The 57,671-nt window shown below is 36.5% G+C and carries 42 protein-coding genes, 8 tRNA genes, 1 other RNA gene and 2 pseudogenes (1 of these 53 running past the window's edge); 13 read left to right on the top strand and 40 right to left on the bottom strand.

What is annotated here, in order from left to right:
• Positions 1 to 639: 639 nt before the first annotated feature.
• The 5 genes and pseudogenes from H5J24_RS01045 to tuf form a co-directional block, all read right to left on the bottom strand.
• On the bottom strand, positions 640 to 1,947 hold the full coding sequence (locus H5J24_RS01045; protein ID WP_429832070.1) for an ISAon1 family transposase: 1,308 nt from the start codon (positions 1,945 to 1,947) through the stop codon (positions 640 to 642).
• Between the two features lie 160 nt (positions 1,948 to 2,107).
• Positions 2,108 to 2,650, bottom strand: a complete 543-nt coding sequence (gene nusG / locus H5J24_RS01035) for a transcription termination/antitermination protein NusG (protein WP_065395256.1) — start codon at positions 2,648 to 2,650, stop codon at positions 2,108 to 2,110.
• A gap of 21 nt (positions 2,651 to 2,671) precedes the next feature.
• Positions 2,672 to 2,878, bottom strand: coding sequence for a preprotein translocase subunit SecE (gene secE / locus H5J24_RS01030; protein ID WP_002976410.1), 207 nt, complete (start codon positions 2,876 to 2,878; stop codon positions 2,672 to 2,674).
• Between the two features lie 12 nt (positions 2,879 to 2,890).
• A tRNA-Trp gene (locus H5J24_RS01025) sits at positions 2,891 to 2,961 on the bottom strand.
• A 54-nt stretch (positions 2,962 to 3,015) separates the two neighbouring features.
• Positions 3,016 to 4,220 (bottom strand): annotated as a pseudogene (gene tuf, locus H5J24_RS01020) (elongation factor Tu).
• A gap of 437 nt (positions 4,221 to 4,657) precedes the next feature.
• On the opposite strand from tuf, the gene H5J24_RS01015 reads away from it, so the two are divergent.
• Complete coding sequence (locus H5J24_RS01015) at positions 4,658 to 6,043, top strand: DUF4394 domain-containing protein (RefSeq protein WP_232815971.1); 1,386 nt, start codon at positions 4,658 to 4,660, stop codon at positions 6,041 to 6,043.
• Positions 6,044 to 6,132: 89 nt separating this feature from the next.
• Here H5J24_RS01015 and H5J24_RS01010 read toward each other — a convergent pair whose 3' ends face one another.
• The 16 genes and pseudogenes from H5J24_RS01010 to rpsU form a co-directional block, all read right to left on the bottom strand.
• The gene (locus H5J24_RS01010; RefSeq protein ID WP_068944780.1) at positions 6,133 to 9,231 is read right to left on the bottom strand and encodes an efflux RND transporter permease subunit; all 3,099 of its coding nucleotides are present in this window, start codon (positions 9,229 to 9,231) and stop codon (positions 6,133 to 6,135) included.
• A 60-nt stretch (positions 9,232 to 9,291) separates the two neighbouring features.
• Positions 9,292 to 10,377, bottom strand: coding sequence for an efflux RND transporter periplasmic adaptor subunit (locus H5J24_RS01005; RefSeq protein WP_068944781.1), 1,086 nt, complete (start codon positions 10,375 to 10,377; stop codon positions 9,292 to 9,294).
• Between the two features lie 3 nt (positions 10,378 to 10,380).
• Positions 10,381 to 11,622, bottom strand: coding sequence for a TolC family protein (locus H5J24_RS01000; RefSeq protein WP_082811291.1), 1,242 nt, complete (start codon positions 11,620 to 11,622; stop codon positions 10,381 to 10,383).
• A gap of 223 nt (positions 11,623 to 11,845) precedes the next feature.
• A complete protein-coding gene (locus tag H5J24_RS00995; RefSeq protein ID WP_232815970.1) occupies positions 11,846 to 12,598 on the bottom strand; it encodes a sensor histidine kinase in 753 nt (250 codons plus the stop codon).
• Positions 12,585 to 13,211, bottom strand: coding sequence for a hypothetical protein (locus H5J24_RS00990; protein WP_232815969.1), 627 nt, complete (start codon positions 13,209 to 13,211; stop codon positions 12,585 to 12,587). The genes H5J24_RS00995 and H5J24_RS00990 overlap by 14 nt, the downstream gene beginning before the upstream one ends.
• Positions 13,212 to 13,892 carry a response regulator transcription factor gene (locus H5J24_RS00985; protein WP_068944783.1) on the bottom strand — a complete coding sequence of 227 codons (681 nt, stop codon included), beginning with the start codon at positions 13,890 to 13,892 and terminating at the stop codon, positions 13,212 to 13,214.
• A gap of 272 nt (positions 13,893 to 14,164) precedes the next feature.
• A tRNA-Thr gene (locus H5J24_RS00980) sits at positions 14,165 to 14,236 on the bottom strand.
• 41 nt (positions 14,237 to 14,277) lie between these two features.
• Positions 14,278 to 14,350 (bottom strand) — tRNA-Gly (locus H5J24_RS00975).
• A gap of 87 nt (positions 14,351 to 14,437) precedes the next feature.
• Positions 14,438 to 14,518: transfer RNA gene (locus H5J24_RS00970), tRNA-Tyr, on the bottom strand.
• A 20-nt stretch (positions 14,519 to 14,538) separates the two neighbouring features.
• Positions 14,539 to 14,612 (bottom strand) — tRNA-Thr (locus H5J24_RS00965).
• 88 nt (positions 14,613 to 14,700) lie between these two features.
• Positions 14,701 to 14,773, bottom strand: a tRNA-Gly gene (locus H5J24_RS00960).
• Positions 14,774 to 14,861: 88 nt separating this feature from the next.
• A tRNA-Tyr gene (locus tag H5J24_RS00955) sits at positions 14,862 to 14,942 on the bottom strand.
• A 19-nt stretch (positions 14,943 to 14,961) separates the two neighbouring features.
• Positions 14,962 to 15,035, bottom strand: a tRNA-Thr gene (locus tag H5J24_RS00950).
• Positions 15,036 to 15,144: 109 nt separating this feature from the next.
• Positions 15,145 to 15,435: an HPF/RaiA family ribosome-associated protein gene (locus H5J24_RS00945; RefSeq protein ID WP_034693158.1), complete on the bottom strand. Its 291-nt coding sequence runs from the start codon at positions 15,433 to 15,435 to the stop codon at positions 15,145 to 15,147.
• Positions 15,432 to 16,323: pseudogene (locus H5J24_RS00940) on the bottom strand (tyrosine-type recombinase/integrase). The gene H5J24_RS00945 and the pseudogene H5J24_RS00940 overlap by 4 nt, the downstream one beginning before the upstream one ends.
• Positions 16,324 to 16,398: 75 nt before the next feature.
• Positions 16,399 to 16,596, bottom strand: coding sequence for a 30S ribosomal protein S21 (gene rpsU / locus H5J24_RS00935; protein WP_045501128.1), 198 nt, complete (start codon positions 16,594 to 16,596; stop codon positions 16,399 to 16,401).
• Between the two features lie 327 nt (positions 16,597 to 16,923).
• Here rpsU and ssrA point away from each other — a divergent pair.
• Positions 16,924 to 17,325: a transfer-messenger RNA gene (gene ssrA, locus H5J24_RS00930) on the top strand.
• Positions 17,326 to 17,367: 42 nt separating this feature from the next.
• On the opposite strand, the gene catB is transcribed toward ssrA, so the two are convergent.
• Positions 17,368 to 17,997 (bottom strand): type B chloramphenicol O-acetyltransferase, encoded by a 630-nt coding sequence (gene catB, locus H5J24_RS00925; RefSeq protein WP_068944785.1) that lies wholly within the window; start codon positions 17,995 to 17,997, stop codon positions 17,368 to 17,370.
• A gap of 392 nt (positions 17,998 to 18,389) precedes the next feature.
• Here catB and H5J24_RS00920 point away from each other — a divergent pair, with 392 nt between their 5' ends.
• Genes H5J24_RS00920 through pyk form a run of 5 tightly spaced genes read left to right on the top strand, consistent with a single transcriptional unit; the run spans position 18,390 to position 22,570 of the window.
• A complete protein-coding gene (locus tag H5J24_RS00920; RefSeq protein ID WP_002976354.1) occupies positions 18,390 to 18,629 on the top strand; it encodes an acyl carrier protein in 240 nt (79 codons plus the stop codon).
• A gap of 33 nt (positions 18,630 to 18,662) precedes the next feature.
• A complete protein-coding gene (fabF, locus tag H5J24_RS00915; protein WP_068944786.1) occupies positions 18,663 to 19,907 on the top strand; it encodes a beta-ketoacyl-ACP synthase II in 1,245 nt (414 codons plus the stop codon).
• Between the two features lie 9 nt (positions 19,908 to 19,916).
• Positions 19,917 to 20,681, top strand: a complete 765-nt coding sequence (rnc, locus tag H5J24_RS00910; protein ID WP_068944787.1) for a ribonuclease III — start codon at positions 19,917 to 19,919, stop codon at positions 20,679 to 20,681.
• Complete coding sequence (locus H5J24_RS00905; protein WP_068944788.1) at positions 20,659 to 21,132, top strand: IPExxxVDY family protein; 474 nt, start codon at positions 20,659 to 20,661, stop codon at positions 21,130 to 21,132. The genes rnc and H5J24_RS00905 overlap by 23 nt, the downstream gene beginning before the upstream one ends.
• Entirely contained in the window at positions 21,125 to 22,570 is a 1,446-nt protein-coding gene (pyk, locus tag H5J24_RS00900; RefSeq protein ID WP_068944789.1) for a pyruvate kinase, read from the top strand. The genes H5J24_RS00905 and pyk overlap by 8 nt, the downstream gene beginning before the upstream one ends.
• A gap of 248 nt (positions 22,571 to 22,818) precedes the next feature.
• On the opposite strand, the gene H5J24_RS00895 is transcribed toward pyk, so the two are convergent.
• The 4 genes from H5J24_RS00895 to hutI all read right to left on the bottom strand — a co-directional run bounded on the left by H5J24_RS00895 (position 22,819) and on the right by hutI (position 27,677).
• Positions 22,819 to 24,111: an aldehyde dehydrogenase family protein gene (locus tag H5J24_RS00895; protein WP_068944790.1), complete on the bottom strand. Its 1,293-nt coding sequence runs from the start codon at positions 24,109 to 24,111 to the stop codon at positions 22,819 to 22,821.
• A 138-nt stretch (positions 24,112 to 24,249) separates the two neighbouring features.
• On the bottom strand, positions 24,250 to 25,173 hold the full coding sequence (gene hutG, locus H5J24_RS00890) for a formimidoylglutamase (RefSeq protein WP_068944791.1): 924 nt from the start codon (positions 25,171 to 25,173) through the stop codon (positions 24,250 to 24,252).
• Positions 25,174 to 25,352: 179 nt separating this feature from the next.
• A complete protein-coding gene (locus H5J24_RS00885) occupies positions 25,353 to 26,429 on the bottom strand; it encodes a DUF695 domain-containing protein (RefSeq protein ID WP_068944792.1) in 1,077 nt (358 codons plus the stop codon).
• Between the two features lie 21 nt (positions 26,430 to 26,450).
• Positions 26,451 to 27,677 (bottom strand): imidazolonepropionase, encoded by a 1,227-nt coding sequence (gene hutI / locus H5J24_RS00880; RefSeq protein WP_068944793.1) that lies wholly within the window; start codon positions 27,675 to 27,677, stop codon positions 26,451 to 26,453.
• Positions 27,678 to 27,928: 251 nt separating this feature from the next.
• Between hutI and ruvB the strand changes: the two genes are divergently transcribed.
• The 4 genes from ruvB to coaE are packed head-to-tail and all read left to right on the top strand — an operon-like array spanning position 27,929 to position 31,136.
• On the top strand, positions 27,929 to 28,951 hold the full coding sequence (gene ruvB, locus H5J24_RS00875; RefSeq protein ID WP_068944794.1) for a Holliday junction branch migration DNA helicase RuvB: 1,023 nt from the start codon (positions 27,929 to 27,931) through the stop codon (positions 28,949 to 28,951).
• A 58-nt stretch (positions 28,952 to 29,009) separates the two neighbouring features.
• The gene (locus H5J24_RS00870; protein WP_068944795.1) at positions 29,010 to 29,621 is read left to right on the top strand and encodes an FMN-binding negative transcriptional regulator; all 612 of its coding nucleotides are present in this window, start codon (positions 29,010 to 29,012) and stop codon (positions 29,619 to 29,621) included.
• A 12-nt stretch (positions 29,622 to 29,633) separates the two neighbouring features.
• Positions 29,634 to 30,500: an MBL fold metallo-hydrolase gene (locus H5J24_RS00865; RefSeq protein WP_068944796.1), complete on the top strand. Its 867-nt coding sequence runs from the start codon at positions 29,634 to 29,636 to the stop codon at positions 30,498 to 30,500.
• Between the two features lie 9 nt (positions 30,501 to 30,509).
• Positions 30,510 to 31,136 carry a dephospho-CoA kinase gene (gene coaE / locus H5J24_RS00860; protein ID WP_068944797.1) on the top strand — a complete coding sequence of 209 codons (627 nt, stop codon included), beginning with the start codon at positions 30,510 to 30,512 and terminating at the stop codon, positions 31,134 to 31,136.
• 71 nt (positions 31,137 to 31,207) lie between these two features.
• Here coaE and H5J24_RS00855 read toward each other — a convergent pair whose 3' ends face one another.
• The 12 genes from H5J24_RS00855 to lpxB form a co-directional block, all read right to left on the bottom strand.
• Positions 31,208 to 36,238, bottom strand: coding sequence for a GEVED domain-containing protein (locus H5J24_RS00855; protein ID WP_068944798.1), 5,031 nt, complete (start codon positions 36,236 to 36,238; stop codon positions 31,208 to 31,210).
• 247 nt (positions 36,239 to 36,485) lie between these two features.
• The gene (locus H5J24_RS00850; RefSeq protein WP_082811292.1) at positions 36,486 to 41,660 is read right to left on the bottom strand and encodes a fibronectin type III domain-containing protein; all 5,175 of its coding nucleotides are present in this window, start codon (positions 41,658 to 41,660) and stop codon (positions 36,486 to 36,488) included.
• Positions 41,661 to 42,309: 649 nt separating this feature from the next.
• A complete protein-coding gene (locus H5J24_RS00845; RefSeq protein ID WP_068944800.1) occupies positions 42,310 to 42,975 on the bottom strand; it encodes a DUF6048 family protein in 666 nt (221 codons plus the stop codon).
• Positions 42,941 to 43,393, bottom strand: coding sequence for a DUF6452 family protein (locus tag H5J24_RS00840; RefSeq protein ID WP_232815968.1), 453 nt, complete (start codon positions 43,391 to 43,393; stop codon positions 42,941 to 42,943). The genes H5J24_RS00845 and H5J24_RS00840 overlap by 35 nt, the downstream gene beginning before the upstream one ends.
• Positions 43,394 to 43,446: 53 nt before the next feature.
• Complete coding sequence (gene rlmD / locus H5J24_RS00835) at positions 43,447 to 44,859, bottom strand: 23S rRNA (uracil(1939)-C(5))-methyltransferase RlmD (RefSeq protein WP_068945217.1); 1,413 nt, start codon at positions 44,857 to 44,859, stop codon at positions 43,447 to 43,449.
• A 109-nt stretch (positions 44,860 to 44,968) separates the two neighbouring features.
• Positions 44,969 to 46,498, bottom strand: coding sequence for a TlpA family protein disulfide reductase (locus tag H5J24_RS00830; protein ID WP_068944802.1), 1,530 nt, complete (start codon positions 46,496 to 46,498; stop codon positions 44,969 to 44,971).
• 311 nt (positions 46,499 to 46,809) lie between these two features.
• Positions 46,810 to 47,547, bottom strand: a complete 738-nt coding sequence (locus H5J24_RS00825) for a succinate dehydrogenase/fumarate reductase iron-sulfur subunit (RefSeq protein ID WP_232816358.1) — start codon at positions 47,545 to 47,547, stop codon at positions 46,810 to 46,812.
• Positions 47,548 to 47,600: 53 nt separating this feature from the next.
• Complete coding sequence (locus H5J24_RS00820; RefSeq protein WP_068944804.1) at positions 47,601 to 49,613, bottom strand: fumarate reductase/succinate dehydrogenase flavoprotein subunit; 2,013 nt, start codon at positions 49,611 to 49,613, stop codon at positions 47,601 to 47,603.
• Positions 49,614 to 49,628: 15 nt separating this feature from the next.
• Complete coding sequence (locus tag H5J24_RS00815) at positions 49,629 to 50,291, bottom strand: succinate dehydrogenase cytochrome b subunit (RefSeq protein WP_068944805.1); 663 nt, start codon at positions 50,289 to 50,291, stop codon at positions 49,629 to 49,631.
• A 145-nt stretch (positions 50,292 to 50,436) separates the two neighbouring features.
• Complete coding sequence (locus tag H5J24_RS00810) at positions 50,437 to 52,191, bottom strand: ComEC/Rec2 family competence protein (RefSeq protein ID WP_232816357.1); 1,755 nt, start codon at positions 52,189 to 52,191, stop codon at positions 50,437 to 50,439.
• Between the two features lie 163 nt (positions 52,192 to 52,354).
• Positions 52,355 to 53,446, bottom strand: a complete 1,092-nt coding sequence (locus tag H5J24_RS00805; RefSeq protein WP_068944806.1) for a glycoside hydrolase family 99 protein — start codon at positions 53,444 to 53,446, stop codon at positions 52,355 to 52,357.
• Positions 53,447 to 53,470: 24 nt separating this feature from the next.
• Complete coding sequence (gene lpxB, locus H5J24_RS00800) at positions 53,471 to 54,574, bottom strand: lipid-A-disaccharide synthase (RefSeq protein WP_068945219.1); 1,104 nt, start codon at positions 54,572 to 54,574, stop codon at positions 53,471 to 53,473.
• 146 nt (positions 54,575 to 54,720) lie between these two features.
• On the opposite strand from lpxB, the gene H5J24_RS00795 reads away from it, so the two are divergent.
• Complete coding sequence (locus H5J24_RS00795) at positions 54,721 to 55,230, top strand: DUF2480 family protein (protein ID WP_068944807.1); 510 nt, start codon at positions 54,721 to 54,723, stop codon at positions 55,228 to 55,230.
• 201 nt (positions 55,231 to 55,431) lie between these two features.
• On the top strand, positions 55,432 to 56,088 hold the full coding sequence (locus H5J24_RS00790) for a DUF937 domain-containing protein (protein WP_068944808.1): 657 nt from the start codon (positions 55,432 to 55,434) through the stop codon (positions 56,086 to 56,088).
• Positions 56,089 to 56,148: 60 nt separating this feature from the next.
• On the opposite strand, the gene H5J24_RS00785 is transcribed toward H5J24_RS00790, so the two are convergent.
• Together H5J24_RS00785 and H5J24_RS00780 are read right to left on the bottom strand one after the other, a co-directional pair.
• Positions 56,149 to 56,268, bottom strand: coding sequence for a 30S ribosomal protein THX (locus H5J24_RS00785; protein WP_068944809.1), 120 nt, complete (start codon positions 56,266 to 56,268; stop codon positions 56,149 to 56,151).
• A 204-nt stretch (positions 56,269 to 56,472) separates the two neighbouring features.
• On the bottom strand, positions 56,473 to 57,671 hold the 3' portion of the coding sequence (locus H5J24_RS00780; RefSeq protein ID WP_068944810.1) for an MATE family efflux transporter. Its footprint extends 196 nt past the window's final position; the window shows 1,199 of its 1,395 coding nt (coding positions 197–1,395); its start codon lies off the right edge, out of view; it ends in the stop codon at positions 56,473 to 56,475.

Genomic DNA, 57,671 nt, shown 5'->3' with positions numbered 1-57,671 from the left:
ATTGTCGGTTATGTGCTTGTAAGGGTTCTATCAACCACACCTCTTTAATCACAGTTTAGGTTTAATTAAAAACACTAAATGTGCTGTACGCCTGTAAACAGTGTACTGAATGAGAAAAACAATAAGTTTTATGGGTTGATTGCTCAATAAGTTACAAGAACTATGCCAGCAAAATTAGATTTATCTCTAAAAAACCCTTTAAACATAGGGGGAAAGCGACAATTATCCCCTAAAAGTGAAAATTAAATTAGAGCAAAGTGCTCTATAGAAGCGGTTAACAAGCCTTAGCTTATTTATATATTTCACAAAATAAATAATTAAAAATTACAAAAAATTTAAACAACAAGATAAAAACGGTTGGTTTTTTATTAATATTGAATTATTATAGAAAATAATGCAGTTGACAACCATTTAAAATAGTAAAATACGAATCAGTTTAAAAAGTTGATGGTATTACATTTATTAGGAAGCAAAGAGAGAATCTGCAGCTTGGTTTGATAAACTGTTCAAACCATTAAAATTGCTTGGGGTTATGAATACACTGAAAAGACGGGCTAATGATATCATTCAGTCTCTTTTGAATGCTATCATTTCTCCAATGCTCCTAAGATTTATAGGATCAGGTACAAAAGTTGGGGGCTAAGCAAAAAGTTTGGTTAATCTGAAAAGAAAGAAAGTTTTGTCTTTTACACCCCTAAGCTGTAATCTAAAGTTTTTGATCTTCGCATTAAAAGATTCAGCAGAAGCATTAGTGCTTCTTTTATCAAAGAAGTTTAAAATATCTCTGTAATGATTCATTACTGTTTTTCTTAAGATAGAAAACGATTTAAATCCGGCTTCTTCAACGTTTTTGAACCAATGCGCCAGCTTAGTCATCGCAATAGATTTTGAAATATTCTGATTATAAATTTTTCTAAGTTTATCCGTTAACTGATAAGCTTGTTCCAGATCAGGATATTCAGCAAAAAGGATACAGGCTCTCTGCCTTTGGGATAAAGTCCATTTTTCCCGGCTTTTATAAAGCAGGTATCTGCTTCTTGCCAGAAGTTGTTTCCGGGTATCTCCGTTTTCAAAGACTTGCCTTTCAGGATATTGCTCTTCAAAAGAATTTTCCATTTCAATAGCTTCCCAACGATATTTGATCCTGATTTCCTGCAGAGCTTCTATCGCTAGCTTTTGAACATGAAAACGGTCTACCACCAGGCAGGCATTGGGAAAGCATCTTTTCGCAATACGCTTCATTGAACCGGCCATATCCAAAGTAATCTCTTTTACCATCATCCGAAGCCTTCTGTTGATTTTCAAAAGATGCTCTATGATAAAATCACTCTGAGTACCTTTTATAATAGCCACAATACTACCTTTTTGTCCTTTTGCTTTCTTAGAGGTAAGGACTGTATAAAGTTCTCCATCAGATAAAGCCACTTCATCTAAAGATAAAGAATCTGAAAGATTGTCAGGATAAACAACCCACTGATCTGCATGATCTCTGTATTTCCAGTCTTTGTATTGGCTGAGTGTATTTTTATATTGTCTTTGAAAAGTCTTTGCCTTAACTCCAAAGAACTCTGCGATGACCTTCAGGGGAAGAGCTTTAGTATCGGCTAATTTTTTTAAGAAACCCGCAAAGTCTTTAGTCATGCGGGTGCCTTTCGATACAAGCTGCCAATCTCTTTGAAGGATTTCTCCTGATGACCTATCGGTCCATCTTCTTCTTTTCACATGGAGTTTTACGATTTTACCCCGTAATGGATAATCATCAACAATAATCTCAGCGAGAAAACCCTTTGATTCCAACTGCCGTTCTTTAAATTCTTGTGGAATACTGTTTTTTTCTTCAAAATAGATATGAAGTTCACCATTATGTTCTTCTGCTTTGAGGATATCAAAGTTTTCAACTAAAAATTCTGGAAGTAGTAATTTAAGAAGTTCCTGATCGCTTAACATAATTCAAAGATACACCAACTTAACATTCCCCCCAACTTTTGAGACTGATCCGATTTATAGCTTGTTCTTGATATGATCCTAATAATCAGTTTTCGAGAATAGAAATAAACGAAAAAAGACCACTATTAAGTGGTCTTTCTATATTTTATATAAGTAAGTATTATACTTTTTCTACCTGCATGTAGCTTAGTTCCATTGGAGTTTTTCTACCGAAGATCAATACAGAAACTTCAATTTTCTTTTTGTCTTCAAGAATCTTCTCAACTGTACCATTGAATCCGTTGAAAGGACCATCGATCACTTTTACGTTTTCACCTACTACATATGGAATCTCAACGTCGCTTGCGAATTCTGAAAGTTCATCCATTCTTCCAAGCATTCTGTTCACTTCTGATTTTCTCATTGGAACAGGATCACCTCCTTTTGTTAAACTTAAGAAAGAAATAACACCTGGGATGTTTTTGATCACGTGAGGAATCTCTCCCATCAGTTCAGCTTCAATCATCAAGTATCCAGGATAGTAAGGTCTTTCTTTAGGAACTTTCTTACCGTTTCTAATTTGAATAACCTTTTCCATAGGAATAACCACTTGAGTAACGTACTGCTCAAACCCTAAACGTTTGATTTCTGTCTCAATATAGTTTTTCACTTTATTTTCCTGTCCGCTGATTGCTTTCAGCACATACCATTTCAATTCGCTCATTTTGGGAAAATACTTTTATAATTAATTGAACAAGTTGATTAGCATACCAATGATGTTGCTGATTGCTTTAGAAAACAATTCATCAACTCCAAAAGTAAATAAAGCCAAGATCACTGTCGCAATAGTTACTACAATTGTAGACGACTGAAGGTCAGCCCATTTTGGCCATTCAACTTTATGTCTGAATTCGTTATAAGAACCTTTTAAAAAATCGACAAATGAACTCATAATTTATATTTGCACGGGCACAAGGATTCGAACCCTGATCAACGGTTTTGGAGACCGGTATCCTACCATTGGACGATGCCCGTAGTTAAAAAGCTTCCGAGAGTTTCCTTTCGGAAGCTTAATTTATTTTAAGATGATTAGTCTAAGATTTCAGTAACCTGACCTGAACCAACTGTTCTACCACCTTCTCTGATCGCGAATCTAAGACCCTCGTTAAGAGCGATTGGTTGTAACAATTCTACAGTGATCTCTAAGTTATCACCAGGCATTACCATTTCTACACCTTCTGGTAAGAAGATCTCACCTGTAACGTCAGTAGTTCTTACGTAGAACTGAGGACGGTACTTGTTGTGGAATGGAGTGTGACGTCCACCTTCTTCTTTAGAAAGGATATAAACAGATGCTTTGAATTTTTGTGTGGCTTCACAGAATCTTTCTTAGCGATTACCATACCTCTCTTGATGTCAGTTTTTTCAATACCTCTCAACAATAGACCTACGTTATCACCAGCTTCACCTCTGTCTAGGATTTTTCTGAACATCTCAACTCCTGTAATAGTAGAAGTTAATTTTTCTTCACCCATACCAACGATATCAACTGGATCACCAGTGTTGATTACACCAGCCTCGATTCTACCAGTTGCTACAGTACCTCTACCTGTAATAGAGAATACGTCTTCGATTGGCATCAAGAATGGCTTATCAGTATCTCTTACTGGCTCATCGATCCACTCATCAACTGCATCCATAAGAGCTTCAACAGTTTTGAACCACTTATCTTCTGAGTCACCGTTAGTAGCTGCAGTAAGTGCTCCAAGAGCTGAACCTTGGATTACTGGAGAGTTATCTCCATCAAAGTCATAAGTAGCTAATAGATCTCTAAGTTCCATTTCAACAAGCTCTAACAATTCTGGATCATCCACCATGTCAACTTTGTTCATGAAAACAACGATCTTAGGTACGTTTACCTGACGGCAAAGTAGGATATGTTCTCTAGTTTGAGGCATTGGACCATCAGTTGCAGCACATACTACGATAGCTCCATCCATCTGAGCAGCACCAGTTACCATGTTCTTAACATAGTCGGCGTGACCTGGACAGTCAACGTGAGCATAGTGTCTTTTTACAGTTTCATACTCGATGTGAGCAGTATTGATAGTGATCCCTCTTTCTTTTTCTTCTGGAGCAGAGTCAATTGAAGAGAAGTCTTTTTTCTCAGCAAGACCTTTGCTAGCTAATACAGCAGAAATAGCAGCTGTAAGAGTAGTTTTACCATGGTCAACGTGACCAATAGTACCAATGTTCAAGTGTGGTTTGTTACGATTAAACGTTTCCTTTGCCATGATTTAAAATTATTTATTTATTGTTTTTCAAATTTTCGGTGTGCAAATATAATGAATTTTTAAATACCAAAAACTTTTTATTCAAAAAACTTTCAATATTCTCATCCAATGAAGGACAAACCTTATATTTCGATGCATTGAGACTGCAAATTTACACATTTTTCTTTATTGAAAAAAATCCTTAGAAATGTTTTATTAAAAATATAAACTATCTTACTAATTATGAATACAATATATAGGCAAAAAACTTAAATATGTCTATCAGTAAATCCATTTTTATCTTTTTCTCGTAGATACAAAAACAACAACTAATATTAATATTATGAGAAAATTATTACACATCTACTTGGCTCTGTTTATCATTACAACTTTTTTTTTCGTGTGACAATTCAGATGAAAGCTATAAGTCAGAAAACATCCCTCAGGGTCCCAATCTTATGGTATACGGAATAACAGCAATGAATGAGCTTGTTTATTTTAATTCTAATAATCCGAAAACCTTCACCTCAAAAACAGCTGTAACAGGTGTTGTATCGGGAGAAAAATTGTTAAGCATAGATTTCAGGCCTGCAACAGGAGAATTATATGCATTATCAAATGCCAGCAAATTGTATATAATCAATACATCCAACGCTTCAGCAAGACCTGTAAGTTCAACAGCATTTACTCCTTTGATTTCGGGGACAATAGCTTCAATTGATTTCAATCCTACTGTTGACAGAATTCGTCTGGTGAGTAATACCGGACAAAATCTGCGTATACATCCGGAAACAGGAGCTACTGCCGCTATTGATACTAATATTAACGGAACAGAAGGCCCTTCAATAGCAGGATTAGCTTACACAAACAGTAAAGCAGGGACTGCTTCAACTATACTCTATGATATTGATCCGGTATTAGGAAAATTATATAAACAAGATCCTCCCAATAATGGAACTTTAGTGGAAGTGGGAAGCGTGGGAACCACTTTTACAGGGCAGGCTGCTTTTGATATTAAATTTGATAACAGTACTGCTCTATTAGCTTTCAGTGATAAATTGCATGTTCTGGATCTTAATAATGGGAAAGCAACATTTGTAGGTTTTCTTCAGCAAGCTCTTATTGATATTGCCATTCCTACAGAACCGGTAGCCTATGCCATTGACAATTCTAATAATCTCCAAATTTTCAATCCAAACAGTCCAATGCCTGTTTCCAAGACGGTGGCTGGATTACAAAGTGGTGAAAATATTTTAGGAATAGATTTCCGCCCTGTAAACGGACAGTTGTATGCATTGGGAAGTTCAAGTAGAATTTATACCATCAATTTGGGAACAGGTGCTGCTACAGCTGTAGGCACTTCACCTTTTTCTACTTTGCTTTCCGGAACAGATTTTGGTTTCGATTTCAATCCTACCGTGGACAGAATAAGGGTAGTAAGCAATACAGGACAGAATCTTCGCCTAAATCCTAACGACGGAACAGTTGCTGCTGTAGATCTTGCATTAAATCCAGGAAGTCCCCTGATAAGCGCAGCTGCTTATACTAATAATTCTGCGGGAAGTACTGCTACTACTCTATTTGTCATTGATCACAATACAGATAAATTATATCAGCAAAATCCTCCTAATAACGGAAATTTATTAGAAACAGGCTCTTTAGGAATTAATATTACAAGTGCTAATGGTTTCGATATTGGAAGCATGAGCCAAAAAGCCTATTTAGCAGCATCCATAGGTTCATCTACAAAAATTTACTCTATTAATACAGCAACAGGAGCTGCTACTTCAGTTTCAGATTATCCAAATACCATAAAAGCTTTCACAGTGGGATTAGGATTTTAAACTTAAACTCATCCTATTTTATTTCAATAATGCAGAAGTGCGGAAAACTTTGTTTTCCGCACTTCTTACTAATATAAATGAAAGATAATCTAAATTTGACTGAGCTTTTTCGTCCTGTTGAAAATCCAGAAGATAATTGGAAAAATAAGCAGAGTAAGCACTGTAGCGGTAATAAGACCGCCAATAATGACAATGGCTAAAGGTTTTTGGGATTCGGATCCAATGCCTGTAGATAAAGCTGCCGGCATCAGTCCTATTGAAGCCATTAAAGCTGTCATAATCACCGGCCTGGTTCTGGATTTTACTCCACTCAATATGGCATTATCAATATCCAACCCGTTTTTAACATTCTGATGGAACTCTGTAATCAAAATAACACCATTCTGTATACATATCCCCAGAAGGGCAATCATTCCTACGCCTGCGGAGATTCCGAAATTGATGCCTGTAAAATGCAAGGCAATAATACCTCCTATTAAGGCAAACGGAACATTCGCCAAAACCAGAAGTGAATCCTTCATATTTCCAAATAGAATAAACAAAAGGAAAAAGATCATCAGAATACTTACCGGAACCACCTGTGCCAATCTGTGTGAAGCACGCTGTTGGTTTTCAAACTGCCCTGTCCAGCCTAAGGAATATCCATCCGGAAGTTCAACGGCAGCCACTTTTTTCTGTGCATCAGCAATAGTACTTCCCAAATCACGATCACGGATTGAGAATTTTACGCCAATATATCTTTTGATATTATCCCTGTAAATAAATGCCGCACCATTATCTTTAACAATAGTACTGATCTCTTTTAAAGGGATTTTTGCACCATCCTGGGTAGGAACCATCAAAGCTGCAATATCATTCTCGTTGGTTCTGTATTCTTGAGAATAACGAAGACGGATCGGAAATTTCCTTTCTCCATCAAACATTTCGGAAGCTGTTTTTCCTCCAAAAGCCATTTCTAATACAGCCTGTGCATCAGCCGGCATGACTCCATAAGCCGCCATTTTATCTCTGTCTAAGACCACACTTACTTCCGGCTGACCGATATTTTTAATGATTCCCGGATCTTTTACTCCTTCAACATCTTTAATTTTTGATAATACCTCATGAGCTAGTTTATCCAGAGTTTCCAAATTATCACCATAGATCTTGATTCCGTTCTCAGCTTTAAAACCAGCTACAGCTTCTGCTACGTTATCTGAAATCGGCTGTGAATAATTGAACGTAATCCCTTGATAACTTCTCAGTTTTTTATCTATTTCATTAATCAGTTCATCATAGGTGATTTTTCGTTTCCATTCTTCTCTTGGTTTAAGGTTTACAGCAAACTGTACAAATCCAAATCCATTAGGGTCTGTACCATCATTACTTCTTCCTGTCTGTGCCAGAACATCGGTTACTTCTGAGAAACTCATAATATCCTTTTTCAAAAGATCTGCAGTTTTTAGAGACTCCTTCAATGATGAGCTCATGGGCATTTCTGCAGTGATCCAAAGAGAACCTTCATTAAGCTGCGGCAGGAATTCAGTTCCAAGGAATTTTCCGGAAAACAATGTCACTGCAAGGAATGAGATGGCAACGATCATGCTCGTCTTTTTATGCTTAAAGGTTAGATTGAAACCTTTTAATACAATTCTGTCCCAGAAATTAACAAATGGGTTATTTTTTTCCTTTACATTTTTATTGAGAAGGATATGAGAAAGAACAGGTACCAGCGTTAATGTAAATATTAATGCTCCTATGAGTGCAAATCCTAAAGTAAAGGCTAAAGGAGAAAACATTTTTCCTTCTACTTTCTGAAATGAAAAGATCGGGATCAATGATGTAATGATAATCAGTTTGGAGAAGAAAATGGCTTTACCTAATCCTGTTCCAGTTTGTTTAATCCAACCTCCTTTTGCCAGTTTGTTGAATTTTTCCATTCCATATCGATGTGCTTTATGGTCGAGCATTACAAAGAGTCCTTCCACCATGACGACGGCTCCGTCAATGATAATTCCGAAGTCTACAGCTCCCAAAGAAAGCAGGTTGGCACTCATCCCTGCCAGTTTTAGGCATAAAAAGGCAAATAATAAGGATAGAGGAATGATGATAGAAACGATTAATGTGGTTCTCCAGTCTGCCATAAAGATCAGAACAATCACTGTTACCAATACAATTCCTTCAATCAGGTTATGCATTACGGTTTTAGTAGTGAAATCCATCAGGTTATCCCTATCGTAGAAAGTCACCATTTTTACATCTTTCGGAAGAATCTTCTCGTTCAGTTCTTTGATTTTAGCTTTTACACCTACCAGAACTTCTCTTGGGTTCTCCCCTTTTCTCATCACCACAATTCCCTCTACAGTATCATCATGTTTGTTAAGAGCTGCTTGTCCTACTCTAGGCATAGAGCTTTCATGAACTTCGGCTACATTTTTTACCAAGACTGGGTTTCCGCTATCATTCTGAATGGTGATATTTCCGATATCTGTAATAGATTTCACCAAACCAATTCCCCTTACCACATAAGCCTGTCCGTTTTTTTCGATCACATCTCCTCCAACATTCAGGTTACTCTTGGTAACAGCATCATACACCTGAAGCGGTGTTAAATTATATTTATCCAGAGCTCTGGGATCAATACTTAATTCAAATACTTTATCCTGTCCACCGAAAACGTTGATATCAGCAACTCCGGGAACACCTCTTAAGGCACGGTCTATCACCCAGTTTTGCAGGGTAAGCAGTTTACGGGAATCTTTTGTTTTACTTTCCAGTGTATATCTGAAAATTTCTCCGGTTGGCCCGTAGGGTGGCTGCACTTCAGGGTCTACCTCGTCAGGAAGGCTAATGGTTCTTAATTGGTTATTGACCTGATTTCTGGCAAAAGTATCATCCACCCCATCATCAAACAGAATTTTAACAATGGAAAGCCCAAACATAGTGGTACTTCTCACACTGGTTTTCTTCTGAACCGGGCTCATGGCCAATTCTATGGGGGTAGTAACAAAGCGTTCTACTTCTTCTGCACTACGCCCATTCCATTGGGTAATGATTACAATCTGGGTATTGGTAACATCCGGAAAAGCTTCAATAGGCATGTTTTTGAAACTTATGAACCCGGCAATCGCTAAAATAGCCACCCAGATAAATGTAAATGCTTTATTCTTTAATGAAAAAGCGATTATATTTTTTATGAATTTATTCATGATAGATACATTGATGACCTAAAAAAGCCGTTGAAAGAATTATTTTAAATCACTTCAATTTTAACTGTTCAGGGAACGGTATATTAAAAGCTGGTTATTGGTAATTACTTCTTCTCCTTCTTTAAGACCATCTGCGATGTAAGTAACATCACCTACCTGTTTCTGTACTTTCACTTCTCTTACTTTCACATCAGTTCTGGATTTAAAAACGACCACAAAACTTTTGTTGTCATCGAAAATTACAGCTTTGGAAGGAACAGTCAGCATGGTATTGCTTTCCAGGCTGGAAACTTTTATGGTGGCTTTACTGTCCGGGATCAACAGCCCATTGGCATTATCCAGAACGACTCTTGCCTGCATGGCATTGGTTTGTGGATCAATGATTTTAAATATTTTATCAATTTTTCCATCAAAAACTTTGTCCGGATAAGAGAGAGTAGATACCTGAGCTCTCATTCCAAGGCTGATTTTGTCAATATCCGATTCGTTAACGTTCATAATTGCCCATACATTGGTTGTATTAGCCACATCGAAGATATTTTCGCTTCGGTCGCTTCTAAGCTGCATATCTTTATTGATACTTTTCTGAACAATATATCCATTAATAGGTGCTACTACACTGTATATATTTCCTGATTTCACATTATAAACAGTGCTTACTGCGGTCGCTCTCTGTAACTGGTCTACGGCCTTCTGAAGCTGGCTTTTTGCTTCCAATACATCTCTTTCTGTATTCAGTTTTCCTTCATAGAGTTCTTTCGCAACCCTAACGTTGTTTTTAGCTACTACAAGGTCAGTCTTAGCATCACTCACGTCTTTTTGAATTTCTGCAAGCTCTGTACTTCTGATAGTTGCGAGTACCTGCCCTTTTCTTACATAATCTCCAAGTTCTACATTTACACTCATTACATTTCCACCTACCAATGGGTAAACATCTATATAACTGTTTTTATCTGCAGAAATTTTCCCGTAAAAGCTGTATTCATCTTCTATATTCTTTTGTTCAACTTTTGCCAGAGAGATAGAATTCAACATGGTATTACTGAGTTCAAAACCTTTTTTAGCCTGGTTTGTTTTCTCTTCGTCTTTTTTTGAGCAAGCTATTAATGATAAAATCATCAATACTGGGATAATATAAGTTTTCATTGTTTAATAGAAGATTTTCGTTTGTACTAATTGGTTAAGTTGTTCTGCCGCCTGCATAATCTCGTTTTTCATATCATAGATCTGAAGTGCAGTTTCACGATAGCTGTCCATAAAATCAGTAAATTCAATGAGATTTACATTTCCTTTTCTAAAGTTGGTCACCATCCCGTTATACACCAGATCCATATTCTGAAGGTCCGTTGTTTTGATATCTACGAGCTGATCATACTGTGCTTTCCAGGTTTTATAGGCAGCCTGTACTTTGGTTTCAAGGGTTAGTTTCTGAAAGTCTGCATTTTTTTGGTTCTGCTGAATAGCATAATTGGCTTTTTCCACATTTCCCTGATTCACTCTCCATAATGGTAAAGGAATCCCTAATGTCAGGTTCGCTTCATTGTTAAAAGTTCCTCCGGCTTGATCCCATGCTGCTCCAACATTAATATCTGGTATATTCATTGATTTCTGCCATTGAGCATAAAGCTTACTGCTATCCACTAATTTCAAATTATATCGATAATCAGCGTTATTTTCCAATGCCTTAGCTTTCAACTCATCTTCATTCCCAAAAGGCTGGGCCACCAATGCCTCTTTGGCTTCAGATTCAGGCATCAAAGGTTCTATATCTTCTGAAATCCCGGTAAGAACTTTCAAATTCTGTTCGAAACCGAGAATATTTTTATTGATCTCAAGCTTGTCATGATTCAGCTGGATGACGAGGCTTTGCAGCCTTACCGCATCCTTAAGAGAAACATTTCCCTTCGCCGACTGTACACGATAGGCACTCAACAGGTCATTCATATACCCTAATTGCTTATCTGTATTGTCAAGCTTTAATTTTTCGTAATAAAGATTAAAATAAGTGGTACGAAGCTGGGCTCTCAAATCCACAAGAAGTTGGGAAAACTGAAGCTGGGCCAGTTCTTTGTTTGATTTTGCAAAGGCAATTTCATTTTTCTTTTTGCCTCCCATATAAATTAACTGGGTAATGCCTGCTCCTTTTGAATGTCCTACATCAAAAAACTTTTTGCCCTGCGGGTTGTAAGCATTGAACTGCCCGCTCAATTGTGGCAATTCCCAGATCTTGGCCTGCAGGATATCAGCATCAGCCATATTGATGTTGTATTGTTCGGCGAGCAGCTGAAGATTGTTCTTCTGGAAGGCTTCTTCGCAGTCCAAAAGAGACATTTGCTGTTGTGCCGCCATGAATGAGGAAACGGCCAGGCACAGCACTGCAATTCTGTTCATTATTTTCTTTTTAAATTACAAAATTGCTCGGATGTGCTTAAAAGAAACTTAAATGAGGCTTAAAAAAATATTAAAATCAGCTTAAACAGGCTATTTGAGATAAGATTGTTACCCTATAGGACATGTAATTTTTCTCCAATGATTGAATTTTTACTTGAAAATTTAATCCGAAGTTTAACTAAAGTGGTAACATCTTTTAAGGATAATTAATAACTATGAAAATTTATTTTTTAAAAACCACGGTGAATTGATTCATGTTCTCTTCAGGAGAAGAATAAAAAATATCTGCATCATGATATTCAAGAATTCTTTTAACAATTCTCAATCCTAAACCGGAACCTGAAATATTCTGAGCATTATTTCCTCTTGTAAAAGCTTCAAATAACTTCGCCTGTTCTTCTTCCGAAATGGTCGCACCATGGGAAATCACGTCAACACTCAGATTATTGCTCGTTTCGGTTATCAGTAGTTTCACTTCTGTAGTGTCAGAATAAACCGCTGCATTTTTAAATAAATTAATAAAAACAATTACCAATAATGATTGGATCCCGCTAATGGTAAGAAAAGCATTTTCAGAAGTTTCTTCGGCAATGAGAAAATCCAGCTTAAGCTCCGGATAACTTTTTTCCACCCCTTCGAAGGCTTCGAAAATCACTTCATCTATCCTTACATCTTCATAAATACTCTGAATATTTTCTTTATCAAACTTAGTAAGCAATAATAGCGAATTCGTCAAATCCGACAACTGGTAAACATCCCGCTGGATTTGCTGCAATGAAGACAATGTCTTAGGAGAATGTTCTTCAAATTTAATCAGGTTTTCCAATTGAAATGCCATTCTTGTAATAGGAGTCCTTATTTCGTGAGAAGCACTTGCTGTAAAATCTTTCTGTGACTGAAAGACATCATTAAGCCGCACAATCATCGTATTAAAGGATTTTGCAAGAACATTTACTTCATCATTAGATTCCTGCACAGGAGATCTGCGTGGTTAATTTATGAGCAGTCACTTCTGAAATCTCCTTGTTCAGATCTTCCAAAGGACGAAGAAACTTTTCCACAAAGTAATAGCTGAAAAAGCCAATAAGGAGTGTACTCATTACATAGGCCGTAATCAAAAGATATTTCAGGAATCCTAACTTTGATTTTCCGTTGGTGTCAAATGCACTCGTAAGAATATAATAGTTTTCACCATTAATGTTTCTCAAGGCTGCATAAATCTCAGGAACGGTTTTTTCAGTGTAAATAATCTTCTTTCTGTCCAGTTCCTTAAGCATTGCACTGTCCCAGGTAACATTACGGTCTTTAATGGTACTGTAGATTAATTCTTTCTGGTCATTGAAAATTAAAATCTTTTCATTCAAAAGAATATTATCTGAGTTTTCATTGAAAAAAATAGGGGCTTCTTCCTCAAAATCTTTAGACTTCGAAATAAAATGAGTTGTAAATTCCAGTCTCTGTCTGAATCTTTCTTTAAATTCATCCCTTCTGAAATCATTGAAAGATAAATAAATCACGGCCATCACCATTCCAAAAAGCAATGAAAAGGCGATACTGATTGTTAAAGCTATCTTTCTTTTTAAAGACATTTATAATGGGCTTAAATAATATCCAAAACCGGAACGGGTATGGATCAATTTTATTTTAAAATCTTTGTCGATCTTTTTTCTTAAGAAATTAATGTATACCTCTACTGTATTGGTATTCGTATTGAAGTTATGTTCCCACACATGTTCAGTAATCTGTTGTTTGGAAACAGTTCTTCCCTGCGCTTCTGCCAGATACACCAATAATTGGAATTCTTTTAACGTAAGGGTTATTTCATTTCCTCCACGATATACTTTCTGTTCTGTTTTATTGATGATAAGGTCATCCACTCTGATGATATCCTGATCAGAAGTATCTGAAGGCATTTTTCTTCTCAACAGAGAATTGATCCTTAAAAGAAGTTCTTCAAACTGGAAAGGTTTTACCAGGTAATCATCGGCCAATCGGGTAAAGGCATCTTTTTTATCCGAAATATCTCCATAGGCGGAGATGATAATGATAGGAGTACTTTTATCAAAAGAACGAATCGTCTGGCAGACATCCAGTCCATTTATTTTGGGAACATTGATGTCAAGCAGGTATAGATCATAAGAATTATTTTTAATCTGGCGAAGAAAAGTTTCTCCATCATAGATTTTATCGCAGGTAAAATGATTGGATTCTAAAAACCGGCAAAGTTCTGCAGAAAGAATGAGATCGTCTTCTAATAAAAGAATATTCATCAAAAATTATTTTACACGAATGTAACGAAAATTTTTATGATGATTACTGATTGCAGGTAAAAGTTGAGAATAATAGTAAACTGTAATTTTTTTCACCATAAAATCTATCCTCTGCTTAATAATATTTAAGTTTTAGAAAGAAGTTCTTTTTTGCATTTTTTAAACAACTGTATAACTATTTTGTTTAATCAATATCAAAATTTCTTTTTGATCTAAGATTAATAATAAAATCTGGGTAAAAAAAATTCCCGAAGAAATTCGGGAGATTCGAGAGCCAACTACGGGACTTGAACCCGTGACCTCTTCCTTACCAAGGAAGCACTCTACCGCTGAGCTAAGTCGGCATTAATTAAAAAAATCACACTGAATAGCGTGATTTTTATTGAGCGGAAGACGGGGGTCGAACCCGCGACATTCAGCTTGGAAGGCTGACGCTCTACCAACTGAGCTACTTCCGCAATTTTGTCTCCAAAATTATTGGTAAACGCTTTGCAAAACTAAGAATTAATTTTTAATTCTGCAAACTTTTTTTCTAATATAAAATGTGGGGAGAGCAGGATTCGAACCTACGAAGCCGAAGCAACTGAGTTACAGTCAGTCCCATTTAGCCACTCTGGAATCTCCCCAGATATTTTATATTAAATTGAGCCTCCAGAGGGATTCGAACCCACGACCCCGAGATTACAAATCACGTGCTCTGGCCAACTGAGCTATGGAGGCAATTTAACAATTAGTCTGAAACTGATAGAGAAACTCTACTCTACACATTTCAGTGTTAAAAAAATCAATTTAAATATTGATTTTGTTGAGCGGAAGACGGGGGTCGAACCCGCGACATTCAGCTTGGAAGGCTGACGCTCTACCAACTGAGCTACTTCCGCGATTTTGTTTACAAAACCATTGGTAAACGCTGTGCAAAACTAAGAATTATTTTTTAATCTTGCAAACTTTTTTTTCAAAAAATATAAGTGGGGAGAGCAGGATTCGAACCTACGAAGCCGAAGCAACTGAGTTACAGTCAGTCCCATTTAGCCACTCTGGAATCTCCCCAAAGATTTATATTTTTATGAGCCTCCAGAGGGATTCGAACCCACGACCCCGAGATTACAAATCACGTGCTCTGGCCAACTGAGCTATGGAGGCAAATATAAAAAAGAATTCAAAAGATCGCTGTTCCTTTTTTGCGAGTGCAAATATAGAACGGATTTTTTGAATTCTCAAATATTTTATAAACTTTTTTTAACTTTTTTTTCTACGCCATTTCTTTTTTCTTGATTAATAGCTTTTTAGCTGTATCAACACAAAGATCCAAACTTTCTTCAAAACTTGCAGATGTCTTCTTTACGACGATATCATCTCCTGGAACCGCCAAAATAATCTCAGCTGTTTTATTAGCTTTATCAGCATTATTTTCTACTTTCAGAAATACTTTACACTCTTGAATTTTATCATAGAATGTATCGAGCTTGCTTACTTTTTTGTCGATGTGTGATTCTAGTGGTTCGTGTGGAGTTAAACCAATTGATTGAACTGAAATCTTCATAATTCTTCTTTTTTAGATGCTCGAGGGTGAGCTTGATTAAACACTTTTTTCAATTGTTCAATATTAGCATTCGTATAGACTTGAGTACTGGCAAGACTGGAATGCCCTAATATTTTTTTTACTTTGGAGATCTCCGCCCCATTGTCCAACACGTGTGTAGCAAAGCTATGACGAAGGATATGAGGACTTTTTTTTCTCTTTTGTTGTTACAAGACTAAGGTACTTATTAACTACCACATAAACAAATTTTTCGTTGAGTTTTTTCCCTTTCTTATTCACAAAAAAATAGACTTGATATTCTGTCTGCGGCTTTCTTATTTCCAAATAATTTTTAAGAAGTACAGACAAGTCTTCAGAAATAGGAATCACTCTTTGTTTATTCCCCTTCCCTATTACTTTTAATTCATTTCCGTCTATATTAACATTTTCAAATATCAGGCCACAAAGCTCTGCTTTTCTCATTCCGGTCTGATAAAGGACTTCCATAATGCATTTTTCCAGGATATCGGGAGTCTGTTCCAGTATCTTGTCATTAAGATCTTCCATTTCTTCTTTAGACATGGGAATTTGCTTCTCTGCATAGAATTTCAGAGAAGACACCCCTTCGGTAGGAGAAACCTTAATTTCACCTATCTTTAGAAGGAAAAGATAAAAACTACGGAGAGAGGATAATTTTCTATTGATACTTCTTTTAGAAATATTGTTTTCGCTAAGATCAACAATAAAGTTTCTGATGATCTTTTTATTGGCTTTGGAAATATCGTCGGAAGATTCTGTTCTGAGATAGAAATAGGAAAAGTCTTCAAGGTCTTTTTTGTAGCTTGTAATGGTATGAGGAGAGTACCTTTTTTCGAATTGTAAGTATTCTAAAAACTTTTCCAGCGTCATGGGATATAAAATAAAAATTCACTTCTCAAATATAAGAATTTAAGAAGTGAATTAATATGTGTTTAAGAAAAATTCTTAAGCCTGCTCTTCCTTGCTAAGTGCTCTTTGCTTGTAAGCAGCTTTCAACTTAGATTGTCTCAAAGTTACAGAAGGCTTGATAAACGCTTGTCTAGATCTTAATTGACGAACTGTACCTGTTTTATCAAATTTTCTTTTGTATTTTTTTAAAGCTCTGTCGATGGATTCACCATCTTTAACTGGAATTATTAACATATTTTACATCTCATTTTGGATTGCAAAACTAGACATTTTTCTCTTGAAATACAAAATATATTACGACAAACAATCATTCTTTATTTCTTTTTAGTCTAAAAAACACAGTGTTAAAAGGCGTTGTCATGAAAAATAATTTTATCCACAATCATCATACATTTTTTTATAATATGGATTTGATTCCCTGAAACTCTTCTATTTAGCAAAAATCCTCTGCTGCTTTTTTTTAATATCACCCACCTATTAGTTAGAGTTGTGATCATCAAAAATAACATACATGAATGAAATATGAACAAAAAGCACTATCTTTGCATTCACTTTATTCTTGGGGTTGACTGGTTTCGACAGCAAGACCAATGGGTAAGTAAGCATGCAGAGAACCGTAGCGCGATCTCTATAATCCCTTGCTACAAAATTTTAACTGGCAACGAAGAGTTCGCTCTTGCAGCTTAATATCGAAGTATAGTAGATCAAGCGTTTTCCCGAAGATTTTAGTAGGGAAGCAAGATATTCCACAAATGCTCTGTTCTGCGGCGTTTGATCCTGGGATATAGGAATGCGGAAATAAGGTTTCAGAAGCTTCGGCTGAAATTCGAAAACCTCAGAAGATAAGTTGGAAGTTGGGTGTCTATCCTCTGCTTTCAATCGAAAACCAATGGTAGAATAAGCATGTAGAAAGCTTATGTATTGCTTGTTTGGACGAGGGTTCGAATCCCTCCAACTCCACATAAACACAAAGAGGCTGTCTCAAAAGAGATAGCCTCTTCAGTATTATTTTATCTTCTTATAGAATTCATATAGTAAATCAATATCTGCTGAACAAAGTATGGGTACAGCACCTGCAAGAACATTCTCATCCCAATCCCACCATTTCATCTCAAGCAGCAATTCAATATGATGTTCACTGAATCTTTTCCTGATGGGCTTCGCAGGATTCCCTGCTACAATTGTATAAGGCTCAACATTTTTAGTTATCAATGTCCGGCTTCCAATCACTGCTCCATCACCAATTTTAACTCCAGCCATCACCATGGCCTCTGTACCAATCCAGACATCATTTCCAATAACTGTATATCCTGCTAACTCAAACGCATCTTTACTATTTTGAAAACACTCTACTTCTGACATATAAAAGAAAGGAAAGCTCGAAATCCAGTCGTAACGATGCCCCTGATTTCCACACATAATAAAACTAGCCCCACTACCTATGGAACTGTAGGAGCCAATAATGAGTTTATCTACATCACCTCTGTCAGGAAGAAGATAACGGGCGCAATCGTCAAAGGAATGTCCATGATAATACCCAGAATAATAGGAATATTTACCGGCGATAATATTGGGATTCTGAATGTGATTTTGTATGATTTTGCCTTTGAAAGGACTTTCAAAGAAATTTTTCATTTTTTAGCTTTTAAATATAACAATAGAAATAAATAGAATAGCTACAAGCCATTCTTTACAAAAAAGTGATTTGTTAATTCAAAAAAGCTAACGTGTTAATTTCATAACACACAAATATAGGTAAAAAAGCGTCAACTTTTCATTCATTTTTGCTTTGAAAAAGACAAAACTTAACCTTTTTTAAACATTTTGACCAGCAAATAAGTCCGTCTATCAGAAATTTAAAATTAAACCCTTATAATACAATCAAATATAAATAGCTGAAAACTAAAAGACTAAACTTAGCTGATATAAAATGAAAGCCCTCTGTCCACAAAAAAGAGTAAAAAAATGTTTTATCGTCAAGAATTTTATATATTTGCACCATCTAACAATTAAAAAAATAATTTACTATGTCAGACATTGCATCAAGAGTAAAAGCTATCATCGCTGATAAGCTTGACGTTGAAGAAACAGAAGTAACTCCTGAAGCTAGCTTCACTAACGATTTAGGAGCAGATTCACTAGATACAGTTGAGTTAATCATGGAATTTGAAAAAGAATTTAACATTCAAATCCCTGATGATCAAGCTGAAAAAATTACTACTGTAGGACACGCTATCGCTTACATCGAAGAAGTAGTAAATAAATAATATTCTTCAACAAAAAGAAATTAAACAAAGTTTATGGAATTAAAAAGAGTAGTTGTAACAGGTTTTGGAGCAATAACGCCAATTGGAAATAATGCAAAAGAATACTGGGAAAATCTTGTGAAAGGTGAGAGCGGAGCCGCTCCGATTACTCTTTTTGATGCCACAAACTTTAAAACCAAGTTCGCTTGTGAAGTGAAAAACTTCGATCCATTGCAGCATTTCGATAAGAAAGAATCTAAAAAAATGGACCGAAACACTCAATTGGGGCTTGTTGCTGCTAGAGAAGCAGTAGAACATTCTGGAATTATTGAAGATAATGTAGATAAAAACAGAGTTGGTGTAATTTGGGGCTCCGGAATCGGAGGTCTGGAAACATTTGAAACGGAAGTTTTAGGATGGGCTAATACCGAAATTCCTAGATTTAACCCTTTCTTTATTCCTAAAATGATTGCAGATATGACGCCTGGTCAGATCTCAATTGAATATGGTTTCCACGGACCTAATTATACTACAGTATCTGCATGTGCATCTTCAGCAAATGCTTTAATTGATTCCAAGATGCTTATCCAATTAGGAAAAGCAGACGTAATTGTGTGCGGGGGCTCTGAAGCAGCCGTAACAGCAAGTGGTGTCGGTGGATTTAATGCAATGATGGCACTTTCTACAAGAAACGATGATCCTACAACAGCTTCAAGACCTTTCGACAAAGACAGAGATGGATTTGTATTAGGTGAAGGTGCTGGATGTATTGTTCTTGAAGAATATGAGCACGCTGTAAAACGTGGTGCTACAATTTATGCAGAATTATTAGGAGGCGGTATGAGTGCAGATGCATATCATATGACGGCTCCACATCCTGAAGGTCTTGGCGCTTATCTGGTAATGAAAAACTGTTTGGAAGATGCAGGTTTAACTGCTGATGAAGTAGATCATATCAACATGCATGGTACTTCTACTCCATTAGGAGATATCGCAGAATCCAATGCAATTTCGAAATTATTAGGCGAGCATGCTTTTGACATTCAGATTAATTCTACAAAATCAATGACAGGCCACCTTCTAGGAGCTGCCGGTGTTATTGAGGCTATCGCTGCGTTAGGAACTATTATTCATGGTATTGTTCCTCCTACCATCAACCATTTTACTGATGATGAAAAGATAGACAGCAGACTAAACTTTACGTTTAATACTGCCGTGAAGAAAGATGTAAAAGTAGCCATGAGCAATACTTTTGGATTTGGCGGGCATAATGCTTGCGTTCTATTTAAGAAAATCTAAATTCAATGAATGGAGTTACAGAAATACTTTTCTAAATTCCTTCTCAAAAAAAGAAAAAGACAATTAACGGAAAGAGATTATTTCCTCAGTACCGAGCTTAGAAGAGTTTTAGGTACAGAGGTACAAAATATTGCTCTTTACCGCGAGGCTTTTTCTTTAAAAAATTCTTCTAAAAATCAAGACAGCAATTACGAGAGGCTTGAATTTTTGGGGGATTCTGTTTTGGGTACAATTATTTCTTGTCATTTGTTCCAGACCTATCCTCAGGCCAATGAAGGGTATCTGACGCAAATGAAATCTAAGATTGTTAATAGGAAAAATCTTAATAAATTAGGCGAAGATCTTAAACTTACAGATCTTCTGCAAAAGCAGAATAATTCGTCAGCTTTAGGAGAGAATATCACCGGCAATTTATTTGAAGCCCTGATTGGCGCTGTTTATTTGGATTTCCATTATGAAGCTTGTAGAAAGATCATTTTGGAAAAACTACTGACGCCTTCTGAAATTAACAAACTTGAGAATAAAATTGTCAGCTACAAAGGCCTCCTGCTCGAATGGAGCCAGAAGAAGAAGGTAAATATAAAGTACGAAACCTGCGAGGAAATACAGGCTAATAAGGCAGTCATGTTTCGTTGTCATGTATGGCTGGGAGATGAAAAGATTGCCAATGCCACAGAAACCTCCAAGAAAAAGGCTGAAGAAAAGGCAGCACAGAGGGCTTTTTATATTTTAAATAAAAAAGAAAACATACTTGGAAATTCAAAAGCTTTATGATCTTGATGATATAGAATTTGAAGATATTGCCATAGGATTGGTAAGATTAGCAAAAGATATACCCGCTCATGAGTTTTTCTACAAAATAAATCAACTAAACAATCTCAGTTTTTCAAGAAAAAAAGACCTGGTCTTTCACGGAGATTATTATGATTATTTTTTCCCAAGGTTTGAGGCTTATCATAAGTTTTCCAAGACCTGTTTCACCTTTATTTCAAATACATCTTCTGAAAGTAAACAAAAAAAAGTTCAAACCGAGCTCTTTACAGAAGAAGAAAACATTAAATTTTTATTAAATAATCAGGTAGATGTGGAATATATTCTACATAGTTCGGATCAGTTTCCTGATTTTTCCGTAATTTTGCTCCCTGAAAATCTTGTGTTTCCAATTCAAGATTATACACTGAGTTCTGATGAGGAACTTTATCAAATTATCCAGTATTATGAATAAGTATTTAAAGAAGACAAAAATTATCGCAACACTAGGGCCTGCTTCGTCATCGAAGGAGGTAATGTTAGATCTGATGAAGGCGGGTGTTGATATTTTCAGAATAAATTTTTCCCATGCAGATTACGACTTAGTTCGAAAGAATATTGAAATAATTAGAGAGCTAAACAACGAGTACGGTTATTCAGTGGGTATCTTAGGAGACCTTCAGGGGCCTAAACTAAGAGTAGGTGTCGTAAAAGAAGGATCATATCTGAACCCTGGAGATATTCTTACTTTCACTAATGAAAAGATGGAAGGAGACTCTACCAAGGTTTATATGACTTATCAACAGTTTCCACAGGATGTAAAAGTAGGGGAAAGAATCCTTATTGATGATGGAAAACTAATGTTGGAGGTTATCGAAACCAATGAAATAGATACTGTAAAAGCAAAAACCATTCAGGGAGGTCCGTTAAGTTCTAAAAAAGGAGTTAATCTACCTAACACAAATGTTTCTCTTCCTGCTTTGACAGAAAAGGATATTCAGGACGCTAATTTCATGCTTGACATGGAGGTAGACTGGATCGCTCTTTCTTTTGTACGTCATGCTCAGGATATCATTGACCTGAAAGAATTAATTGCAAAACATCCAAACGGTAAATTCAAAACTCCAATTATCGCGAAGATTGAAAAGCCTGAAGGGGTTAAAAATATTGAAGAAATCTTATTGGAATGTGACGGACTAATGGTTGCCCGTGGTGACCTAGGAGTTGAAGTTCCAATGGAAGAAGTTCCTGCAATCCAGAAAAATCTGGTAGAGAAAGCAAGATTCTATTCTAAGCCAGTAATTATCGCGACTCAGATGATGGAAACGATGATTAACAGCTTAACACCAACCAGAGCGGAAGTAAATGATGTGGCTAATTCTGTATTGGACGGTGCTGATGCGGTAATGCTTTCAGGTGAAACTTCTGTAGGTAGATATCCGGTACAGGTGGTAGAAAACATGGCTAAAATTGTGAAAAACATTGAAACCACTCACTTCTACCAACACAAAAACGAACCGATTGAAAAAGACTACAACTGCATCGATGAGAGATTCATCACGAACAGAGTATGTCTTGCAGCGGTAAGAATTGCAAAAACAACAAATGTTTCTGCTATCGTTACATTGACTCATTCTGGTTATACAGCTTTCCAGCTTGCAGCTCACAGACCCAACTCTCACATCATTGTATACAGTGGTAACAGAAGAGTAATTACCATGCTGAACCTTCTTTGGGGTGTTCACGCTTACTATTACGATATGAAGAAGTCTACTGATGAGACAATTATCCAGGTAAATATGTTAACGCATAATTACGGGTATATCGAAACAGGTGACTTCGTTATTAACATCAATGCGACTCCATCGTATGAAGGTGGTAAAACGAATACGTTGAGATTAACAACAGTATAAGCAATAAGCAATAAGCAATAAGCAATAAGCAATAAGCAAAATTACTTTTTGTCTAAACATAAAAAAACTCCCGGAAATTAATTTCCGGGAGTTTTTATTTTTATAATGTAAAGAGTATAGATTATCTCGGTATATTTAAAAAAAATAATTTGTCATTGACTACGTCGAATCTTCGATTTCTGAACGAAACGTAGTGAATTGAAGAATCACAGAGATTCCTCCATCCCTCGGAACGACAATTTTAGGTTTTAGTTTCCTACGATGGTCTTTGCTGTTACAAACTCTTTTAAAGCGTGTAAAGACAGCTCTGTTCCATATCCGGAAGCCTTGGATCCACCAAAAGGGAAACGAGGGTCAGAACTGGTCATTCTATTGATATTAACGGTTCCTGATTCAAGGTTTTCGATAAAGAATAACTGGCGCTCTTTATTTTGAGTCCAAACGGAGTTTGAAAGTCCGAAAGGAATATCATTAGCAATCTGTAATGCTTCTTCAGCATCCTTTGCAATCATCACCATTCCAAGAGGCCCAAAAAGCTCTTCTTTGAGAATTGGATTACCTTCTTTAACTCTTATTAAACCAGGCTTAAATTGGTTCTCTGAAATTCTTTCCAAAGGAAGAATAATTTCGGCTCCATTCTCCAATGCTCTGTTGAATTGAGCTTCTAATTCATCGGCTAAGTCTGGTCTTGCCATTCCTGCTAATTTGGTTTCTTTATCGAATGGATCTCCGATTTCATATTTTTTATATTCTTCAATGAAGATCGGTAAAAACTGGTCTTCAATCTTTTCATCAAGGATAAATCTTTTCGCCGCTGTGCAGGTCTGACCACAGTTTTGAAGTCTTGACTTTGCTCCAGCTTTTGCTGCTGCTTCAAGATCTCCATCTTCAAAAATGATGAATGCATCACTTCCTCCCAGCTCAAGTAAAGATTTTTTGATATTTAAACCAGCAATTGAAGCTACTTCACCTCCTGCTTTTCCGCTTCCTGTAAGGCTTACTCCTTTTACAGCATCATGTTCAAGGATTTCTTTTACGGCTTTGTGTCCTACTTCAAGATTCTGAAACACTCCTTCCGGAAAACCAGCTTCCAACAAAACTTCTTCTATTGCATTACCACTTCCAAAACAGATTGAAGCATGTTTTAAAACCACCGTATTTCCTGCTAAGATTGCGGGAACTGCGAACCTCAACACTTGCCAGAAAGGAAAGTTCCAGGGCATTACTCCCAGGATTACTCCCTTCGGAGCATAATGAACTTCAGAATAGGTAAATTCGGATTCTATTTTTTCAGGTTTTAAAATGTTTTCGGCATCAGCATAATAATTCATCATTAAAGCACATTTCTCTACCTCAGCAATGGATTCCGAAATGGGTTTATTCATTTCAGTAGTAATGATCCTTCCAAATTTCTCTGAATTATTTTTTAATATTTCTGCGGCTTTTGCGATTAACTTCTGCTTTTCTTCAAACGGCACTTTTCGCCACACTGAAAACATTTCGTCTGCTTTAATAAGCTTGTTTTCAATTAATTGTTCCATAATATAAATTCTGTTTTTAAATTCAGCTAATGAATTTATGAGCGCTTTTATTTTAAAAGCACGATAAAGTCAGCAAATTCTATTCCTTAAGGGATAATAAAAGAATGATTTTCTCTATCGGAAGAATATAGCTTTATCTTACATCATTAGCCATTCATTCACCAGACAAGCTGCCAGCCTTGCCGTCCTGTCCTGAATATCGAAAGACGGATTGACTTCTGCCACATCCAGCGCAACCAGTTTTTTGTTTTTTAAGATATGCCTGTAAAAATGCATAAAGGTTGCATCTGCAAAGATACCATTATATGCTGAAGCTGAAACCCCCGGAGCAATAGATGCATTAAAAACATCCATACAAATAGTGAGATAGGCAAAATCTACACTCTCCAACAGGTCATCAATACGCTGATAGACGGAAGGAAGGTTTTGAAAAAATAATTCATCGGAAAGAATATACTTCATTCCATACTGATGTGCGGTATCAAAAAGTTTTAAAGTATTTGAATTCCTTTGAATTCCGATGTGAAGGGAGTTGATAGGTCCTTCCTGAGCGATTTGCCAGAATCCGGTTCCTGAGCTTGGCCCTACTCCTTTTTCCGGCTGCCTGTTATCAAAGTGGGCATCAATATTGATAATTCCTATTTTTTGCTCCGGAAAGGCTGTTTTAATCCCCAAATAATGAGCATAGGTCACTTCATGACCACCACCCAAAACAAGTGATTTTCCACCCTTTAAAAGAACTTTTGAGACATTTTTAGCAAGATTGTTCTGAGTATTCTCCAGATTACCATCTTCACAGGTAACGTTCCCAAAATCCAGCATAGCGAAATTGGGAAGAATAACAGGAAAATTAGCCATATTTTTACGGATCACATTGGGAGCTTCCTTAGCCCCCTGGCGCCCTCTATTTCTCCTGACTCCTTCATCCACGGCAAAACCATGCAAAACGAAATCATTCGGTAAAATATTGTCATAATTCTGTTCTTCTTTTACTCTCTGAAAGAGTCTGTGGAAAAGAAGTTCTTCTCCATCTAATCTACCCTGCCAAATATTTTGAAACATAATTCTTTAAAATTCAATTTTAGTCACATCATTCTAATCAGTAAAGCTAATTAATATTGTTTAGATAAAAAAACTCCTTTTATATATTATCTAAATGAATCTTATTTTATAGAAAAATTTTATTCCTGTCTCTATAATTTTAACAAAAATGTGGAAGAGTTTCTCTTCCACATTTTATCTTAAACAGCATTATTGTAATACTTAAAATACTGCCAATATTTGTCTTTAAAGATTCTGAATGAGGTGCTATATTCCGGAGTGTTATCTTTTATATTTTTAAAAACTTTAGAAATTGCCCTAAAATCTTTACCCGCAAAATAGCTTTCTTTAATATTATCCGCAGTTTCCCTGCCTATATACAGATACCCTTTCTCTTTTAGGTTTTCAATGGCTTTATCTTCAATATCACCTAATTTTTCAAAATCTTCCTGCTCAGGAAGCCCATCATTATTCTCGCCGTTATAATGAAATTTCAGTACAGAAATCCATGGATAGGAAGCTTTTGCATCATAATTCAGCAATGGAAGATTCATACAGGCAATAAGGGGTCTTTCATCACCCAAGGTTGCCCTGAGGATAGAAAATTGTTCATCCACATCTGCTCTCTTTACACTTTTATATTTTTCTGTAAATTCTCTTTCCCTCCATAGTAGAAAATCCTTCAGCTTTTCAATGGGGACAAGTTCTTTTTGAGCATGATCTTTTCCTACCACGGTAAACGTATCAATCTGGGTGGCAAAATTCAATTCACCTAAAAAATTATCTAAAAAAATACAAACTCCTGTTGTAACAGCGTCTTTATTTTCAGTATTTCCATTGTAAACAAAAACCAAATCAATCTCGTCAGGATATTCTTCCTGTTCATTGGAATAGAAAAAGATGTTATCTTTTGTAAATGTGTAATCGCCCATGGTAACGTTTACATTCTTTATATCCATTGCAGGTTTCAATGCGGTAAACTTCCAGTGATCGAGTTTAGGAGCAGCTTCAATAAGTTCTTCAATGAAAACAACATTTCTGATCTCACCATCTGCCGTAAGCACCAATTCTGCTGTGGAATCATCACTCATCCCAGTCAGAAAATAATAACCATCATTGATTTCGGTGAGCCTGGGAACAATTTGGTCAAAAAATTCTTTCTCAATTGCTTCCTGACCGCCATTTTTAACGACTTCATAAAAGTCTTTTTCTTTTGTTAAAAACCAGTTCCAAAAACCTCTATAATCAAGTTCTTTTTCTAATTGCCTTTCTTCCATTTTGATTAAGTTTTTTATATTTTAACCTACCTGTTTTCCATCAATGTAAACATGTTCAGCTTTAAGACTTCCTTGATTATAAAGAACATTCTGGAAATTATTGGTTTTAAAAGTCACAAAATCTGCTTTTTTACCTGCTTCAAGTTTTCCTCTGTCTTCAAGATTAAGAGCATAAGCAGCACGATAAGTCATTCCTGCCAATACTTCAGCGGTTGTCAGTTTTTGAAATGTTGCTAAAATAGAAGCTTGAGTGATTAAGTTCCCCATAGGAGCGGATCCCGGATTCCAGTCACTTGCTATGGCTACGATAGCTCCTGCATCTAATAATTTTCTTGCTGGTGTAAATTTTTCACCTAATCCTAAACTTGCTCCCGGAAGCGCTGTTGCAACAGTGTCAGATTGAGCTAGGAAGTCTATATCTTCATCAATAGTTGCTTCCAAATGGTCCGCTGATTTTGCCCCTACTTCTACCGCAATTCTTGAACTTCCTGGTGTAAATTGGTCTGCATGAACCGTTATCCCGAAACCTAAATCTTTAGTTTTAAGGAGAAATTCTTTACTTTCTTCAGGCTGGAATGCTGATTTTTCAATAAAGATATCTACCCGTTTTGCAAGATTCTCTTCTTTTACTTTAGGAAGAATTTCAGTAAGGATATAGTTCAGATATTCCGGATTGCTGCCTTCAAAATCTCTTGGTTTTAAATGTGCGGAAAGACAGGTAGGAACTAATGTTGCTTTTGTTGATTCCTGTGCTTTTTTAATGATTCTAAGCATTTTCAACTCGTTATCAACATCCAGCCCATAGCCACTCTTTACTTCAATCGTTGTAATCCCAAGATCTACAAGAAATTTGATTCTTTCCAACAGAGTTTTCAGTAATTCTTCTTCCGAAGCATTTCTTGTATGTTGTACAGAACTCCAGATCCCGCCGCCACTTTCCGCAATTTCCAGATAAGTTTTACCTGCATTACGCATCGCAAAGTCATTGGCACGGTTTCCTCCGAAACAAATGTGTGTATGCGAATCTACAAAAGCCGGCAGTATCACCTGTTCTCCTTCAATGGGGTCTATTTCTATTGCCGGATTTTCATTTTTTAAAGTTTCAAAATCACCAATTCTCTGAATGGTACCATTTTCAACTAGTATTCCTCCATCAACAATAATTTCTAATTGTTCATCGGCAAGTTTTCCTCTTAATGGAAGATTGGCAAGTGTCACAACCTGCTTAAATGGGCCTATTAATTTCATTTATTTAGGTTAAAGGTTAGAAAGTGAATGATCTCTGTCTGCAATTCCAATACAACAAAGGATGCGTTCAAAATGAAATCATTCAAATTTTAATTTTCCTCTCAAAAATACTTAAAATATCTCAATTTTGCTCTTATTCTCACTCTAAACCTCAGCCTTCATCCTAATCTCAATTTCAAATTCACCTTTTCTCAATCTTCATTTCAATCTTAGCCTAAATTTGTTATCTTTGAGGTAAATGAAATGAATTAATGCCAGATTTTTTACATCCAGATAAGGATAACTACTCTCGAGAGGAGTTGATGCAGGAAGAACAAATTCGTCCCCAAAGCTTTAAAGATTTTGCGGGACAGAGAAAGACGCTGGAAAATCTTGAGGTTTTTGTGACGGCTGCCAAAAGACGAGGCGGTGCACTGGATCATGTCCTTTTACATGGCCCACCAGGTTTGGGGAAAACAACGTTAGCCAACATTATAGCCAATGAACTTGGAGTAAACTGTAAGATTACTTCAGGTCCTGTATTGGATAAACCGGGAAGTTTAGCTGGTTTATTAACCAATCTGGAAGAAAATGACGTTCTTTTCATTGATGAGATTCACCGCCTTTCTCCGGTTGTGGAAGAATATCTGTATTCGGCAATGGAAGACTATAAGATTGATATTATGCTGGAAACAGGTCCTAATGCCAGAAGTGTACAAATCGGACTGAATCCTTTCACCCTAGTGGGGGCAACCACCAGAAGCGGCATGCTGACGAAACCAATGCTTGCCAGATTTGGTATTCAAAGCAGGCTGGAGTACTACTCTATTGAACTTTTATCAACAATTATTCAGAGGAGCGCACGAGTTCTAGGAGTAGCCATTTATGAAGATGCTGCTATTGAGATTGCCAGAAGAAGCCGTGGAACTCCAAGAATTGCCAACGCTTTATTGAGAAGAGTGCGTGACTTTGCTGAAATTAAAGGAAATGGTGAGATTGAGATCAAGATTACCAAATATGCTCTGGATTCTTTAAATGTAGATGAGTTTGGATTAGATGAAATGGATAATAAGATCATGCGTGTTATGATTGAAAACTTCAAGGGAAAACCGGTTGGAATTTCTGCTTTGGCAACATCCATCGGAGAAAATCCGGAAACGCTGGAGGAAGTGTATGAACCTTTTTTGATTCAGGAAGGGTTTATTATCAGGACGCCGAGAGGTAGAGAGGTTACTGATAAGGCGTATCAGCATTTAAATATTTCAAGACCAAGAAATCCGGGAGAACTTTTTTAGTTGAAGGTTTTTGGTTCAAAGTTTTGAGTTTAAGATTTAAAAGAATAGTTGTTAGTTTATGTTTGTTCCTAAATTGTATAGAAGCGAAGATCTGGATGTGATGAGAGAAATTATCAAAGAGAATTCTTTTGCATTGCTCATTTCTTCTGTTGATAAAATTCGTGCTACACATTCCATGATGATGCTGAATGAAAATGATCCGGAAAATTCTTATATTGAAACTCATATTTCCAGAGCTAATCCACAGGCCAAAACCCTGAAAAACGGTGATGAAGTATTGTGTGATTTTTTAGGCGCCCATACTTACATTTCCAGCAGCTGGTATGATCACATTAATGTTTCCACATGGAATTATGAAGCGGTACAGATCTATGGAAAAGTTGAGCTGATGAATCAGGATGAATTATATGCTCATCTGGACAAGTTAACTACGAAATATGAAAATTTTCAGCAATGTCCCATGATGGTAAAAGATATGGGAAGGGAATTTGTAGAAAAGGAAATGAAAGGAGCTTTTGGGATTAAAGTAATTCCAACGGAAATATTCATCAAACAAAAACTTTCTCAGAACCGGAAGGAAAATGATTTTAACAATATCATTTCACAACTGGAACAATCGGATGCCCAGGCTCAGAAAATTGCTGAGAAAATGAAATTAATAAAGAAATAAATCAAAATATATATGAAGTTATATCCAATACAATGTGGAAAATTTAAACTGGATGGCGGTGCTATGTTTGGCGTCGTCCCAAAGAGTCTGTGGGAAAAAACAAATCCTGCAGACGAAAAAAACCTAATCGAGTTGGGAACCCGTTCCCTGCTTATAGAAGATGGAAAAAAACTGATCCTGGTAGATTGCGGCCTGGGAAACAAGCAGGATGATAAATTCTTCGGGCATTATTCGCTTTGGGGAGATGATACTTTAGATAAAAATTTAAAAAAATATGGTTTTGTAAAGGAAGATATTACAGATGTATTCCTTACTCACCTTCACTTTGACCACTGTGGTGGCGCTATAGAATGGAATGATGACAGAACAGGATACAGGCCTGCTTTTAAAAACGCTCATTTCTGGACGAATGAAAACCACTGGCAATGGGCAACAGAACCAAATGCAAGGGAAAAAGCAAGCTTTTTGAAAGAAAACATCATGCCTATGCAAGAAAGCGGGCAGCTGAACTTTTTACCGCTTCCTACCACCGGAAATTATGGTTTTGCTCCTGATCTTAAAATGGATGTCATTTTTGTAGACGGACATACGGAAAAGCAAATGCTCCCGGTAATCCAGTATCAGGAAAAAACAGTTGTTTTTGCTGCAGACCTTATTCCTACCGCAGGCCACATCAATCAGGTATATGTAATGGGATATGATACAAGACCTCTTTTAACACTGGAAGAAAAAGGAAAATTCCTGAAACAGTGTGTAGATAATGAATATTTATTATTCTTTGAACATGATGCTCATCATGAGCTAGCTAGTCTTAAAATGACTGAAAAAGGAGTAAGGATTGACGAAACGTTCAGTTTTAATGATGTTTTTGGTTATTAATTTTTAATTATGGAAGAATTACATTCAGAGGGCCAACAGGCAGAGCCGCCCGCACCCAAGATCATTGGTCTAACGGGAGGAATTGGCTCAGGAAAAACTACAGTTGCCAAATACATTGAAGAATTTGGCTTTCCGGTTTATTATTCTGATGACCGGGCAAAAGATATTGTAAATGACAGTGAAGAACTAAAAATTAAGATCAAAGAACTTCTGGGTGAAGAAGCTTATGATGAAAACGGCCAATACGATAGAAAGTTTGTAGCAGGTAAAGTTTTCAATAATAAAGATCTTCTTCAGCAGCTGAATGAAATCATTCATCCTGCTGTACGTATTGATTTTGAACAATGGGTAAAGAAACAGACCAAATATCTGGTTTTTAAAGAAACTGCATTATTATTTGAATTAAGACTTAACAGACAATGCTATAAGTCTCTTCTGGTAACTGCAGAGGATAATATCAGAATCAAAAGGGTAATGGACAGAGATAACAAAACCTACCGTGAAGTAGAGGCTGTTATGGAAAAGCAAATGCCTGAAAGGGATAAGATCAAAGTGGCGGACTGTATCATTTACAATAACACCAATCTGGAAGAGCTAAAAGAACAGACAGAAAAAGTCATCTTTGCTATTGAATAATAAATGGTTAGAATTTTCACTACCTTTTAAATAAAAAGCCCTCATTTTAAGAGGGCTTTTTTCAATATAGGTTATTCCTTAATAAACTTTTTCTGTGCCATATTTCCGTTATCATCAATATCTATCACATAAACGCCATTGATAAGCCTGCTTACATTTAGCTGATTATTCAATATAATACTTTCTGCAACAATCTGCCCTGCCGTATTATAAATCTTATACTTTGCTTTTTTGCTTATATTTTTCACATATAATATTGAGCTCACAGGATTAGGATAAATGAGAATATCAGTCTGATTAAGAAGGTTAGGATTATATTTTCTAGATATCCTTATAGAATAATCTTCTACTTCACCATTATTAAAATTCATACAGTTGACTGGAATACCGTCTCTCTGCATCGCTACCCGCATTACTACATATTTGTAATCTGTTGTACTTACAAAAGCATCTGCCGGCACATTGAACTTGCCTGTAACAGGGCTTGTAGTATTAGGTGCAGAAGTGAATATTCTTTCATCAATATCAAATTCACCATTTCTGTTGAAGTCTATCCATACCGCAATTCCTTCATTATGATTGGTTCCTGTCCATTTTTTTTCAATGATTATTTCATTATCTGTAGATCCTTGAATCAATTCGATAAAGGCTTTTGGAACTCCTGAATAATTCGTATATGTTGAAGCTCCTGAAGCATTTTCCATAACCGCTTTACCATTGGGTCTTACGGTTACTTTAGCAATATATTCACTTGCAGCACTTCCTGATACCATTTTACAATATGTTACAGTAGGAGTGGTAAAATAATAAGGTAGTGTAAATGAACCGGTTGTTCCACTACAGACATTGGCCACTTGCATTTCATATTTTGTAAGTTCCAATAGGCCTGTTAATGTATAAGTATTAGTAGCCACCGGGATAGTTGTCCAACTTATAACTCCTACTCTTCTATATTTGAGAATATAAGTTGCTCCAGGGAAAGAATCCCATTTAATTTCTGCCGATGTAGGGAATAGCTGAGCGATTGTTAATCCCGGTGGTGGAATTTCGCAGGTTCTTTCCGTTGTAAATACCACAGAGTTTGAATAAGAGTTCCATATAGTCTCATTAGCACATTGACTGGCAATCTGTACTTCATAGGTTGTATAAGGATCTAGCCCCGCTAATGTATAGTTGTTTATGGATGCAGTAGGAAGATTAATCTCAGGGTTCGGCCAACCTGTACCCCCTACTTTTCTCCATCTCAATTTATACTTTACATTTACTACTGCCGGATTCCAGGTAACCACTGCAGAATTAGTTGTAATATTACCTACAACAACACTTGGAGGAGCAGGATCACACCTTGTAATGAATGTTTTAACCGATGTAAATACTCCTGGTGTCTTTCCACAATTTGCTGCAAGCTGTACTTCATAAGTAGTAGATGGCAGCAGGTTATTCAGTGTATGTTGAACACCCGTAACGTATACATCAGTCCACGTAGGCGTTCCTTCTACTCTATATTGTAAAAGATAGGTAAGATTGTTCGTTGCTGCCGTCCAGCTAACCATTGCAGAATTATGGGTTATAGTATTGACTGTAAATCCTTTTGGGGTTTCCGTACTGCATGGTTTCAACTGTACTGCATAATCCTCCACTTCTCCATCTACTGCATTCTGACACATTACTGGTGCATTGCTTCGCTTCAGAACGACTCTCATTGTAGTTGTTAATGGACCTGAATAAGCTCCTCCAGGAACTGCAAATTTAGCATCAACAACAGTAGTTGTACTTGCTGCTGAATTAAGAATCCTTTCTGAATTATCGAATACACCATCTCTGTTAAAATCAATCCAAGCTATAACAGCTACACTTCCTGTAGATCCTGTCCAATCTTTAGCAACAGAAATTTTATTATCTGCAGAACCTATTTCCAGAGTTATCAGAGTAGCCGGGGTTGTATAACTTATATAATTGGTTTGTACAGAGCTATTATTCATCACAGGCAATCCTGGATTTACTGGAGTAACCGTTACATTTGAAATATGATCATTAGACCCGGTACCAGTCATTGGACAATATGATAATACAGGAGTGGTAAATTGTTGGGAAGGTGAAAACAGCCCTTGCGTATTTCCGTTACATTCAGTAGCTATTTGAACTTCATATTGAGTCTGCTCCGTTAAGCCCGAAATAGTATAATTATTTCCAGGATTTGGTACAGGATTTATGGTAGTCCATGCTGGACTTCCAATTTTTCTATGTCTTAAAACGTATACTGCTCCCGTACTTGCAGCCCATGAGATATTTGCTGAATTAGGAGTAAGATTAGTAATAGTGATATTAGATGGTGGAGCATTGGTACATGTTTGTATATCAATAATTTTCACTGCATAGTCTTCTACTTCCCCATTTGCAAAAGATGTACAGGGATTGGGATTATTCGTATCCCTCAGAAGAACCCGCATACGAGTGGTAAGTGGTCCTGCATAAGCTCCTGTAGGCACATCAAACGTGGCTGTTACAGGAGTTACTGTATTATTAGATACATTTAAAATTCTTTCAGCCGTTTCAAAAGTTCCATTTTTATTAAAATCGATCCAGACACTTACAGCTTTATTACTCATAGCAGCAGGCCAGGATTTGGAAACTGAAATCGTATTATTGTTAGTTCCTCTCACTACCGTAATCAGCTTTGCAGCATCTGTAGAATAATCTGTATAACTATTCGCTCCAGAGGTATTACTCATAGTATAAGAATTCGTGGCAGCTACTGTTACATTGGAAATATACCCATTGTTTGTATTGCTTGATGTTGCGGCACAGTAAGGCGTCATAAAAACCATAGGAACTGAAAAATTCCCTGTTATGCCAGAACATATATTAGCAACCTGAACTTCATAGTGTGTTCCTGCTGCTAATCCTGTAAGTGTGACCGTATTTGTAGCTGGGTTTGGTGTATAAGTCGTCCACGCAGTAGTTCCTGCGACTCTATACTGCACAATGTAGCTAGCATTAAATGAGGCATTCCAGGTAATTATTGCAGTTGTTTGGGTTACCATATTTGTTATTACACCACCCGGAGGATTAGAGGTACAGATCGGCAGCGTATCTATAGTACCATTTCCAATGGCATAAAAAACATTATTTATTGCACTCACTCTAATTTTAGCAATTCCACCTACCATTAAAGGGAAAGGACTAAAATCTAATGATTCACTTCCGTCATTAGGTGTTGAAGCACTAATTACATTCCAGGTTACTCCATTATCGGTAGTAAAATCTATTTTCACACTGGCGGCATTATAAGGCACAGTATTGGTACCTACAACATCCCAAGTTACATTTGTAGGGCCATTATTATAAACGGTGGTTGGATTTACTTTGAAGGGCCCATTATTACCAACGATAATGGTCTGTGTTGCACTCTGTGTCTGTTGTTGATTGGCAACAGGGTGATTATCTCTCACCGTCACCGAAAAAGTAGTTGTTCTTGGTACTGTAGATACAGCTTCCCAACCACTTGTATCATGCAAAATCCCGTTCAATACCGAAGATAATTTAGGGAAATAACGAGTGGGATTTGTAGAAGGGATTAGTGATCTAAATGATGCTCCTGAAGTTGTATTCCCTAAATTAATATTATCAATAGAAGGTCCACTGCTAATCATTGCATCTGCCTGCTCCCAGGTATAAGTCATTGGGTCATTTTCAGCATCCGTAACAGAAGCCGTTAAAACAAAAGCTGTTCCTTTTGGAATATTATATGCTGGCAGAGTTCCTATTACCGGCGGAGTATTAGTAACCGAAGTTTCAGTATCACATGTTCTAGCAGCTAAAATAGTTTGAACCTGATTAATACTGTTTCTCAGAAAATAAGCATCACTATTTGGCTGTATATCAAATGTACCTCCAGGAGAAGGAGAAATACCCGCTCCTGCGGCGTTTCCATTTGCTACACCAGCATATCCCATAATGGTTGTTCCTGATCCTGGTTCAAATTGTACATTAGGTGTCTGATACTGATACATGAAAGTATGATTTCCTCCTAATTGATGCCCTATTTCGTGAGCAACAAAGTCAATGTCAAATGTATCTCCCTGCGGTCCTCCATTTGATGGAGAGGTATATCCTGAACCTTTACCATTCCCTGTTGAAGGATTTGGAGACCCGGGATCCAGACAAATGCATCCAATACAGCCAGCCATTCCACCTCCACCAGTAGCTCCAAATAAATGCCCAATGTCATAATTTGCATTTCCAACATTAGCAGTTAAGGTTTGCTGTAATTCTGTACTCCATGAGTTTGGAGCATTCCCTCCTGCGGGTACCGCTGTATATGGATCAGTATTTGGATTAGTATAAATTACATTTGGATAATTCTGCAGGTTCAGATGAAGGGCAAAGTCTTTTTCAAAAACACCATTTACCCTGGTAAGTGTTGCATTAATGGCAGTTAAGGCACCGGCTACTGTTCCGCCATGAAACTGAGTATACTCACCTGTAACAGACATTGCCAGTCTCAGAGTTCTGTATTTCCTGTCGGAAGATTTTGCAAAATTATTAGATTGATTGGCAAAGGAGTTTCCTGCTTTATATAGTTTATCTATTTCCTGTTGGTCTATTTCTTGTTCTCTGGTTGAACATATGAAACCATGTTTCCCTCCTTCAGTTTTCGGATGAACTTCATAGATTGTTTTATCTTTGTCAGCAGGTTCTATAAATTCAGATCCTTCGCCATTAATAATCATGGATTGAAAATCATTGGGCGCTAAGCTGAACCTTAAATATTTTGCAGGATCGTCTATTCCTACTCCCACATAAGATCCCAGCTGATAATGATCTGCCAATTCCTTTACTACAACAGGAAAACTATATACCGCAAATTTTTCAATTTTCCCGTTTAAAGTGGGCAAAGATATCGTGACAGGTTGGGCATACTGACCCGTTTCCTGTGCTCTCACTAATTGAGACCTTAACAGTGAGATGTCTAAAGAATAAAAGCTTTTGGCTTTTGAGCCTTCTTGAATTACTTTTCCTTTAAATGTTGCAGTAGTCCATTGGGCATGAAACATTATCAACATGTTAAGGAAAAAGAAAAAAGTAAAAATTTTCTTCATAATATTTCTCAAAACTTTATATTAATCTCACAAACCTACTTATTTAATTAACAATAAACAATATACAAGCGTATAATGACTATCAAATCACTAACAAATCATTATATTAATTGAAAATTTCAACAATTAACCTGGATTTTAGTTAAAATTTCAACACATGTTGAATTATTATGATGATCATTAAAAATTGGAACAAAAAAATAAGCCTTCATTTCTGAAGGCTTATTCTATTTGAAATTTAGATTATTTATTCTTTAATAAATTTCTTTTGAGCAGTATTACCGTTGTCATCGATATCTATTACATAAACTCCATTAATCAATTTCGTTACATTAATTTCGTTATTTAATAAAATACCTTCTACAATTACCTGCCCTGCTGCATTGTAAATTTTATATTTGGCTCTTTTGCTGATATTTTTTACATACAGTATTGAACTTACAGGGTTCGGATAGATCAGGATATCTGTCTGGTCTATTGGATTAGGAACTCCTTGTTTAGAAATTCTTACCGTATAGTCCTCCACTTCTCCATTCTTAACATTCACACAGCTTACAGGAACACTATCTCTTTCCATTGCTACTCTCATTACAACATATTTGTAATCTGTTGTACTTACAAAAGCATCTGCTGGTACTGTAAACTTACCTGATACAGGAGTGTCTGTGTTTGGATTTGAAGTAAATACCTTCTCATAAACATCAAACTCACCGTTTCTATCAAAGTCGATCCAAACTGCAACTCCTTCTTTATACGTTTTTCCTAACCATTTTTTCTCGATGATGATCTCATTATCTGTAGATCCTTGAACTAACTCGATAAATGTTTTAGGAACTCCTGTATAATCTGTATAGCTTGATCCTTTTGACTCATTTTCCATTTTTGGTTTTCCATTTGGAATCACAGTTACCTTGGAAATATATTCTGCTCCTGAGTTTTCTGATGTCATCTTACAGTAAATTACAGTTGGGGTTGTAAAGTAGTAAGGCGGCGTATAGTTTCCTGGTTTCCCACTACAGATATTTACTACCTGCATTTCATACTTCGTCATTTCAACAAGACCGTTCAGGATAACTGTATTAACAGCTGTAGGAATTTCTGTCCAGCTTGGAATACCTACTTTTCTATATCTAAGAAGATAAGTTGCTCCTGGGTATGGATCCCACGTAACCTCTGCAGATGTTGGCAATAATTGAGTAATTGTCAATCCTGGAGGAGCAATTTCACATATTCTTACTGTTGTAAATACTTTAGAATTTGAGTAACTGTTCCAGCTAGTCTCACCAGCACATTTATTGGCAATCTGAACCTCATAAGTCACAAATGACTCCAGATTATTCAACGGGTATGTATTAGGAGTAGTAAGATCAATTTCAGGCTCCCAAGCTGGTGCGCCCACTTTTCTCCATCTCATTTTATAAGTTGCACTCGCTACTACCGGATTCCAGGTAATTAATGCACTTGTAGCAGTAATATTACTTATTGCTATTGTTGGAGGCGTAGGATCACATCTTGTTGTAAATGTTTTAATTGCTGTAGGAGTACCTGTTATACCTCCACAAACTGCAGACACTTCAACTTCGTAGGTTGTTGCCGGGCTTAATCCAATAAGGGTAAGCGGAACGTTTCCTAATACTGCAGAAGCATATACCTGCGTCCATGTAAGAGTTCCTGCCACTCTGTATTTCACCAGATAAGTTGCTGTATTAGCAGCACCAGTCAAATTAACAACAGCTGTTGTATGAGTTATTGTAGCTATAGGAAAAGTCGGAGGATTTGGCGTTACATTGCTACATGGTCTGATTCTTACAGCATAATCTTCAACTTCTCCGTCAATAGCATTTGCACATGCTGTAGGAATAGTTGTACCCGTTGAACGCTTCAATACAACTCTCATTGTCGTTGTATATGGTCCTACATAAGCAGGAGGTGTAGCAGGAACACTAAACAGATTGGTAACCGGAGTAGTAGTACTCGCAGGCGTACCAAGAATTCTTTCACTCGTATCAAACTGTCCGTTTCTGTCAAAGTCAATCCAAACAGCTACTGCGTCATTACCTGTTGATCCGGTCCAGCCTTTTGCCACAAGAATTTTATTATCACTAGAACCTGCATCTAAAGTAATAAGAGTTGCCGGTGTAGAATAGCTTGTGTAAGCATTCTGAACAGTAGTATTACTCATAGGCGGTACTCCCGGGTTAGAAGAAGTAACTGTAACATTTGAAATATGATCATTATCTCCACTACCCGTTACAGTACAATACTGTAATGGTAATGTAGTAAACTGTAATGAAGCTGACCAAGATCCGAAGCTAGTAGTACATTTTGTTGATACCTGTACTTCATATTTGGTTTGTTCTTTCAAAGGTGATGTTGCAGGAATAGTGTATACGTTCCCTGGTGCAGGAATAGAAGTAGAAGGAACTGAAGTCCATGCAGAAGTTCCAACTTCTCTATACTGCAATTGATAAGTAGCACCTGTAGCTGCTAACCAAGAGAATGTAGCACTTTTATCTGTAATGTTTGAAACCGTAATGTTTGTTGGCGGGGCCGTTGTACATACTGGTTGATCAATCAATCTTACAGCATAGTCTTCTACTTCTCCTTCATCGTATGTTCCAAATGGTCCACAAGGAGAAGAAACAGTACCATCCATCATTACTACGCGCATACGAGTAAGAAGAGTTCCATCATAGGTAGCAATGTTTGGCGGAAGTTTTATTTCAAAACCTGCTGCTACAGTTCCTACCGGGTTAGTAGTACTGCTTGTGGCATTAACGAATCTTTCTGTTGCTTCAAAAACACCGTTTCTGTTAAGGTCAATCCACACTCCAACTCCATAACTGGATGTTGATCCAGGCCAGAATTTTGTAATACTAATTTTATTACCTGTTGTTCCTCTAACAAAGGTAACTAATCTTGTAGGATCACTGGAATAATCTTTGTATCCGTCATATCCTGAATTGCTTACCATTAATGGGCCATTTGTAGGAGTAACAACTACTTTACCGATATATCCAGATGGAGTAGCTGTAGGAGGTACATTAGCACAATAAGTAAGGGCCAGTGTTGTAAACTGAGTACTTGTAGAGAATGCTCCCTGAGTTCCACTACAGATTGTTGCAATCTGAACGTCATACTGAGTGGCATCAGACAAATTATATAATGACCAGCTGCTCGTCAATGGAGCTGTAATATCAATTACTTTCCAAGGTCCACCCCCAGATGGTCTATACTGTAATTTATAAGTAGCCCCAATTGCAGGCGTCCATGAAACAACAGCTGTACTTGCTGTAATATTATTTACTTTAATATTAGTAGGAGGCGCTGTTGTACAAGGTACAAGTTCTATCGCTTTAAGAACAATCTGTGGAATGTTTGCCTGTCTTGTCCCAGAAGGAGGAGAGGCAGGGTCAGGATTTGTACTGTCATTTCTATATTGCAATCCTCTTTCAGGAGTTCCTCCTGCAAAAGCTCTCCAAGTAGCATATGGAGTGGACGAATAATTTGGTGCATTTTCGTCTACACCAATTACAATATTACTTGTTCCATCCCAAAGCAAGGGACTTGTTAACGGTATAGTAACCCAAGCTCCTGACGTCATCGTTGGTAATGTTCCTGACCAAACCTGTTTCAATGAAGAGAATGGCACCCAGTTTGAAGTTGATGTAAAATTGTTTTGTGTTGTATTCCCCATGTAAACTACCCACTCATTGTATTTAGTTTGATCAGAAGCAGGGTTCTCTACATAGAATTTAAGTTCAGTAATGAATTTAGCTGCTCCAACAGCGGCTAATACTTCTGAAGCTTTATAAATTTGTTGAGAATAATTATATCCCCAGTTTGAATTCACAGGAAGTTCGGTACTTTTAACACCAGTACCAAATCCTATTTGCCCAAGTTCAAATGGAGGTCCCGGAACCCATTTACTTTTGTCTGTAGGAGAGCAAAGTGCTCTTACCCACCAATAATAAGTAGTTCCTGCAACAAGCTGAGGTAAATTTGCAGTTGTTCCTGGCACGATAATTCCTGCTGGTGCTCCAGCTGCTGGAGGGGTATTGGTAGTACTATAATAAACCTCATACCCGCCTGCTGGTGCAGAAGGTGATGCCGGCCAGCTAACAACAGCACTGTTAGATGTCATTGATACAATTGAACCAGCTGTTGTAGCTCCTGATGCAATAGGAACCGGTACACACGTAGGTGGTGTTACAAACGATTTTGGTATAATGTTCCATGTACTTTGATCTGTCGAGCTACATCTTGCTCTTACCCATACATAATATGTTGTATCAGGAAGTAAAGGATCTAGTGTCGTCGTTAATCCTGATGGAACATTTTTTATTGGCGGGGTATTCCCATTAGGTGCTGCCCCAGTGGTATTGTAATAAATATCATATCCTTCTGCTGGTGTATAACCAAATGAAGTCCAGCTTATCACTGCTGTTGTAGCAGTTATGGTTCCCGTTGTTATTGTTCCCGTAGTAGGCATTGCCGGACAGGTTGCCGGAGTAGCAAAGACTAGAGATGTAGACCACTCACTTTGTTCAGTTGCACTACATTTTGCTCTTACCCACACATAGTAAGTTGTCAACGGAGCTAATGGGTTTATATTAGCCGTAGTTGTTCCTGCCGGAACTGTTAAATTAGGTGTAGATCCAGCTACTGGTGGCACGTTTGTCGTGTTATAATAAATATCATAACCTTGTGCCGGAGCTGGTATATACGCAGTCCAGTTTATATCAGCATTTGTTGCAGAGATCGTTCCTGTACTTAAAGTTCCACCCGGAGGCATAGATAAACATGCTGGAGGTGTGCCAAAAGTCATCTGAATATTGGGTCTGTTCGCCGTAACCGTTCCTGTTTGGGTGGTAGGAGGTGTTGTGTCTTTCTCAATATACATATGTCCTGACGGAACATTAGAATGCGTAAGTTTCGCTCCTGTAGAAAATGATCCAGTACCACCATAATTGGTTTCCACAAGCACCATTAAGTTATCTACCCCATTATAAGTATAAGGAAGTTGTAAAGGTATAGTATACCATCCTGTTGGGATAAGTCCTACATTTCCGCTATATAATAAAGTAGCTCCAGTAGTTAAAGTATTCCAGTTTTGTGCTGTAAGGGTGGTTGTAGTTCCTACCGGTTTTATATAAATTTTTACAGGCATCCCGATATTAGAAGCAGAAGTAGAATTCCATCCAAGAGATAAGATACTTCCGGTTGTTCCAATTTCAGCTGCTGTGTAAATAGATGCAGACCGTTCAAACCCCCAAGAAGCCCCTAAAGGATACTTTTGGGTTGACGTTCCGGTACCAATTGTAATGGTTTGTGCCTGTATGGACAATCCCATGACCATACAGAGCAATGCAATGAGCACCTTAAAAGGTCGGCTCATTTTACAGAGTAAAAGTCCACTCATATTTTTTTAAATTTAATAATGATAACGATAATTAAGAATTATAGTATTCCCTATTTTATGAGGTTGATCAGAAATCACAAAACCTCATTCTTTACAGAAATTCTGTAGTAAAAAAAGTAATTTTATCCCATAAGCTAATATTTTAATATTTACACAAATCTAATCATTTTTTCATTATAATATATTCATTAAAATGTTTTTTTGAAAAAATTAAACAATATTACCCTATATTATTGAAAATAAAAAATAAAATAAAACAATTCATATTCTCTAACATCAAGCACAAATATCAATATTTAACACATTAATATCTTTATAAAATATTATTACTTTTTATACTAATACACCCATTTACTTTTAACGTTTTAGATTAGTTTATATTATTATTATCAATCTTATTTTTTTTACGGATATAATCTATTATATGATCTATTAAAAATATTTTTCATGAGAAAAACTTATTTTATTTACGATACACTTATAATATTAAAATAAATTCTACTACTATTACCTTTCTATTGATCCATTTTTTGAGTAACCTTAGATTCCATTTAAAAATAAAGGCGGCTTATATTCTTATAAAACAAATCAGCCTTGGGAAAATTCCCAAGGCTGATTGATATGATCAAAGCGTTTTAATGCAAGTCCGCTAAAATTTATAAGCGATATTCCATGCAAATCCCATATTAAATTTTGAAGAGCTTTTTCCAAATCCCGGAACGATCATTGGAGAAATATTATCCTGTTTAGAAGTATATACCAAATAACGAGGCTGTAGGTTTACGTCAATATAAAAATTGGACTCAAATAACTGCACTCTTCCTCCCAAAGTACCCTCCAGCCAGAAAGAAGATTGTGATGAAGCAGGAAACGCCACCGAAGAAGCACTTCCTCCATATCCTCTTACAGGAATAGCCATATATTCTTGATTATAAAATGATCCGGCTACCTTTCCTCCTGCATAAAATCCATTAAATTCATTTTCTTTATCCTTAGCCAGCATATAGAATGCCCCAAGTTTAATAAAGGGACCATTTACTTTAGCGTCATAGCCATTTTTCTGATATACATTTTTTTCAAAACCTGCTTCCGCAACCGCATGAACATTTCCATTTATTTTCGAGGAAATAAATCCCTGATATAACTTTCTGTCTGAAAAAAATCCAACGCCGCCATTCAACATATCAAACCCAACCATAAAATTTGGCTCATATTTCCAGTGTGTCTTCTTTTCTTCTTCCTTTTTGCCTTCCTGTGCCCCTATTAAAACCCCGAAAAGGCTACAAAACAAGGTAAAGATTAGTCTTGTCTTCATTCAATATTTGATTTTGTCCGTTTTCTACCTTTTGAATAGGATCAGAAGTTATTAATTCTCCACTTACATTATCATATGTCTTTTTAGCCCCACACCCGGGAGATACATATGTAGCTTGTGTTGTATATTTAACTCTTACTTGGGATACTTTACTTTTAGTAGATGTTTTGAAATAAATATCCGTATAGGGAGAATCATCTACCCTTAAAGGAATAAGCCTTGAGTCTATTTTAGTCTGCCATCCTAAATCTACTTTTCCTGAGCCATAGTCTACCGCAACAGATAATGAGTCTACAGTCTTCTCTTTATTAGAGTCTACTGATCTGAAGGCGATCTTCATCCTTGGAGTTCCTTCACCGCTTTCACAGATATCATCATCACTCCCGCAGGAATAGAACATTCCAACCAAGCAGAGCATGATGAGAAATTTAAAATACTTCATAGTAAGATTTAAACTCAAATTTAATTAAATTATTTTTTAATCAGCAATGCTATATTTTCCACATGATGAGTTTGTGGGAACATATCTACCGGTAAAATTTTCACTACGGTATAATCTTCTTTCATCAGTGCAAGATCTCTAGCCTGTGTTGCTGAGTTACAACTTACATACACTACTTTTTCCGGAGCCAATTTTAATATTTGCTCCACTACTTTTTGGTGCATTCCGTCTCTTGGAGGATCGGTAATCAAAACATCTGCTTTTGGATGGTTTTCCATAAATTCATCGTTAAAGACATTTTTCATATCTCCACAATAGAATGTAGTGTTGGTAAGGCCATTCAATTCCGCATGCTCAATGGCTGCATCAATGGCTTCCTGAACAGATTCTATTCCGATTACCTGTTTTGCATTTCTTGCCACATACTGAGCAATGGTTCCGGTTCCTGTATATAAATCGTACACCACTTCATCTCCTTTCAAATCTGCAAATTCAAGTGTTTTTCTGTACAACTCTAGAGCTTGCTTATAATTGGTCTGGAAGAATGATTTTGGTCCAATTTTAAACTTCAGCCCATCCATTTCTTCCATTAAATATCCTTCCCCAAAATAGACATTGATATCCAGATCATAAATAGAGTCATTGGCTTTTGGATTAATGGCGTACACCAATGTTTTGATCTGTGGAAACTTCTCTAATATGAAAGCAAAAAGCTTTTCTCTGTTTTCTTTTTCTTCTCTAAACAACTGGAACAATACCATCCATTCTCCTTTAGAGTTTTGTCTCATCATCAGTGTTCTCAGGAAGCCTTCATGGTTTCTTACATCAAAGAAATCCAGACCATTATCTACAGCATATTTTTTCACAGCTAATCTGATGGCATTGGAAGGATCTTCCTGCAGGAAACATTCTTTAAGGTCTAAAATCTTGCTCCACATCCCAGGAATATGAAACCCTAAAGCATCTTTGCTTCCAAAGTTCTCTTCAGAGCTGATTTCATATTGAGTAAGCCATCTTGCATTGGAGAAAGAGAATTCCATTTTATTTCTATAAAAATACTGCTCTTTTGATCCTAAAATTGGCATGGTTTCAAACTCTTCAATACCTCCAATTCTTTTGATATTGTTATATACTTCTTCCTGTTTAAAATCAAGCTGCTTTTCATAGCTCATATTCTGCCATTTGCAACCGCCGCAAGTTCCAAAATGAACACATTTTGGTTCTGCTCTGAAAGGAGATTTCTCCAGTACTTCCACTGCTTCTCCCTCATAATATTTAGACTTGGCTTTTTTCACTCTTACGTTAACACGATCTCCGGGAATTGCCCCAGAAACCAATACAGTCTTTCCATCTTCCGTTTTTCCAATAGCTACTCCTTTTGCTCCGGCAGTCAACAGCTTTATATTTTCAAGAACTAAATTTTTCTTATTCTTTCTGCTCATTCTAAAATTTTCTATTTTTCCTAATCGAAACTTTGAAAGTTTCATCTTGCAAAAATACAATAAAAAAAACCTTATCCGAGGATAAGGTTCTGATCTATATTAAAGTTTATTATTTTGTAGGTGCTGGCTGAGGGTTTCCTGCCTGCGGTGCAGTAGGATCAATCTGCAATTGCTGCTGCATTTGTGCATTTGGATCTACTTTTGGAGCTGAAAGTCCTGTTAGTTTATCCAAAATAGTGACTAACTCCTGCTCACCAAGGTTTACATATGATCTGCTGGCAATCTTTCCATCTTTATCAATGATTACAAAGCAAGGTAGTTTAAATCCGTATACTCCATATTTTTTAGCAATATCAGACTCCATTCCTTTTTCTCCGTATACATTTACTCCCTGAATTCCTTTTAATAATGAATTGCTGGTTTTGATAAACTGATCTTTTGTATCATCCACATTTACAAAAACAAAGTTCATTTTAGATTTGTAGAAATTAACAACTTCTTTTAACACCGGTACTGTAGCTTCGCTGATATAAGGATTCCATGAAGCATAGAAGAATAACATATATGGCTTTCCTTTATTTTCAGAAAGCTTATACGCTTTTCCATCCTGCTTTACCAAAGCTGCTTCCGGAGCAACTTCACCAATCTTAATACCTGTAATAGCCATCTGCATTTTCAACAGGTCACTTTTAATAGTAGCGTCTTTGATATCAGTATCAATAAGTTTTTTAATCTTATCAATATTAGCTGTTGGAGAGGTAGGGTGAATGTCTGCCTGAGCCATTACAAATGCTAAAAGATAGTCCTTCGCTGTTTGAGAAAGATCTTTTTTAGTACTTAAATATTTAGCAAACATTTCTGAAGTAGTAATTCCAGTTTTATTTTTACTGTTTGCTTCTGCATATTTTTGAAAATCAGGAGTCATTTTTACAAGAAGATACTGTCTGTAAAGTGGAATAGATTTCACCATAGCCTCTTTATCATTATCCAGTTTAGCTTCATAATCTGTTAAAGCTTTAGAAGCTTTATAAGAAGGATTTCCAGCCATTGCTCCATGAGACATTTCATAATTGGCAAGAAGATTAAGAACCGTTACCTTAACATCATTTTTCTTCCAAGCTAAAAGGGCTTTACTAGGGTTATTTTTAGCTGCAAGATCATCAACATTCTTATTGATATCCGCTTCTACTTTCTGCATCCCTTTCACGAACGCTGCTTCATCCCCTGCCATCATCTGTCTCAGGTCAATTTTGCTGCCATATTCTCCTAAGAACTTCTGGGTAGCGGCAAGGAAGTCGTTATTCTTTTTAGCATCTCCGGTAATCACATATTCATTCGGGAATGTCATTGCATTTCCAGAGATATTTACTTTTTGTCCTCCTTCAAGGTAGATCAGGTTTTGTTTGTTGGCATAATTGATAACATACATTCCATCTTTAGGTGCTTCAAAGCTTCCTGAAAAGTTGCCATCTTTATCCAGACCGATATTAATTAAAGGCAATGTTCCTACTCCGGAAGCTTCTACAAATTCGATTCTTTCTAATGGTGAGCTTCCTGTAATTTTTCCTTTTACTTCTACTTTTTTTGAACAAGACATCACGAAAATCGCGATGATAAACAATAAAAGATATTTTTTCATTTCAATTTTTAATATTACACAAAAATACGCTTTTTAAGGCATGTTAATTCACACGGATAATTTTTTTTAAAAATTTTATCATCACTGATAAAAAGGGATATTTCAATTACTTTATCTATCAATTTTTTATCAGTAAAAAACAACTGAAAGGACATGGCGTTTATGTCATTCAACTGCCCTTCAAATATATACTTATTCAGCAAAGTAAACCTAAGATCCGGCAATAAGTTAACAAACTTTAACAGCTAAAATAGTATATAAAAAAAAATCGCCCCCGAAACGAGAGCGATTTTTAAGTATTTGAATCAATTCTATCCTTGATCTACAAGAGCAGACATGTATTCTCTGTTCATTCTTGCGATATTCTCAAGAGAAATACCTTTAGGACACTCAACTTCGCAAGCTCCAGTGTTTGAACAGTTTCCGAATCCTTCTTCGTCCATAGCCTTCACCATGTTCAGAACTCTTCTCTTAGCTTCTACTCTACCTTGAGGAAGTAATGCGTACTGAGAAACTTTAGCCCCCACGAACAGCATTGCCGATCCGTTTTTACAGGTAGCCACACAAGCTCCACATCCGATACAAGCTGCAGCATCCATTGCTTTATCTGCATCTTCTTTAGGAACAGGAATAGCGTTAGCATCCAACGTATTTCCTGAAGTATTTACAGAGATAAAACCACCTGCTGCCATTACTCTGTCGAAGGCGCTTCTATCCACCATCAAATCTTTGATAACAGGGAAAGCAGCACTTCTCCAAGGTTCAATAACGATAGTCTCTCCATCTTTGAACATTCTCATGTGAAGCTGGCAAGTAGTAATACCTGTATCAGGACCATGAGCTCTACCATTGATGTAAAGGGAACACATCCCGCAGATTCCTTCACGACAGTCGTGATCGAAAGCGATAGGTTCTTTACCTTCGTTAATTAAATTTTCGTTCAGAATATCTAACATCTCCAAAAATGAAGAATCTGTAGATACATCTGATATTTTATAGGTCTCAAACTGACCTTTAGTTTTACTATTTTTTTGTCTCCAAATTTTCAGCGTAAGATGTAAGCCTTTTTTGCACTCATAATGTTATATTTATAGGTTGGAGATTATTTATAACTTCTAGTTTTAACCTCGATGTTGTCATAGATCAGTTCTTCTTTATGCAACACTTCCGCGTTGATATCCGGTCCCTGATATTCCCAAGCTCCAACGTATTTGAAGTTTACGTCGTCTCTTTCCGCTTCTCCATCCGGAGTTGCGTGGTCCCAACGGAAGTGTCCACCACAAGACTCTTCTCTGTTAAGTGCATCGATAGCCATTAATTGTCCTAATTCAAGGAAGTCTGCCACTCTGAATGCTTTTTCAAGCTCAGTGTTCATTCCATCTCCCTCTCCAGGAACTTTTACATTTTTCCAGAAATCGTTTCTTACTTCTTCGATTTCTTTGATTGCTTCTTTTAATCCTTCAGGAGTTCTTCCCATTCCTACTTTATTCCACATAATGTGTCCAAGTTTCTTGTGGAAGTGGTCTACTGAATGAGTTCCTTTATTATTAATGAAGAAATCAACTTTATCTTTAATTCCTTTTTCAGCTTCATCAAACGCTGCTGAATTGGTAGGAATAGTTCCTGTTCTGATATCTGCAGAAAGATAATCTGCGATCGTATAAGGAAGTACAAAATATCCATCAGCAAGTCCCTGCATCAAGGCAGATGCTCCCAATCTGTTCGCTCCGTGATCTGAGAAGTTAGCTTCACCGATTACGAAACACCCCGGAATGGTAGACTGAAGGTTATAATCAACCCATACACCACCCATTGTGTAGTGAACTGCAGGATAGATTTTCATTGGAGTTTTGTAAGGATCATCAGCTGTAATTTTTTCGTACATTACGAATAAGTTACCGTATTTCTCTTCAACCCAACTCTTCCCAAGATCATAGATCTGCTGATCTGTAGGATTGTGAATATGTTTTTCGATAGCGGCTTCTTTACCTTTTTTCATGATCTCTGTAGAGAAATCCAGGTAAACACCTTCCTGAGTATCGTTATTTTCGATTCCGAATCCAGCATCACATCTTTCTTTAGCTGCTCTTGAAGCAACGTCTCTCGGTACAAGGTTACCGAATGCAGGATATCTTCTTTCTAAATAGTAATCTCTATCTTCTTCTTTAATATTTTCAGGTCTTAATTTACCTTCTCTGATCGCTACTGAATCTTCGATCTTTTTAGGAACCCAGATTCTTCCTGAGTTTCTTAGTGATTCAGACATCAACGTCAGTTTAGACTGCTGAGTTCCGTGAACGGGAATACAAGTCGGGTGAATCTGTACGTAGCAAGGGTTTGCGAAGTACGCTCCTTTTTTGTGAATCTTCCAAGCTGCAGAAACGTTAGATCCCATTGCGTTGGTAGAAAGGAAATATACGTTTCCGTATCCTCCTGAAGCAATTACTACTGCGTGAGCAGAGTGTCTTTCGATTTCACCTGTAACCAGGTTTCTTGCGATAATCCCTCTTGCTTTTCCGTCAACAATCACAAGGTCAAGCATTTCATGACGGTTATACATCTTGATTCTTCCTTTACCGATCTGACGGCTCATTGAAGAATATGCTCCTAATAATAACTGTTGCCCTGTTTGTCCTTTTGCGTAGAATGTTCTTTTTACCTGAACCCCACCAAATGAACGGTTATCTAATTGGCCACCGTAATCTCTACCAAAAGGTACCCCTTGGGAAACACACTGGTCAATAATATTAGCTGAAACTTCTGCTAATCTGTAAACGTTAGCTTCTCTTGCTCTATAGTCACCACCTTTGATGGTATCATAAAATAATCTGTAGGTAGAGTCACCATCTCCTTGGTAATTCTTAGCAGCATTGATCCCTCCCTGAGCTGCAATAGAGTGCGCTCTTCTTGGAGAATCCTGGTAGCAGAATGCTTTCACATTGTATCCTTGCTCAGCTAAAGTAGCTGCTGCAGAACCTCCTGCCAAACCTGTACCTACAACAATAATATCAATCTTATCTCTGTTGTTTGGTGCAACAAGGTTCATATGATCTTTATGATTTTTCCACTTGTCTTTAAGAGGACCCGCTGGAATTCTTGAATCTAATTTACTCATACTAGTATATTGATATTATTGAGTTATAAAATGAAAAACTGCCACGATGATAAATCCTGCCGGAATAAGTATAGAATACCATGTTCCGAAAGCCTTAATCACAGGCGTATATTTTGGATGTCTTGCTCCAATAGATTGGAATGAAGACTGGAATCCATGAGCTAAGTGTAAGCCCAATAGTACAAAAGAGATCACATACAAAGCGACTCTCCAAAGGTCAGCAAACTTCTCATGAAGCTCTGGCCAGAAACGTTCTGAATCAGGAGCTATTCCCTCTACATACTTATAGTTGATTTCATGTAACCAGAAATCATATAAGTGAAGCGCCAGGAAAGCCAACACAACAGCTCCGGAAATAATCATATTTCTGGACATCCATGTTGAATTTACAGCTGCATTGTTTGATGCATACTTTACTGGACGCGCTTTATTATTCTTGATCTCCAATACAAATCCCATCGCAAAATGGAAAATTACTGCAAAACCAAGAATAGGCTGCATTAAGAACTGCACAAAAGGATTATAGCCCATAAACTCAGATGCTGTATTGAATGCATCTCTGTTTAGAACTGATAACAAATTGGTTGTCAAATGCAGTATAAGAAAAATCAGCAAAAACATAGCTGATAATGCCATAGCGTATTTTCTACCTATCGTAGAACTCGTTAAACCTGCCATATAAGTTTAAATTTGAATTTCCCACAAAATTAAGAAATGTTAACAATATCGAAAAGTGAGAAATCTCACAATTAGACAGTTTGTAATCTTTCTAAATAAGAGCCTTACACGTTATAAATAAAGGAAAGTAAAAAAACAAAAATCCTTATTTCATTTCATACACCTTATCTTCAAAAACTATTTTTTTAGTTGAAAAAGGAATCTTCTTTATCTCCAAATGATCTATTCTTCTGGAAGAGCAATAAGGCTCGATAATAAATCGTGAAACCTTTTCTTTTAGTGCCATATCTGGAATCCAAAAAAAGGCTTTATTTCCTTTTTTCATTGATAATATTTTATCCTTACCAAAGGTATGTACAAGCACTTCATCACTCTGATTTTCAATAACATCACACCCAACCCTTATTATAAAGAAGACTAAAACAGCGATTATGAGATTCATTGAATTTTTAAAGTTTATCTTTAAAATCAATGCTCTAAGCAGGTAGACAGCTATTGATATCGACAAAACTTCAGGCAGAGTCATGGAAATATTTTTAATCAAGAATGCATCTGCTTCAGCAAACCAATGAATAATCTTTAGAAGTATTTGGATCACATTATCATACAAATGATCAATAAAACTAAAATCGAGACCAAAGGTGATAAGGAGCGTCATCAGAAATGAAAACACAATAATCACTTCTGAAAATGGAACAATAAAGAAGTTCGCTACCACAGAAACAAATGAAAACTGATGAAAATAATACAGAACCAGCGGTAGTGTTGCCAACTGTGCTGATATGGATATTGTAATGGTATTAAAAATCAATTTTTTGAAATAATGATCAGCTCTTGGGAAATACTTCAGAAGCGGCTGATTCAACAAAAAAATCCCTAATACTGCTACAAAACTAAGCTGAAATCCCACATCAAAAAGCTGCTGAGTATCCAAAATAAGAATTATAAATGCTGATAATGCCAATGAATGCAGCAAGTCCGGCTTTCTCTGCAATAATACAAACACAAAATACACACTTAACATGATGCATGACCTCAGCACTGAATTTCCAAACCCTATAAATAACGCAAAAAGCCAAATAAACACCAAACTTAAAACAATGGAATATTTCCTGAATTGCAAAGGAATACAACGGATCATCAAAAAATAAAAAAGTCCAAAAATAATGACAATGTGAGTTCCTGAAATCGCCAATAGATGAACTAACCCGGATCTGTTAAAATCCTGTACAGTGGCTGCATCCATTTCGGTCCGGTCTGCCAGAATAATTCCTTTTAGAAACTCTCTGGTATTAGCGGACATTTCCGTTTTGTTAATTTTCTTCAGAACATTGAACCTGTATTGCCTGATGCGCTCTGTAAAACTTAAATCATTCCGCTCCACTAAGGAAAACTTTTTCGAAATATAGGTTTGATAATCAATATTTTTCCGTTTCAGATATTGTGCATAATTAAACTGAAAATCATATTGAGGCTTCTGGGGTTTCACAATATAGGCTTCAGCCTTGTAATAATGCTTACCATCTAAATCTTCGTGATTTTTTGGAATATAAATAACTGATTTAAAAATAGTTTGCTCCCATTGAGCTATCCCTTCATACTTTTTATACTTTTCTGTTGAATTTAATTTCTGTGAAATTTTAAAAACAATAGTTTCGCTTTTATTCACAGGTATATCATTCTTTTGAGGCAAAGAATTACAGAAATGAAGAATTACACCTATCCCAAAGAACAATATTCCCAAAAGAATGCCCCTGGTTTTATATAAAAAATATGTAGTAAAAAATAGAGAAATTAAAATCCCAACATTCATAATCGCAATACCATAGATCCCTTCCCTTTCCAATAAAAGTTGATCCTGAAAAAAAATTCCAAGAATAAAGCATATGGCTAAGATCAACAGTGGTTGTTTATTCAATTTCAATTAATTATATTACCAATATAGGAAATTGATTCATAGATTATTATCACTGTAATTACTAAATAAAACACCCTGCAAACTTCAAAGAGATTAACAGGGCGCTTATTTTTTTGCTATGAAATTAAGTTTATACGAAAAAGTTTTACTTTCTTTTCAAGAACTTATCCGTCAAACGTTTTGTTTCTTTGATATACATCCATGGATCTTTGCCGTAATCTTCGTAGGTGAAACGGTCTGTCTTTTTAGGAATTGCAGACTCTATCTGGGTTCCTTCATGCCATTCGTTAAATGAGGTAATGCCTATTAATTCAGGATTCATTTTAATGGCAGCATCAAACATTCTTTCATAATATTTTCCACCTTCTCTGCTTTTAAAATTAGCTTCATTCCAAGGTCTGATTCTTGTATCGGAATAACCAGGACCTACACATGGAATAAAAATAAGATCACGATCTTTTGCATATTGAGCCATATACTCCCAATTGGAAGTTGTACTTCCAAAAACAAAACCTTCACTGGCAAAATAAGTATAGAACCCATCAAATCCTGCAGTATCGAAAAAAGAAGAATCATTTTTTTCTACCCATAGCCCAATATAATAAGCATCTAAAGCTGTGTTTCGTACTGTTTTTTCTCCATTTCTAGAAAGCAACTTCTTCCATTCTTCCGGTGCTATTTTATAACTGTCATAGACATAATATAAAGGTTTTCCATTTTTTTTGTAAAAAGCATGATGATGAGCATATGTTTTAACAAGATAAGAAAGCTGATCTCTAAGTTCAGTGATTGTTTTATAGAACGGCTCTATATGAAATGCTATTTTTAATCCTAAACGGTCTGCGACATCCAGATATTTCATTAAACTTTTATCCGTAAAAGAATCCTTTCCCAGCCAGCTTACCACGACAACTCCTGCACCAGATTCTTTAATCATCTTCAGATGTTTCTCTATGATTATTTTATCATTGGAGCTATAATTCCCTAATTCCGGGTAAAAATTCGCACCAATATCATCTCCGCCTTTGTAATGTCCGAGATTATTCCATTTAGGATTATTCCAATGCGGGATAATTTCATGATTCCAATGTTGTAGACTTCCGTCTGTTTTTTGGTTTCCGTACCAGCCATAATAGAAAATCTGGACTTTATCTCTTGATACTGCTTCTTTTTGAGCAAAACTTAATGAGAAAATTGTACAGGCAATTAATAATAGAAAATTCTTCAAATGCTTCATGGTAATAGAGGATATATATTCTTCTCAGACTTTTAAAATCACATCAGCAGCATGATCACTGGCTCCTTTTCCGCCAAGCTTTTCTCTCAAAAGGCTATAATCGTTAAGGACCTGTTCTCTTTTTTCTCCTTCTAAAATTTTATTGAGTTCGTCTACCAGATTCTCAGTATTCAAATCGCTCTGGATAAGTTCTTTCACGACTTCTCTATCCATGATAAGGTTCACTAATGAAATATAATTGATATTTTTCACAAGCCTTTTAGCAATTGCATAAGAAACCGCACTTCCACGATAACATACCACTTCAGGAATATTCAGTAGAGCTGTTTCTAACGTAGCTGTTCCGGAAGTTACCAGAGCTGCTTTTGAGCATCTGAGCAGATCGTAGGTTCTGTTCGAAACAAAATGTACATTATCATCTACATATTTCTCGTAAAAATCTTTAGGAAGACTTGGCGCCCCAGCAATCACGAACTGATAATTTTTAAAATGTGGTCTTACGGAAAGCATAATTTCAAGCATTTTTTCCACTTCCTGTTTTCTGGAACCTGGTAAAAGGGCTATAATTTCTTTTTCGTTTAATCCATTTTCTTTTTTAAACCCATCAATACTGATTTCCTTTAGATCAGAGATCGCATCCAGTAAAGGATGACCTACAAAGTGCGAATGAACGCCATGCTTTCTGTAAAAATCTTCTTCAAACGGAAGAATAACCATCATTTCATCCACATACTTTTTGATGATCTCTACTCTTCCTTCTTTCCAGGCCCAAAGCTGGGGTGAAATATAATAAATTACCTTAATACCTAATTCCTTGGCAAATTTGGCTATCCTTAAATTAAATCCCGGATAATCTACCAGAATTAAAACATCAGGTCTGTTATTCTGAATATCTTCTTTGCAGAATTTGATGTTATTCAAAATCGTTCTCAGATTCATGACCACTTCCAGAAACCCCATAAACGCCAGATCACGGTAATGTTTTACCAATGTCCCGCCCTGAGCTTCCATTAAGTCACCTCCCCAAAACCTGAACTCAGCATTCGGATCTTTTTGTTTGAGGGATTTCATCAAATTGCTTCCATGAAGATCACCGGAAGCTTCTCCTGCAATAATGTAATATTTCATTTCTTTCGAAATCTTTATTTGTTTTAATAACCGCCAGAAACAGCCTTTTGCTGTCAATTATGGTCAGTTTCTATAGTAAGGATAGAGAACAAATTAAAATGTATATTGATCTTAATTCGTAAATTTGTTCAAAGATAATGATAAAAATGTCAGAAGAATTTGAAATCCGAAATAAAGTTGCTGAAAGCGGCCTTGTGAATTTTGACCTTGCTACTCTTCTTCCCAAAGGACTAAGAAAAGGTATTGACCTTAAAGATTTTCTTTTTCAGGAGATGATCCTGAAAGAGAAAGATTTCCGTGAAAAAGTAGAAGCCATTAATGTTGAAGAATACAGAGATTCTTATATTTATATTTACAATTCTGTAGATACTATTATTCCGCTGTGGGCTTATTTTGTACTGACGGCCAAGCTTACAGATGTTGCAAAAAAAATCGTATTTGGAAGCAAAGAAGATTTAGAAGTTATTCTGATGCATAATGCCATCCAGACCTATGATTTTGAAGACATGAGAGGAAAAAGAGTATTGGTAAAGGGATGTTCAGATAAGGAAATTCCTGAAAATGCTTATATAGAGCTGGTGGAGCAGCTAAAACCTCTTGTAAAATCTTTGATGTTTGGTGAAGCATGCTCTAATGTTCCGATTGTAAAGAATTAAAGATTAAGTTTTTGTAAAAGCATTTATTGATAAATTTTATATAATTCTCAGTTTTTTAGAAAAACCATCTTTCTTAAAAAGGGATAGGATGCTTCAAAACAGAGATCAGGAAACTTTAACAATAATTATGAATCTGAAGTATTTTGTGAGGCATATTTTTTGATAACTTTGAGTCAATTAATACTTTAATAAACACAAACAATGAGCTTAATAGACCTACTTACAGGGAACACTAGCAACCAGGTTGCTGAACAGGCTGAAAACAAATTCGGAATCAATAGAAATCAGGTAATTGCTTTATTAGCAGTAGCTACTCCTCTTATCATTTCTTATCTTAGAAATAAATCTCAAGATGCTAAGGAAGCTGAAGCATTAAACAGTGCTCTAGATAAAGACCATAACGGAAGTATTTTAAACGATCCATCACAAATTGAAGCCAGACAGGCTGAAGGCGGATCTATACTTGATCATATCTTTGGCGGACAAAAAAGTACAGTAGAAAACCAGTTATCACAAAACACAGGGATCTCAATTGACAAGATAGGACCTATTCTTGCTATGTTGGCACCAGTTGTTATGGGATACATCGGACAACAAAAACAACAGAGCAATGTTGGAGCCGGAGGTTTAGGAGATCTTTTAGGTGGGATTTTAGGAAATGCTTCTAACCAGGCACAGACCCAACAATCTAGCCCATTAAATGACATTCTTGGAAGTGTTTTAGGTAGTGGGCAGTCTCAGTCATCAGGAAACCCATTGAATGATATCTTAGGAAGCGTACTTGGCGGTGGTGGAAACCAACAGCAACAAGGCAATGGCGGATTAGGAAGCATTCTTGGAAATATTTTTGGGAAATAATTAATTTAATTTGTCATAGAAAAAGACCGGAGAAAATTTCTCCGGTCTTTTTTATTGTCATTACTTTTTAGATTTTTCTTCTGAGGCTACAATCGATTTTGAAGCCTTTCTAGGTCTTCTTTTTCCATAGTTTCCGGAATTGATTTTACCTCTTCTGGATTTTTTGTCTCCCTTTCCCATAGTAATAAATATTTGTTGTTATTACGAATTTAGGAAATACATGCCTAAAATGCAAATATTTAGGTAAGGAAGATGGATGCTGGAAGATGGAAGTTCTGTCAGTCGTTAATGTGATATTAGCTTGATCAATCTATTACAATAAAAGATGATAATTTGTACTTTAACCTTCATCAACCCCCAGCAACCATCTTCCCGCTTTCTTACTTATACTTTAACGGTTTTCCACTTTCCTCTTCTAAACAGAATAAAGGCAACAACAGTAATCAAAGTTTCTGCAGCTGGAATGGAGATAAATACTCCTTTAGGTCCCATTTCCAGATATTTGGAAAGAAAATAAGCTAAAGGAATTTGAAACAGCCAGAATCCAAATAGATTCACCCAAGTTGGTGTCCAGGTATCCCCTGCCCCATTGAATGCATTAATCATCACCATCCCGATTCCATAGAAAATAAACCCTATACTCATTATGTACAGTGCATTTTTAGCAAAATCCTTAATCTCTACTTCCTGAGTGAAGAAGCCTACTAAGAAATTACCGAAAAGAACAAATATTAAACTTACAATTACCATGAAGATCACATTATACTTCACAGTTTTCATTACAGACTGTTCTGCTCTTAGCATTTCATTAGCTCCCATATTTTGTCCCACCAAAGTGGATGCTGCATTACTAAGTCCCCAAGCCGGAAGCATAAAAAACATCATTAATCTTAAAGCAGTCTGATACCCCGCCGAAGCATTTTCACCTCCTGTAGTGGCTACCAGTTCAGCCAGAAAAATCCAGCTGCACGAAGCAATTACAAACTGAAAAATTCCGGGAGTTGCAATTTTTATGATAGATTTAATTAATGCTGTATCTGCTTTAAAGTAAGGGAGCTTAATTCTGATCTGTGTATCTGCCACTAAAAGATGATACAGCTGATACATTACCCCGATGCTTCTTCCAATAGTAGTAGCCAACGCCGCTCCTGTAAGTCCCATTGCCGGAATTGGCCCCAATCCTTTAATAAGAACAGGACAGAGAATAATATTGGCAATATTCGCAATCCATAAACTTTTCATAGCAATCATTGCATTTCCAGTTCCTCGGAAGATCCCGTTGATAAGGAATAAAAGCATAATGATTGTGCTGCTTCCCATCATAATTCTCGTAAAGTTTTTTCCATAAGCAGCGGCTTCCGGTCTTGATCCCATCAGAATCAGAATTTCTTCGGCATATACAACGCCTAAAATGCTTAGAACAAGCGTAATTGCAAATGAAACCAGCAATACCTGTGCTGCGCTTCTGGATGCCTGTTCAGGGTTTTTCTCCCCAATTCTTCTCGCTACCATCGCTGTTGCAGCCATACTCATCCCGATCGCGATAGAATACATAATGGAAAGTACAGACTCAGTAAGCCCCA

It is taken from the genome of Chryseobacterium capnotolerans, assembly GCF_021278965.1.
Classification (GTDB): Bacteria; Bacteroidota; Bacteroidia; order Flavobacteriales; family Weeksellaceae; genus Chryseobacterium; species Chryseobacterium capnotolerans.
The sequence above is the reverse complement of the archived record's forward strand: the minus strand, read 5'-3'. Positions and strand labels throughout refer to the sequence as shown.

What these genes read in the sequence shown, in the direction of transcription:
- H5J24_RS00830 (WP_068944802.1), bottom strand. Translation starts at nt 46,498, where the DNA reads ATGAAAAAATATCTTTTATTGTTTATCATCGCGATTTTCGTGATGTCT.
- H5J24_RS01000 (WP_082811291.1), bottom strand. Translation starts at nt 11,622, where the DNA reads ATGAACAGAATTGCAGTGCTGTGCCTGGCCGTTTCCTCATTCATGGCG.
- H5J24_RS00895 (WP_068944790.1), bottom strand. Translation starts at nt 24,111, where the DNA reads ATGGAACAATTAATTGAAAACAAGCTTATTAAAGCAGACGAAATGTTT.
- H5J24_RS00805 (WP_068944806.1), bottom strand. Translation starts at nt 53,446, where the DNA reads ATGAAGCATTTGAAGAATTTTCTATTATTAATTGCCTGTACAATTTTC.
- H5J24_RS00920 (WP_002976354.1), top strand. Translation starts at nt 18,390, where the DNA reads ATGTCAGACATTGCATCAAGAGTAAAAGCTATCATCGCTGATAAGCTT.
- H5J24_RS00845 (WP_068944800.1), bottom strand. Translation starts at nt 42,975, where the DNA reads ATGAAGACAAGACTAATCTTTACCTTGTTTTGTAGCCTTTTCGGGGTT.
- secE (WP_002976410.1), bottom strand. Translation starts at nt 2,878, where the DNA reads ATGAGTTCATTTGTCGATTTTTTAAAAGGTTCTTATAACGAATTCAGA.
- lpxB (WP_068945219.1), bottom strand. Translation starts at nt 54,574, where the DNA reads ATGAAATATTACATTATTGCAGGAGAAGCTTCCGGTGATCTTCATGGA.
- H5J24_RS01005 (WP_068944781.1), bottom strand. Translation starts at nt 10,377, where the DNA reads ATGAAAACTTATATTATCCCAGTATTGATGATTTTATCATTAATAGCT.
- H5J24_RS00785 (WP_068944809.1), bottom strand. Translation starts at nt 56,268, where the DNA reads ATGGGAAAGGGAGACAAAAAATCCAGAAGAGGTAAAATCAATTCCGGA.
- H5J24_RS00815 (WP_068944805.1), bottom strand. Translation starts at nt 50,291, where the DNA reads ATGGCAGGTTTAACGAGTTCTACGATAGGTAGAAAATACGCTATGGCA.
- H5J24_RS00870 (WP_068944795.1), top strand. Translation starts at nt 29,010, where the DNA reads ATGTTTGTTCCTAAATTGTATAGAAGCGAAGATCTGGATGTGATGAGA.
- fabF (WP_068944786.1), top strand. Translation starts at nt 18,663, where the DNA reads ATGGAATTAAAAAGAGTAGTTGTAACAGGTTTTGGAGCAATAACGCCA.
- coaE (WP_068944797.1), top strand. Translation starts at nt 30,510, where the DNA reads ATGGAAGAATTACATTCAGAGGGCCAACAGGCAGAGCCGCCCGCACCC.
- hutG (WP_068944791.1), bottom strand. Translation starts at nt 25,173, where the DNA reads ATGTTTCAAAATATTTGGCAGGGTAGATTAGATGGAGAAGAACTTCTT.
- H5J24_RS00790 (WP_068944808.1), top strand. Translation starts at nt 55,432, where the DNA reads ATGAGCTTAATAGACCTACTTACAGGGAACACTAGCAACCAGGTTGCT.
- rpsU (WP_045501128.1), bottom strand. Translation starts at nt 16,596, where the DNA reads ATGTTAATAATTCCAGTTAAAGATGGTGAATCCATCGACAGAGCTTTA.
- H5J24_RS00850 (WP_082811292.1), bottom strand. Translation starts at nt 41,660, where the DNA reads ATGAGTGGACTTTTACTCTGTAAAATGAGCCGACCTTTTAAGGTGCTC.
- hutI (WP_068944793.1), bottom strand. Translation starts at nt 27,677, where the DNA reads ATGAAATTAATAGGCCCATTTAAGCAGGTTGTGACACTTGCCAATCTT.
- H5J24_RS00865 (WP_068944796.1), top strand. Translation starts at nt 29,634, where the DNA reads ATGAAGTTATATCCAATACAATGTGGAAAATTTAAACTGGATGGCGGT.
- H5J24_RS00990 (WP_232815969.1), bottom strand. Translation starts at nt 13,211, where the DNA reads ATGTCTTTAAAAAGAAAGATAGCTTTAACAATCAGTATCGCCTTTTCA.
- H5J24_RS00795 (WP_068944807.1), top strand. Translation starts at nt 54,721, where the DNA reads ATGTCAGAAGAATTTGAAATCCGAAATAAAGTTGCTGAAAGCGGCCTT.
- nusG (WP_065395256.1), bottom strand. Translation starts at nt 2,650, where the DNA reads ATGAGCGAATTGAAATGGTATGTGCTGAAAGCAATCAGCGGACAGGAA.
- H5J24_RS00840 (WP_232815968.1), bottom strand. Translation starts at nt 43,393, where the DNA reads ATGCTCTGCTTGGTTGGAATGTTCTATTCCTGCGGGAGTGATGATGAT.
- H5J24_RS00945 (WP_034693158.1), bottom strand. Translation starts at nt 15,435, where the DNA reads ATGAAGATTTCAGTTCAATCAATTGGTTTAACTCCACACGAACCACTA.
- H5J24_RS00855 (WP_068944798.1), bottom strand. Translation starts at nt 36,238, where the DNA reads ATGAAGAAAATTTTTACTTTTTTCTTTTTCCTTAACATGTTGATAATG.
- H5J24_RS00820 (WP_068944804.1), bottom strand. Translation starts at nt 49,613, where the DNA reads ATGAGTAAATTAGATTCAAGAATTCCAGCGGGTCCTCTTAAAGACAAG.
- H5J24_RS00985 (WP_068944783.1), bottom strand. Translation starts at nt 13,892, where the DNA reads ATGAATATTCTTTTATTAGAAGACGATCTCATTCTTTCTGCAGAACTT.
- catB (WP_068944785.1), bottom strand. Translation starts at nt 17,997, where the DNA reads ATGAAAAATTTCTTTGAAAGTCCTTTCAAAGGCAAAATCATACAAAAT.
- rnc (WP_068944787.1), top strand. Translation starts at nt 19,917, where the DNA reads ATGGAGTTACAGAAATACTTTTCTAAATTCCTTCTCAAAAAAAGAAAA.
- ruvB (WP_068944794.1), top strand. Translation starts at nt 27,929, where the DNA reads ATGCCAGATTTTTTACATCCAGATAAGGATAACTACTCTCGAGAGGAG.
- H5J24_RS00885 (WP_068944792.1), bottom strand. Translation starts at nt 26,429, where the DNA reads ATGGAAGAAAGGCAATTAGAAAAAGAACTTGATTATAGAGGTTTTTGG.
- H5J24_RS01015 (WP_232815971.1), top strand. Translation starts at nt 4,658, where the DNA reads ATGGTATACGGAATAACAGCAATGAATGAGCTTGTTTATTTTAATTCT.
- H5J24_RS01010 (WP_068944780.1), bottom strand. Translation starts at nt 9,231, where the DNA reads ATGAATAAATTCATAAAAAATATAATCGCTTTTTCATTAAAGAATAAA.
- rlmD (WP_068945217.1), bottom strand. Translation starts at nt 44,859, where the DNA reads ATGAGCAGAAAGAATAAGAAAAATTTAGTTCTTGAAAATATAAAGCTG.
- pyk (WP_068944789.1), top strand. Translation starts at nt 21,125, where the DNA reads ATGAATAAGTATTTAAAGAAGACAAAAATTATCGCAACACTAGGGCCT.
- H5J24_RS01045 (WP_429832070.1), bottom strand. Translation starts at nt 1,947, where the DNA reads ATGTTAAGCGATCAGGAACTTCTTAAATTACTACTTCCAGAATTTTTA.